At 72.8% G+C, this 56,248-nt stretch carries 53 protein-coding genes and 4 pseudogenes (2 of these 57 running past the window's edge); 25 read left to right on the forward strand and 32 right to left on the reverse strand.

Annotation, left to right across the window (positions count from 1 at the left end):
- Positions 1-488, forward strand: the 3' portion of a protein-coding gene (locus tag Q5694_RS02145; protein ID WP_333930220.1) for a TetR/AcrR family transcriptional regulator. The gene continues 223 nt to the left of window position 1, outside the view; only the last 488 of its 711 coding nucleotides appear in the window; its start codon lies beyond the left edge, outside the window; its stop codon occupies positions 486-488.
- A gap of 12 nt (positions 489-500) precedes the next feature.
- Here the strand turns inward: Q5694_RS02145 and Q5694_RS02150 are convergent, their stop codons facing one another.
- Entirely contained in the window at positions 501-1,400 is a 900-nt protein-coding gene (locus tag Q5694_RS02150; protein ID WP_333930561.1) for a LysR family transcriptional regulator ArgP, read from the reverse strand.
- Positions 1,401-1,470: 70 nt separating this feature from the next.
- Here Q5694_RS02150 and Q5694_RS02155 point away from each other — a divergent pair, with 70 nt between their 5' ends.
- A complete protein-coding gene (locus Q5694_RS02155; RefSeq protein WP_333930221.1) occupies positions 1,471-2,088 on the forward strand; it encodes a LysE/ArgO family amino acid transporter in 618 nt (205 codons plus the stop codon).
- A gap of 81 nt (positions 2,089-2,169) precedes the next feature.
- Entirely contained in the window at positions 2,170-3,465 is a 1,296-nt protein-coding gene (locus Q5694_RS02160) for an MFS transporter (protein ID WP_443040794.1), read from the forward strand.
- A 4-nt stretch (positions 3,466-3,469) separates the two neighbouring features.
- On the opposite strand, the gene Q5694_RS02165 is transcribed toward Q5694_RS02160, so the two are convergent.
- From Q5694_RS02165 to Q5694_RS02175, 3 genes are all read right to left on the reverse strand, one after another.
- Complete coding sequence (locus tag Q5694_RS02165; RefSeq protein WP_333930223.1) at positions 3,470-3,925, reverse strand: cyclic nucleotide-binding domain-containing protein; 456 nt, start codon at positions 3,923-3,925, stop codon at positions 3,470-3,472.
- Positions 3,926-4,246: 321 nt separating this feature from the next.
- Positions 4,247-5,758, reverse strand: a complete 1,512-nt coding sequence (locus Q5694_RS02170) for an aminotransferase class I/II-fold pyridoxal phosphate-dependent enzyme (RefSeq protein WP_333930224.1) — start codon at positions 5,756-5,758, stop codon at positions 4,247-4,249.
- Positions 5,759-6,025: 267 nt separating this feature from the next.
- Positions 6,026-6,247: a hypothetical protein gene (locus Q5694_RS02175; RefSeq protein WP_333930225.1), complete on the reverse strand. Its 222-nt coding sequence runs from the start codon at positions 6,245-6,247 to the stop codon at positions 6,026-6,028.
- Between the two features lie 285 nt (positions 6,248-6,532).
- Here Q5694_RS02175 and Q5694_RS02180 point away from each other — a divergent pair, with 285 nt between their 5' ends.
- From Q5694_RS02180 to Q5694_RS02200, 5 genes are all read left to right on the forward strand, one after another.
- Positions 6,533-7,015 (forward strand): ATP-binding protein, encoded by a 483-nt coding sequence (locus Q5694_RS02180; RefSeq protein WP_333930226.1) that lies wholly within the window; start codon positions 6,533-6,535, stop codon positions 7,013-7,015.
- Positions 7,016-7,230: 215 nt separating this feature from the next.
- Positions 7,231-8,094: a SigB/SigF/SigG family RNA polymerase sigma factor gene (locus Q5694_RS02185; RefSeq protein ID WP_333930227.1), complete on the forward strand. Its 864-nt coding sequence runs from the start codon at positions 7,231-7,233 to the stop codon at positions 8,092-8,094.
- A 31-nt stretch (positions 8,095-8,125) separates the two neighbouring features.
- Positions 8,126-8,395, forward strand: coding sequence for a DUF5133 domain-containing protein (locus tag Q5694_RS02190; protein ID WP_333930228.1), 270 nt, complete (start codon positions 8,126-8,128; stop codon positions 8,393-8,395).
- Positions 8,396-8,720: 325 nt separating this feature from the next.
- Positions 8,721-9,557 (forward strand): DUF1206 domain-containing protein, encoded by an 837-nt coding sequence (locus tag Q5694_RS02195; RefSeq protein ID WP_333930229.1) that lies wholly within the window; start codon positions 8,721-8,723, stop codon positions 9,555-9,557.
- Between the two features lie 28 nt (positions 9,558-9,585).
- On the forward strand, positions 9,586-10,020 hold the full coding sequence (locus Q5694_RS02200) for a hypothetical protein (protein WP_333930230.1): 435 nt from the start codon (positions 9,586-9,588) through the stop codon (positions 10,018-10,020).
- A 13-nt stretch (positions 10,021-10,033) separates the two neighbouring features.
- Here the strand turns inward: Q5694_RS02200 and Q5694_RS02205 are convergent, their stop codons facing one another.
- The 9 genes and pseudogenes from Q5694_RS02205 to Q5694_RS02245 all read right to left on the reverse strand — a co-directional run bounded on the left by Q5694_RS02205 (position 10,034) and on the right by Q5694_RS02245 (position 19,528).
- Complete coding sequence (locus Q5694_RS02205; protein WP_333930231.1) at positions 10,034-12,271, reverse strand: FUSC family protein; 2,238 nt, start codon at positions 12,269-12,271, stop codon at positions 10,034-10,036.
- A gap of 82 nt (positions 12,272-12,353) precedes the next feature.
- Entirely contained in the window at positions 12,354-13,724 is a 1,371-nt protein-coding gene (locus Q5694_RS02210) for an NAD(P)/FAD-dependent oxidoreductase (RefSeq protein WP_333930562.1), read from the reverse strand.
- Between the two features lie 219 nt (positions 13,725-13,943).
- Positions 13,944-15,671, reverse strand: coding sequence for a PP2C family protein-serine/threonine phosphatase (locus Q5694_RS02215; protein ID WP_333930232.1), 1,728 nt, complete (start codon positions 15,669-15,671; stop codon positions 13,944-13,946).
- Positions 15,668-16,285: pseudogene (locus tag Q5694_RS02220) on the reverse strand (SpoIIE family protein phosphatase); the annotation flags it as partial. The gene Q5694_RS02215 and the pseudogene Q5694_RS02220, both read right to left, overlap by 4 nt.
- Before the next feature lie 420 nt (positions 16,286-16,705).
- A pseudogene (locus Q5694_RS02225) lies at positions 16,706-17,128 on the reverse strand (anti-sigma regulatory factor); the annotation flags it as partial.
- The gene (locus tag Q5694_RS02230; protein ID WP_333930563.1) at positions 17,128-17,568 is read right to left on the reverse strand and encodes an anti-sigma regulatory factor; all 441 of its coding nucleotides are present in this window, start codon (positions 17,566-17,568) and stop codon (positions 17,128-17,130) included. The gene Q5694_RS02230 and the pseudogene Q5694_RS02225, both read right to left, overlap by 1 nt.
- Entirely contained in the window at positions 17,568-17,987 is a 420-nt protein-coding gene (locus Q5694_RS02235; protein WP_333930233.1) for an STAS domain-containing protein, read from the reverse strand. Before Q5694_RS02235 ends, Q5694_RS02230 begins: the two co-directional genes overlap by 1 nt.
- Positions 17,984-18,871, reverse strand: coding sequence for an STAS domain-containing protein (locus Q5694_RS02240; protein WP_333930234.1), 888 nt, complete (start codon positions 18,869-18,871; stop codon positions 17,984-17,986). The genes Q5694_RS02235 and Q5694_RS02240 overlap by 4 nt, the downstream gene beginning before the upstream one ends.
- Positions 18,872-19,135: 264 nt before the next feature.
- Complete coding sequence (locus Q5694_RS02245) at positions 19,136-19,528, reverse strand: STAS domain-containing protein (RefSeq protein WP_333930235.1); 393 nt, start codon at positions 19,526-19,528, stop codon at positions 19,136-19,138.
- 347 nt (positions 19,529-19,875) lie between these two features.
- Between Q5694_RS02245 and Q5694_RS02250 the strand changes: the two genes are divergently transcribed.
- Complete coding sequence (locus tag Q5694_RS02250; RefSeq protein ID WP_333930236.1) at positions 19,876-20,247, forward strand: PRC-barrel domain containing protein; 372 nt, start codon at positions 19,876-19,878, stop codon at positions 20,245-20,247.
- Between the two features lie 199 nt (positions 20,248-20,446).
- On the opposite strand, the gene Q5694_RS02255 is transcribed toward Q5694_RS02250, so the two are convergent.
- Both Q5694_RS02255 and Q5694_RS02260 read right to left on the reverse strand, forming a co-directional pair.
- Positions 20,447-20,881 (reverse strand): ATP-binding protein, encoded by a 435-nt coding sequence (locus Q5694_RS02255; protein ID WP_333930237.1) that lies wholly within the window; start codon positions 20,879-20,881, stop codon positions 20,447-20,449.
- A gap of 117 nt (positions 20,882-20,998) precedes the next feature.
- Positions 20,999-22,897: an AMP-dependent synthetase/ligase gene (locus tag Q5694_RS02260; RefSeq protein WP_333930238.1), complete on the reverse strand. Its 1,899-nt coding sequence runs from the start codon at positions 22,895-22,897 to the stop codon at positions 20,999-21,001.
- A gap of 151 nt (positions 22,898-23,048) precedes the next feature.
- Here Q5694_RS02260 and Q5694_RS02265 point away from each other — a divergent pair, with 151 nt between their 5' ends.
- Positions 23,049-23,282: a DUF6480 family protein gene (locus Q5694_RS02265; RefSeq protein WP_333930239.1), complete on the forward strand. Its 234-nt coding sequence runs from the start codon at positions 23,049-23,051 to the stop codon at positions 23,280-23,282.
- Between the two features lie 27 nt (positions 23,283-23,309).
- Here Q5694_RS02265 and Q5694_RS02270 read toward each other — a convergent pair whose 3' ends face one another.
- From Q5694_RS02270 to Q5694_RS02295, 6 genes are all read right to left on the reverse strand, one after another.
- A complete protein-coding gene (locus Q5694_RS02270) occupies positions 23,310-24,398 on the reverse strand; it encodes a glutamate--cysteine ligase 2 (RefSeq protein ID WP_333930240.1) in 1,089 nt (362 codons plus the stop codon).
- Positions 24,399-24,509: 111 nt separating this feature from the next.
- Positions 24,510-26,717: a 1,4-alpha-glucan branching protein GlgB gene (gene glgB, locus Q5694_RS02275; protein WP_333930241.1), complete on the reverse strand. Its 2,208-nt coding sequence runs from the start codon at positions 26,715-26,717 to the stop codon at positions 24,510-24,512.
- A 3-nt stretch (positions 26,718-26,720) separates the two neighbouring features.
- Positions 26,721-28,091: a maltokinase N-terminal cap-like domain-containing protein gene (locus tag Q5694_RS02280; RefSeq protein ID WP_333930242.1), complete on the reverse strand. Its 1,371-nt coding sequence runs from the start codon at positions 28,089-28,091 to the stop codon at positions 26,721-26,723.
- 28 nt (positions 28,092-28,119) lie between these two features.
- Positions 28,120-29,838 (reverse strand): maltose alpha-D-glucosyltransferase, encoded by a 1,719-nt coding sequence (gene treS / locus Q5694_RS02285; protein WP_333930243.1) that lies wholly within the window; start codon positions 29,836-29,838, stop codon positions 28,120-28,122.
- A complete protein-coding gene (locus Q5694_RS02290; RefSeq protein WP_333930244.1) occupies positions 29,835-31,832 on the reverse strand; it encodes an alpha-1,4-glucan--maltose-1-phosphate maltosyltransferase in 1,998 nt (665 codons plus the stop codon). The genes treS and Q5694_RS02290 overlap by 4 nt, the downstream gene beginning before the upstream one ends.
- Before the next feature lie 73 nt (positions 31,833-31,905).
- The gene (locus Q5694_RS02295; protein ID WP_333930245.1) at positions 31,906-32,205 is read right to left on the reverse strand and encodes a DUF5133 domain-containing protein; all 300 of its coding nucleotides are present in this window, start codon (positions 32,203-32,205) and stop codon (positions 31,906-31,908) included.
- Positions 32,206-32,565: 360 nt separating this feature from the next.
- Here Q5694_RS02295 and Q5694_RS02300 point away from each other — a divergent pair, with 360 nt between their 5' ends.
- Together Q5694_RS02300 and glgX are read left to right on the forward strand one after the other, a co-directional pair.
- Positions 32,566-33,078, forward strand: coding sequence for a pep a2 (locus Q5694_RS02300; protein ID WP_333930246.1), 513 nt, complete (start codon positions 32,566-32,568; stop codon positions 33,076-33,078).
- The gene (gene glgX / locus Q5694_RS02305; RefSeq protein WP_333930247.1) at positions 33,075-35,234 is read left to right on the forward strand and encodes a glycogen debranching protein GlgX; all 2,160 of its coding nucleotides are present in this window, start codon (positions 33,075-33,077) and stop codon (positions 35,232-35,234) included. The genes Q5694_RS02300 and glgX overlap by 4 nt, the downstream gene beginning before the upstream one ends.
- A 66-nt stretch (positions 35,235-35,300) precedes the next feature.
- Here the strand turns inward: glgX and Q5694_RS02310 are convergent, their stop codons facing one another.
- Positions 35,301-36,104, reverse strand: coding sequence for a VOC family protein (locus Q5694_RS02310; protein ID WP_333930248.1), 804 nt, complete (start codon positions 36,102-36,104; stop codon positions 35,301-35,303).
- A 244-nt stretch (positions 36,105-36,348) separates the two neighbouring features.
- Between Q5694_RS02310 and Q5694_RS02315 the strand changes: the two genes are divergently transcribed.
- The gene (locus Q5694_RS02315) at positions 36,349-36,669 is read left to right on the forward strand and encodes an ANTAR domain-containing protein (protein ID WP_333930249.1); all 321 of its coding nucleotides are present in this window, start codon (positions 36,349-36,351) and stop codon (positions 36,667-36,669) included.
- A 32-nt stretch (positions 36,670-36,701) separates the two neighbouring features.
- Here Q5694_RS02315 and Q5694_RS02320 read toward each other — a convergent pair whose 3' ends face one another.
- Entirely contained in the window at positions 36,702-37,493 is a 792-nt protein-coding gene (locus tag Q5694_RS02320; RefSeq protein WP_333930250.1) for an RNA polymerase sigma factor SigF, read from the reverse strand.
- 596 nt (positions 37,494-38,089) lie between these two features.
- On the opposite strand from Q5694_RS02320, the gene Q5694_RS02325 reads away from it, so the two are divergent.
- Entirely contained in the window at positions 38,090-38,611 is a 522-nt protein-coding gene (locus Q5694_RS02325; RefSeq protein ID WP_333930251.1) for a hypothetical protein, read from the forward strand.
- A gap of 24 nt (positions 38,612-38,635) precedes the next feature.
- On the opposite strand, the gene hemC is transcribed toward Q5694_RS02325, so the two are convergent.
- The 3 genes from hemC to ligD all read right to left on the reverse strand — a co-directional run bounded on the left by hemC (position 38,636) and on the right by ligD (position 41,624).
- Positions 38,636-39,571, reverse strand: a complete 936-nt coding sequence (gene hemC / locus Q5694_RS02330; protein ID WP_333930252.1) for a hydroxymethylbilane synthase — start codon at positions 39,569-39,571, stop codon at positions 38,636-38,638.
- A 154-nt stretch (positions 39,572-39,725) separates the two neighbouring features.
- Positions 39,726-40,499 carry an NPP1 family protein gene (locus Q5694_RS02335; RefSeq protein WP_333930253.1) on the reverse strand — a complete coding sequence of 258 codons (774 nt, stop codon included), beginning with the start codon at positions 40,497-40,499 and terminating at the stop codon, positions 39,726-39,728.
- 144 nt (positions 40,500-40,643) lie between these two features.
- Entirely contained in the window at positions 40,644-41,624 is a 981-nt protein-coding gene (ligD, locus tag Q5694_RS02340) for a non-homologous end-joining DNA ligase (protein WP_333930564.1), read from the reverse strand.
- Between the two features lie 112 nt (positions 41,625-41,736).
- On the opposite strand from ligD, the pseudogene Q5694_RS02345 reads away from it, so the two are divergent.
- From Q5694_RS02345 to Q5694_RS02375, 7 genes and pseudogenes are all read left to right on the forward strand, one after another.
- Positions 41,737-42,234 (forward strand): annotated as a pseudogene (locus tag Q5694_RS02345) (MarR family winged helix-turn-helix transcriptional regulator); the annotation flags it as partial.
- A gap of 194 nt (positions 42,235-42,428) precedes the next feature.
- Complete coding sequence (locus tag Q5694_RS02350) at positions 42,429-42,809, forward strand: DoxX family protein (RefSeq protein ID WP_333930254.1); 381 nt, start codon at positions 42,429-42,431, stop codon at positions 42,807-42,809.
- The gene (locus Q5694_RS02355) at positions 42,806-43,273 is read left to right on the forward strand and encodes a peroxiredoxin (RefSeq protein ID WP_333930255.1); all 468 of its coding nucleotides are present in this window, start codon (positions 42,806-42,808) and stop codon (positions 43,271-43,273) included. Before Q5694_RS02350 ends, Q5694_RS02355 begins: the two co-directional genes overlap by 4 nt.
- Positions 43,274-43,351: 78 nt before the next feature.
- Entirely contained in the window at positions 43,352-45,694 is a 2,343-nt protein-coding gene (locus tag Q5694_RS02360; RefSeq protein ID WP_333930256.1) for a SpoIIE family protein phosphatase, read from the forward strand.
- 49 nt (positions 45,695-45,743) lie between these two features.
- Positions 45,744-46,077, forward strand: a pseudogene (locus Q5694_RS02365) (hypothetical protein); the annotation flags it as partial.
- 245 nt (positions 46,078-46,322) lie between these two features.
- Positions 46,323-46,472, forward strand: coding sequence for a hypothetical protein (locus Q5694_RS02370; protein WP_333930257.1), 150 nt, complete (start codon positions 46,323-46,325; stop codon positions 46,470-46,472).
- Positions 46,473-46,760: 288 nt separating this feature from the next.
- Positions 46,761-47,210 carry a spore-associated protein gene (locus Q5694_RS02375; RefSeq protein WP_333930258.1) on the forward strand — a complete coding sequence of 150 codons (450 nt, stop codon included), beginning with the start codon at positions 46,761-46,763 and terminating at the stop codon, positions 47,208-47,210.
- A 399-nt stretch (positions 47,211-47,609) separates the two neighbouring features.
- Here the strand turns inward: Q5694_RS02375 and Q5694_RS02380 are convergent, their stop codons facing one another.
- Positions 47,610-48,359 (reverse strand): SDR family NAD(P)-dependent oxidoreductase, encoded by a 750-nt coding sequence (locus tag Q5694_RS02380; protein WP_333930259.1) that lies wholly within the window; start codon positions 48,357-48,359, stop codon positions 47,610-47,612.
- A gap of 128 nt (positions 48,360-48,487) precedes the next feature.
- Between Q5694_RS02380 and Q5694_RS02385 the strand changes: the two genes are divergently transcribed.
- Both Q5694_RS02385 and Q5694_RS02390 read left to right on the forward strand, forming a co-directional pair.
- Positions 48,488-48,922, forward strand: coding sequence for an Rrf2 family transcriptional regulator (locus tag Q5694_RS02385; protein WP_333930260.1), 435 nt, complete (start codon positions 48,488-48,490; stop codon positions 48,920-48,922).
- A gap of 262 nt (positions 48,923-49,184) precedes the next feature.
- Positions 49,185-49,805 carry a hypothetical protein gene (locus tag Q5694_RS02390; RefSeq protein ID WP_333930261.1) on the forward strand — a complete coding sequence of 207 codons (621 nt, stop codon included), beginning with the start codon at positions 49,185-49,187 and terminating at the stop codon, positions 49,803-49,805.
- 274 nt (positions 49,806-50,079) lie between these two features.
- On the opposite strand, the gene Q5694_RS02395 is transcribed toward Q5694_RS02390, so the two are convergent.
- Positions 50,080-50,910 (reverse strand): aldo/keto reductase, encoded by an 831-nt coding sequence (locus Q5694_RS02395; RefSeq protein ID WP_333930262.1) that lies wholly within the window; start codon positions 50,908-50,910, stop codon positions 50,080-50,082.
- Between the two features lie 180 nt (positions 50,911-51,090).
- Between Q5694_RS02395 and Q5694_RS02400 the strand changes: the two genes are divergently transcribed.
- On the forward strand, positions 51,091-52,065 hold the full coding sequence (locus tag Q5694_RS02400) for a TauD/TfdA dioxygenase family protein (RefSeq protein WP_333930263.1): 975 nt from the start codon (positions 51,091-51,093) through the stop codon (positions 52,063-52,065).
- Positions 52,066-52,286: 221 nt separating this feature from the next.
- Here Q5694_RS02400 and Q5694_RS02405 read toward each other — a convergent pair whose 3' ends face one another.
- From Q5694_RS02405 to Q5694_RS02420, 4 genes are all read right to left on the reverse strand, one after another.
- Entirely contained in the window at positions 52,287-52,481 is a 195-nt protein-coding gene (locus Q5694_RS02405; protein ID WP_333930264.1) for a DUF2283 domain-containing protein, read from the reverse strand.
- Positions 52,482-52,503: 22 nt separating this feature from the next.
- Positions 52,504-54,009, reverse strand: coding sequence for a metallophosphoesterase family protein (locus tag Q5694_RS02410; RefSeq protein ID WP_333930265.1), 1,506 nt, complete (start codon positions 54,007-54,009; stop codon positions 52,504-52,506).
- Positions 54,010-54,079: 70 nt separating this feature from the next.
- Positions 54,080-54,835 carry a dienelactone hydrolase family protein gene (locus tag Q5694_RS02415; RefSeq protein WP_333930266.1) on the reverse strand — a complete coding sequence of 252 codons (756 nt, stop codon included), beginning with the start codon at positions 54,833-54,835 and terminating at the stop codon, positions 54,080-54,082.
- Between the two features lie 192 nt (positions 54,836-55,027).
- Positions 55,028-55,648, reverse strand: a complete 621-nt coding sequence (locus tag Q5694_RS02420; RefSeq protein ID WP_333930267.1) for an L-threonylcarbamoyladenylate synthase — start codon at positions 55,646-55,648, stop codon at positions 55,028-55,030.
- A 162-nt stretch (positions 55,649-55,810) separates the two neighbouring features.
- On the opposite strand from Q5694_RS02420, the gene Q5694_RS02425 reads away from it, so the two are divergent.
- Positions 55,811-56,248: the beginning of a helix-turn-helix domain-containing protein gene (locus Q5694_RS02425; protein WP_333930268.1), read on the forward strand. 1,050 nt of this gene lie beyond the right edge of the window; the window shows 438 of its 1,488 coding nt (coding positions 1-438); it begins with the start codon at positions 55,811-55,813; its stop codon lies beyond the right edge, outside the window.

The raw sequence follows: 56,248 nt of genomic DNA on the forward strand, positions 1-56,248 counted from the left end.
GCGACGCCCTCATCGGCCGGGCGCTCGACGGCTGGCGGCGCACCGGCCGGTGGCGGGCCGATCTGCGCTCCTTCGGGCTGCGCGTGCACGCCGCGTACGTCGAGCACCCGCAGGCGGCGGTGCTCACCGCGAGCCGGGTCTCCGGCCGGGCCAGCGAGATCGCCGCCGACGAGGCGGTGCTGGACGTCCTGCGCACCGCCGGGTTCCCCCTGGCCGAGGCGGTGCGGGTCTACCACGCCTTCATCGACACCACCCTGGCACTGGCCGCGCTGGACGCCGCCTCCCTCGCGCTGCCCGCCGACTCGCTCCGCTCCGACGAGGAGATGTGGCGCTCGACCTACGCCCGGCTGCCCGCCGCCACGCATCCCCGTATCGCCGAGGCGGCACCCCTGCTCGCGACCCGCATGGTCACCAGCGCCTACCCGACGGCCCTGGAGATGCTGCTGGACAGCGCGCAGGCCCGGCTCGACGCCTGCCGGGAGGCGTGAGATCCGGACGTCTCAGGCGCGCAGGGCTTCGGCGGCGACCGCCGTCACGGCCTGCGCGACCAGGGCGAGCGCGGGGGAGTCGAGCTTCCACTGCTGCCAGTACAGCGGCACGTCCACGGCCCGGTCCGGCGCGATGCCCACGAGCCGGCCGTCCCGCAGCAGGGGTTCCGCCTGGGCTTCGGGCACCAGACCCCAGCCCAGCCCGGCCGCGACCGCCTCGGCGAACCCCTCCGAGGTGGGCACGTACTGCCGCAGCGCACTCGCGCCGCGCCGGCCGGCCGTCAGCCGGCGGACGAAACCGTCCTGGAAGTCGTCCCGCCGGTCGAAGACCACCACCGGCACCTCGGTCAGCGCCTGCGCCAGGGGTGCGCGCAGGCGGCGCGCGGCGAAGTCCGGGGCGGCCACGGGGAGGTAGCGCATGCGCCCGAGGGGGCGCACCGAGCAGCCCGGCACCGCGTCCGGCGACGAGGTCACCGCCGCCATCACGACCCCCTCGCGGAGCAGGGCCGCCGTGTGGTCCTCGTCCTCGCGGCGCAGTTCGAAGCAGAGCCGCGCCTGACGCGGCACCCGCGTGAGCACCGGCAGGAACCAGGTCGCCAGCGAATCGGCGTTCACCGCCACCGACACCCGCGTCGGCTCCCCGCCGCCGCTCAGGCCCAGCTCCGCGTACGCGTCGTGCTCCAGTCGCGCCACCTGGCGGGCCAGCCGGACCAGCACCTCGCCCGACTCCGTCGGCCGCACGGGCTTGGTCCGCAGCAGCAGCACCCGCCCCGTGCGCTGCTCCAGCGCCTTCACCCGCTGACTGACCGCGGACGGCGTCACGTGCAGGGCGGCCGCCGCCGCGTCGAAGGTCCCCTCGTCCACGACCGCGAGGAGGGTGCGCACCTGGTCCAGCGGGAGATCGGTCATCATCACGCGTACTAACGATACGTAAGAATCTTTAGCTGGACCCGCCTCGGCGGCGGTCCGTAGCGTCGACGCCATGACCAGCACCCTCACCGCCGGCGCCGCCGGTTTCGGCACCGGACTGTCCCTCATCGTCGCCATCGGCGCCCAGAACGCCTTCGTGCTGCGCCAGGGGATCCGCCGCCAGGCCGTCCTCGCCGTCGTCGGCATCTGCGCCCTGTCCGACGCCCTGCTCATCGCGCTCGGCGTCGGCGGTGTCGGAGCGGTGGTGGTCGCGTGGCCGGGCGCGCTGCGGGCGGTCGGCTGGATCGGCGGCGCGTTCCTGCTGTGCTACGGCGCCCTCGCCGCCCGGCGGGTGTTCCGGCCCGACGGCGGGGCGCTGCGGGCGGAGGGGGAGGCGGCCGGCTCCGTGCGCCGGGCCGTGCTGACCTGCCTGGCGATGACCTGGCTGAATCCGCACGTCTACCTCGACACCGTCTTCCTCCTCGGCTCCGTCGCCGCCGACCACGGTTCACTGCGCTGGACCTTCGGCCTCGGGGCCGTGCTCGCCAGCCTGTGCTGGTTCACCGCCCTGGGCTTCGGCGCCAGGATGCTCGGCCGGTTCCTGGCCAGGCCCGCCGCCTGGCGGGTGCTGGACGGCCTGGTCGCCGCCACCATGATCGTGCTCGGAGCCGTGCTCATCGCCCGAAGCTGACACCGGCCGCCGCGGGCCCGGCGACCGGTGCGATAGTGATCCCCGGCCGGAAAGATGTACCGAGCATCGAGGAAGCGGCGCGTGGACGCGAGCGAGAACAGGACCGAAGAGCGGGCAGCCCCGCCCGAGACGCCCCGGCGGCGCGGCTGGCGGCGCTGGGCCATGGACACCCGCCCGCTGCGCCGCCCGGCCTACCGCAGGCTGTGGGGCTCCACGATCGTCACGGCCGTCGGCAGCCAGCTCACCGCCGTCGCCGTGCCCAAACAGATCTACGACATCACCGGATCCTCGGCGTGGGTGGGCGCGGCGAGCCTGGCCGGCCTGGTCCCGCTGATCGTGTTCGCGCTGTGGGGCGGGGCGATCGCCGACACCATGGACCGGCGCAGACTGCTGCTGATCACCAACAGCGGTATCGCCCTCACCTCGGTGCTGTTCTGGCTCCAGGCCCTCGCCGGCCTGGACTCGGTGGCCGCGCTCATGGTGCTGCTGGCGATGCAGCAGGCCTTCTGGGGCCTGAACGCGCCCGCCCGCAGCGCCTCCATCGCCCGGCTGGTGCCGGAGGACGAACTGCCCGCGGCCAACGCCCTCGGCTCGACCGTGATGCAGACCGGGCAGGTCGCGGGCCCCCTGCTGGCCGGCGCCCTCATACCCGTCGTCGGGCTGCCCGAGCTGTACCTCATCGACGCGCTGGCCCTGTGCGTCACGGTGTGGGCCGTGTACCGGCTGCCGGCGCTGCCGCCCCTGTCCGGCACGACGGTCGGGCGCCGCGCGGGAGTGCGGGAGATCGTCGCCGGCTTCCGCTACATCTCCGGGCACGCCGTCCTGCTGCTGTCCTTCCTCGCCGACATCGTGGCGATGGTGTTCGGCATGCCCCGTGCCCTGTTCCCGCAGCTCGCCGCGCAGACGTTCGCACCCTGGGGCGAAGGCTTCGCGCTGGGGCTGCTGTTCGCCGCGATTCCCGTGGGGGCCGTGCTCGGCGGGCTGTTCTCCGGCACCTTCTCCCGGGCCCGGCGGCACGGCTGGATGGTCATCGGGGCGGTCGTGGTCTGGGGCGCGGCCATCACCGGGTTCGGTCTGAGCCGCAGCCTCTGGGTCGCGGTGGCGTTCCTCGCGCTCGCCGGGGTGGCCGACATGGTGTCCATGGTCTTCCGCGGGGCGATCCTGCTGTCGGCCGCCACGGACGAGATGCGCGGGCGCATGCAGGGGGTGTTCACCGTGGTCGTGGCGGGCGGGCCGCGCCTGGCCGACGTGCTGCACGGCACCGCCGGCTCCGCCTTCGGCCCCCGCACCGCCGTCGCGGGCGGCGGGCTGCTGGTGGTCGCCCTGATGGTGGTGCTGGCCGCCGCCGTCCCGGCGCTGCGGCGCTACCGCGTCTGACGCCTCACAGGGCGCCGCGCCGGTGCAGCGTGTACTGCTCCATCAGCTTGCCCCGGGTCATCTCCAGGCGGTGGGCCAGCACCTCGGCGACACTGCGCACCAGCGTCAGCCCCAGCCGCGGGTCCTCCTCGCACAGCCGCAGCACGGCTCCCGCGTCGAACTCGTAGGCCCGCACCGGGCTGAACGCCACCGCGCCGAAGTCCCAGACGTACGGGGGGAACAGCCACGACCAGCCGAGCAGGTCGCCCGCGCCGAGACTCGCGACGGTCACCCGCTGCAGTGAGTTCACCTGCTGGTCCAGGGAGACGGCGCCGGAGCGGATGACCCAGAAGCGGTCGGCCGTGCCGCCGGGCTCGAAGATCCGGGCGTCCTCGGGGAAGGAGACCTCCCGGGCGAGCTCCATGAGGTGCTGCCGCTGGGGCGGGGGCAGGGCGGTCAGGAGTTTGATCGCTTTGGTCATGCGGGGCTCCTCGCCGGGCGGTCGACTGGGCTGCTGTCCCTATGCCCATTTCAGCCGCTCGGGGGAACCGGGGCACCTCGGCGTCGCCGACTTCCCGGCTCCGAACCCGCCGCACCGCCCGCCGGTTGCGTCCGGGCAGGAAAAAGCCCTGGCTGGACGGGGGAAACCAGCCAGGGCAGTACACCGTGGTGCACGAAGGACGGCGGGGGGTCCGCTCCGTCACCACGTATGGATGAACGGTAAACCATTCGACGCGCCCGTGCGTACCGGAAACCGGGTTGCGTGACCCGTTTCACTTCCGGTGCCGCTGCGCCCGCTCACCTACGCGCTCCTGCTCGCCTGCGCGCCCTTGCTCGCCTGCGCCCGCTCGTCGAGCACCCGGACCGTCTCCAGCTCGGGGTCGGTCGGGTCGGGCAGGTGCATGCCCGCCTCCAGTCCGCTCCGCAGATACGCCAGCACCGGCTCGGTGAGCCGCTCGCCGGGGAGGACCGCCGGGATCCCCGGCGGGTAGGGCGTGATCATCTCCGCGGCGATCCGCCCGGCCGCCTCGGCGACGGGCACGGCCTCCGCCGGGCCGAAGAACGCGTCACGCGGCAGCAGTGCCTGCTCCATCCGCAGACCGGCGGGCGAGGGCACCTCCACCCGCGGCGCCCCCGGCAGCTCCCGGGCGGCCCGCGCCAGGTCCTCCAGCGCCTCCAGGAGTTCCCCGGCGGTGTCCCGGTCGTCGCCGTGGGTGATCTGCATGCCGATGCGGCGGTGGTCCACCAGGTGAGCGTCGACGTGCCGGTGCTCACGCAGCCAGTCGGCCGCCTGGAACCCCGTGACGCCCAGACCGGAGAGGTCGATGACACAGGGCAGCGGGTCGAAGTCGTCGGACCGGCCCGGACCGCAGAAGTCGTCCCGGTCGTTGACGTGCAGTCCGTCGATCCTCTCGACGGCCGCCCGCACCTCGGCCGCGAGGTCCAGCGCCCCGCCCATGAGCTCCTCGCCGCGCAGCGCCATCTGCCGCCGCCAGCCGTCCAGTCCGGCGTAGATCAGCACCGACGGGCTGGTGGTGCCCAGCAGATCGGCGCGCATGCCGAGCAACTCGGGCGGGACCAGGTCGCCCCGCAGGTGGAAGACCGACCCCTGCTCCAGGCCGCTGCCCATCTTGTGGATGCTGGTCACGCAGATGTCCGCGCCCGCGTCCATCGCCCAGGAGGGCAGACCGGGGTGGAAGGGAAGGTGCGCGCCCCACGCCTCGTCCACGATCAGCGGCCGGGAGCGCCGGTGACACACGTCGGCGATCGCCCGCAGGTCCGCGCAGCCGCCGTAGGGCGTGGGGCTGGTGACCAGTGCGCCGCGCGCGTCCGGGTGCGCCTCGAAGGCCCGCTCGAACTCCTCGGCCGACGGGGGGTGGGCCAGGTGCCGTTCGGGGTCCCAGCGGGGCTCGACCCACACCGGCTCGATACCGGAGACGATCAGCCCCGACACCACCGACTTGTGGGCGTCCCGCCCGATCAGCAGCTTCTCGTGCGGGCCCGCGACCGACAGCATGGCCGCCTTCACCGACAGGGAGCTGCCGCACGTGCTGAAGAACGTGTGATCGGCGTGGACCGCGTCGGCCATCAGCTCCTGCGCCCGCTCCAGCACCCGGCCCCGCTTGAGACGGTCGTCCAGGCCTCCCGACGCCAGCACGTCCCCGTGGAACACCGCGTCCCCGAGGATCCGCCGGACCTCCGGGTCGGCGCCGCGGGCCTGCTTGTGCCCGGGCGGTGTGAACGACAGATGTCCCTTCCTGCGGTACTCGTCGAGGGCTTCCAGAACCGGTGCACGGGTGTGGTCGACTGTCATGTGCACCAGGTTCCCGACACGAACCCGGGCAATCCGCCCCCCCCACCGGCCGCCGGTCCACGCCGTCACCCGGCCGGCCGCCCGGCGGGCAGCGATCCGCACCCGCCGTCCCGGGGGAAAGCCGTCACCGTCGTCCACCCCGGGCGCGGGGAGCGTCCGGGCGGGCCGTGGCGGGGCCGTCGTCACTCGACCGGCCCCCCGCCGCCCGTCGAAGTCGGGGCGTACCCCCGCCCGCGGTGATGGCGGTGATCGCCGCCGGGCGCCGCGTCAGCCTCCCGCGGCGTGCCGGCCCGGGGAGACGATCTCGTCCAGGACCCGCACCACCGCCTCGTAGGACATGCGCCGCACGGCGGCGTCCCGGGCTCCCTGCGGGTCGGTCGCGTCCAGTTCCTCGCTCCTGGCCCGCCACGTCCGCTCCTCCTCCAGCGCGCACTCCCTCGCACGCTGGATGCGCCGCAGCAGTTCGTCGGAATCCACCACATCGGTCATGACCACCGCCTACCCCGTGAACGCCCGGGGATGGCACGGGCGTGCGGCCGTCCGGGGTGGCCTCGGTGCCGGAACCTGGGCCGTAGGGGCCTTTCCGGCCGGGCCGAGGTTTGCAGTTGCGGCGCGAGGTGAGCCGAACAGGAGACCCGCGGCCGGGCGTACGCCCCGAAGGCCGCGGCAGGCAGCAGGAAGCGGTGGATCCGCGGACCCCCGGTGCGCCGGGCGGGCGGACACCTGGCGCGGTCCCGATCCGGCTTCCGTCCGCACCGACCAGGGAGCTGCAGGATGTGCGACGAGCACATGACCGACTTCTATCTCTCCGAGCCGCCGGGGGCGGAACGGCTCCGGCCGCGCAAACCCGCCGAGGCGCGCCTGGCCGTGCGGCAGGCCGTGGCCGAACGCTGCCGCGCCACCCGCACCCGGTGCGACGCCGACGCCCTCTCCGACGCCCTGCTCGTAGCCTCGGAGCTGACCAGCAACGCCATCCTGCACGGCGGCGGGGTCACGGACTTCCAGGTGGACGTCGACGGCCCGCGGGTGCGCGTCTCGGTGAGCGACCGCAGCGACCGGCTGCCCGTGGCCGCGCCGCGCACCGACCCGCAGGGGCGCACGCGGCACGGTGGCCACGGCTGGCCGATCGTCTGCAGGCTCTCCCGCGACATCCGGGTGTCCGACCTGCCCGCCGGAGGCAAGTGCATCACCGCCGTCGTCCCCCTGGTCCGGCAGGCCGCGGACCCGTCCCCGCACCCTTCGGCGGGCAGGCCCTGAACCGTGCTCGCCGTGAGGTGCGGAAAGCGGGATGTCGGATTCTTCGGCACAGTGGAGTTTGCTGCCCCGGGGTAGGGGCAGACGCAGTTTCGTGCTTCGGACCGGAGGCGCGCCAGCGGGAGCTGTATGGCTGCCCCGGAGGCCCACTTCGGCGTTTCCGGACAGCGTTCCTCCCGCGGTCAATCCCTGAAACGACCGTTCAGGAGCGAATCCGCATGCTCATCGATACGCCCACCCCTCGTCCCGGCACGCCCGAAACGACGGCCCCCTCCACCCGGCGGCGTCACGACGACGCCCCCGACACCGCGGCCCTGTTCGCCCGGATGGCGGAACTGGAGGAAGGCCCCGAGCGGGACGCCGTCCGCGACGAACTGGTCACCCTCTGGCTGCCCATGGCCCACCGCATCGCCGGCCGCTTCCGCGACCGCGGCGAGTCCCTCGAGGACCTGCGTCAGGTGGCCGCCCTGGGTCTGGTCAAGGCCATCGACCGCTTCGACCCGAGCCGGGGCGCCTTCGAGAGCTACGCCGTCCCCACCATCACCGGTGAGGTCAAGCGGCACTTCCGCGACCGCATGTGGGCCCTGCGCGTCCCCCGCCGTGTGCAGGAACTGCGCAACAAGGTGCGGGTGGCACGGCGTGAACTCACCCAGAACCCCGGCAGCCCCGAGCCCTCCGTGGCGGACATCGCCCGCCACACCGGCCTCAGCGAGGAAGAGGTCGGTGCCGGGCTCGAGGCCCTGGAGAGCTTCAGCACCCTGTCGCTGGACGCCGAACTCTCCACGGACGACGACGGCTACAGCCTCGCCGACACCCTCGGCGCCGCGGACTCGTCGTTCGACATCGTGATCGACCGCGAATCCGCCAAGGAAGGCCTGCGCCGGCTGCCCGAGCGCGAACGGGCCATCCTCTACATGCGCTTCTTCGAAGACATGACCCAGAGCCGGATCGCCGACCGGCTCGGCATCTCCCAGATGCACGTGTCCCGCCTCATCAGCCGCAGCTGCGCGCGTGTGCGCGACGAGGTGCTGGGACAGCGGACCGGGAAGCGGGGCACCGGCGGCCCCTCCACCACGGTCTGACCCACCGAATCTCACCGAGGAGCAACGAACCATGCTGAGGCCCAACCCCGCCGTGCTGCGCCGTCTCGTCGACGAGTACGAGGCACTGTCCGCCGCCGACGCCGGCCGCGGTCCCGCCGAGACGAACCCGCGGGCCCGCGACCTGGCGTACACGCTGTGCGTGACCACCGGCACCCGGGATGTGCGACGCGCCCTGGAAGCCGCCCACCAGTGGCTGGCGGCCGCATCCGCTCCGGCCCGGGAGACCATCCCCGCTCCCGCGGCCGCCGAGGCACGCGTGCCGGCCGCCGGGAGCGCCTGACCACGTGCGCGCCTGACGGCGGGGAAGGCGAGCCTGAGCAAGGGGCCCGGCCGACGGCGACAGCCGCGGCCGGGCCGCCTCGTGCCCGGACAGCGACCAGTCTCCTGTCCCCTGCGGGGCGGACCGCCGACGACGAGCCGGAGAGGCTGCGCGCCGAGGTGCGCGACCTGCGGGCCCGGGCCCGGTGCAGCCGTCGATCCCGCCCCCGTGACCCGAGGGCCGTGCGAGCAGCGCGCTTGCGGGAGTGAGGCGCCTTTCCGCTACGGCTCCGCGCGCCGGGTGTGTGGCCCCTGACCCGGGGCATCCGCACCTCCGGGAGGTCGAGATGAACACGAGTGCGATGGCACGGAACGGGTTCCGGGCCCGGCGCATGGCGCGGGGTTCGGTCACCGAGGGGGCGGCACGGGCGGGCCTGAGCGCCCGCGGCGTGATCTACCTGCTGGTCGGTGCGCTGGCCGTGCAGATCGCCTTCGGCGACACGGGCAAGCAGGCCGACCGCGGCGGCGCCCTGGCGGAACTGTCCCAGAAGCCCTTCGGCGCCGTACTGCTGTGGGCGCTGGGCATCGGCCTGGTGGGCATGGCGCTGTGGCGGCTGTCCGAGGTGGTGTTCGGCTCGGTCGGCAAGGACGGCCGCAGCCCCCGCAAGCGGCTGCTGGCGGCGGTGCGCTTCGGCTTCTACGGCTTCGTCGCCTACTCCGTCCTGTCCTTCGCGGCCACCCGCCACCAGAGCGGCGGCGGGAACAGCGACCAGCAGTCCCGCGACGCCACCGCCAAGGTGATGGAGATGCCCGGCGGCCAGTGGCTGGTCGGGGCGGCGGGCATCGCCGTGATCGGGGCCGGCTGCTGGATCGGTGTCCGGGCCGCGATGCGCAAGTACCACGACAAGATGCGCATGGGGCAGATGAGCCGGCGCACCCGGCAGTTCGTCGACGTCACCGGTGTGGCCGGCGGCGTGGCCCGCGGCCTGGTGTTCGCCGCCGCCGGTGTCTTCGCGGTCCGCGCCGCCGTCGACTACGAGCCGGACAAGGCCAAGGGCCTGGACGACACCCTGCGCACCTTCGCCGAGACCCCGCTCGGCCCCTGGCTGCTGGTGATCGTCGCGGTCGGACTGGTGCTGTTCGGAGTGTTCTCCTTCGCCATGGCCCGCTGGCGGCGCGTCTGATCCGCGCCGAACGGGGAACACGAGGCCAATGAGCGATTCCGAGATTCCGCATGGTGATGGCCGTCCCGTGGACGTGTACCTGGACCTCCTGCGCATCCGGATGGACACGGAGGACTACAACCTCCTGATGCGCACGGTGGAACCGGTGCTCCAGGCGATCGACGAGGAACGCCTGTCCAGCCTCGACTTCGCGCTCGACTCCGGGACCGACGACGAACTGCCGCAGGAGGTCCGTGACGAGGTGGCCCTCGTCATCGCCACGGCCGTCACCGGCCGCCTGGACAACGAGGTGATAGAACTCGACCTCGACGACACCGGCCCGGTCAGGATCGTCACGGACGCCTCCACGGCCTCCGACCCCGTCCGGCTCGGCGAGATCGCCGACTACATCAAGGAACGGCACCGGCAGACCGAGGAACTGCGCGGCATCGCCGAGGTGAGCGGACTGCCCACCGACTTCTGAACCGCGGCCCGCCTCATGTCCGGGGCGGGCCCACCCGTACCCCCAGGGGCCGGGCCAGGCCCACCACGGCCTCGTCCAGCCGCTCCAGGTGCCGCAGCACGCGGTCGGTGATCCGGCCGTAGCGCGGCCTACCGGCGTCCGAACCCAGCAGCGAGGCGATGCTCGGACCGGTCTCCACCAGCGCTTGCGCGCGTTCGTCCGCGACCCGGGCCGCGATCGCCTCGATGTTGCGCACGGTACGCCCGGCGGCTCCGCGCAGTCGCGGGTCCGCCGCGATCGACGGATGCGTCGGCAGCAGCTCGGCGGTCGCCGCCAGGGTCCGCGCGTGGTACGCGCACGTCTCCAGCAGGGCCACCACGTACCGGGCCGTGTCCCGGCGGCTGCGCAGCGGCGTGACCGGATGGGTCAGCGGCTGGACGGCGGCCCGCAGATCGGCCAGCGCCTGGTCCAGGTCGCGCGCCTTGTCCAGCAGGTCGTCCGCCGGCCCGCCGCTGAGCTGCCCGACCGCCGCCTGCGTGACGTCGGACAGCCGCTCCAGAACGGTTCCGAGCAGCTCGTTGGTGCGCCGGTCGGTCTGCACCGGCAGCACCAGCGCCGCCGCCACCACTCCGCACAGGGCGCCCAGGGCCGTCTCCTGGATCCGCAGGACGAGCACGTCGAGGCTGTAGGTGTGCAGCAGCGTGTACAGCAGCCCCAGCATCGCGGTGACGAAGAACGACATCAGCGTGTACGACAGCGGCGCCGTGTAGAACATCGCGAAGATCAGCACCAGCACCAGGGCGAACGCCGTCCCGGTGTGGTTGCCGACCAGGCCCGCCAGCACGATCCCGGCCACGACGCCGAACACCGTCCCCAGCAGCCGCCGGTACCCCTTGACCAGGATCTCGCCCGTCGAGGACGTGTTGATGAAGACGATCCAGCAGGTGAGCACCGCCCAGTACCAGCGCTGCGTGGACAGCAGCTCGCCGCCCAGGATCGCCAGTGAGGACCCCACGGAGACCTGCACCGCGGCACGCGTGGTGGGCCGCCGCAGTCCCGTCTGCTCCTCCTGCGCGGGCTCCTCGGCGCCGCCGTCGATCGCCAGCTCCTCGGCGTCCAGCTCCTCGCGGGAGCGGGCCGTCGCGGGGGAGTCGTCCGACTCGTCCTGCGGGCCGTCCAGCGCGATCCGCAGTCCGAGCACCGCCCGGGCCGCCTCGCCGATGCCGCGGAAGACGTCCTGGACGGCGGCGGACGCGGGCGGCAGGTTCTCCTCGTCGCGGTAACCGAGGAGCCGGTTGCGCACATGGGCCAGTGCGGTCCCCGCGTCCCCGGCCCGCAGCACCAGGGCGTGCAGCGCCTGAAGATCGCGGCGCAGCGTGACGGTGGACTCGTCGGGCACGGCGGGCACGGTCACCGACGGGGCGGGCGCGCCCGGCAGGTGCAGGGTGAGCGTGTCGGCCCGTTCGGCGCTGCGGGCCGTCAGCAGCAACAGCCCGAGCCGTTCGGCGGCGATCTCGGCGTCCGCGATGCGGCGCTGCACCAGCCGCGCGGCCGACTCGTCGGGAGTGCCCTCCTCCAGCCGTCCCTGGATCATCATGGCCGTCTCGTGCAGCCGCGCGGTGCCCCCGCGGACGGCCTCCAGCGCCTTGTCCATGTCGTCCGCGCCGGCGTCGAGCAGCTCCAGCTGCGCGGCCACCAGCTGCGCCAGCCGGGCCCGGAAGGCCAGCCGCAGCCGGACCAGGACGGACGCGGGCGTCGCCGGCACGACCGCGAAGCGCAGCACCGCGCTGGAGGCGAACGCCAGCGCGATGGCGCCCCACAGGGCGGGCAGCCCGGAGACGGTCGCGCCCACGAACAGGGACAGGAAGTAGACCTGGAAGGCGATCAGCCCCAGCGCGGTGCCCCGGTCGCCGAAGCGGCGGCCGTAGACCGCGCAGAAGATCAGGACGACGAAGAAGACGTCGCCCACCACGGGGAGCGTGGACAGCACCGCGCTCAGGGACACCGACGCGAACGCCACGGGCAGCCCGGCGGCGAGCGTCACCGCCTGCGGGCCGAGCTGCTTCTCCCGGATGGCGAAGGTGGCGACCATCGCCGCGATGGCCCCCGCCACCAGCAGGTGCACATCGGCGCCCAGCAGGGACAGCAGCGCCACGGTGAGGGCGATGGCGCCGACCGTCCGCAGCCCGGCCGTCAGCCGCAGCAGCCCGGGGTCGGACGCCGCGACCCGGTCCCGCAGTCGTGTCCGCACCGAGCGTCCTGCTGCCCTCACGCCGTCGCACTCTCTCCCGACTCAGACCAAGATCCGCTTCTCAGCATGTCATGCCGGTGGCGGAAGGGCCCGGCCGCCCCGGCTACTCCCGCCGGGCGGCTCCCTCGATCCGCTCCCGCACCTGCTCGGGCGACAGGTACGCGTCCGTGTACTCGAAGTCCTTCAGCCGCGCCGGCTTGCGGGCCTGGAACCCGGTGCGCACGAAGTCGTCGCCGGCGACCGCGTTGAGCAGCCAGTTGGTCATCACGCGCGTCTTGGCGACGTTGGTGCGCAGGGCCGACCAGTGGTAGCCGCGGGCCACGGCCTGGGCGGGCAGGCCCCGCAGTTCGACGCCCAGCGGCTTGGAGACGGCGTCGGTGCCGCCCAGGTCGACGACCAGCCCCAGGTCCTTGTGCACGTACGGCGTCAGCGACCCGCCACGCAGCGACGCGATGACGTTCTCGGCGACGTGCCGGCCCTGCCGCAGCGCGTGCTGCGCGGTCGGCGGGCACACGGCCCCGTCGCCCTTGGCCAGGTCGGGCACGGCGGCCGAGTCGCCGAGCGCGAACACCCCGTCGTGGCCGGGCAGGTTCATCTCGGGCGCGACGGCGAGCCGGCCCTTGACGGTCTCGGCGCCGAGCGTGGCGATCAGCGGGCTGGCGACGACACCGGCCGTCCAGATCAGGGTGCGGGTCGGGATCACCCGCCCGTCGGTGAAGGTGACCTCCTCGGGGCCCGCCTTGGCGATGGAGGTGCCCAGGGAGATCTCGATGCCCCGCCGCTGCAGGATCTCCTTCGCGCTGCGGCCGAGCTTCTCGCCCAGCTCCGGCATGAGCTTGGGGGCGATGTCGATCAGGTGCCACTTGATCAGCTTCGGGTCCAGCCGCGGGTAGCGCCTGACCGCCGCGTGCGTCAGACGCTGCAGGCAGGCCGCGGTCTCGGTGCCGGCGTAACCGCCGCCCACCACCACGAACTGCAGCCGCGAGGCCCGCTCCTGCGGGTCCTGGCTCGCGTCGGCCAGGTCCAGCTGGGAGATGACGTGGTCCCGGATGTACGCCGCCTCGGCCAGGGTCTTCATGCCGAACGCGTGGTCCGTCAGGCCCGGGATGTCGAAGGTCCGGGTCACGCTGCCGGGCGCCAGCACGATGTAGTCGTACGGCTGGTTGACGATCTCGTCGGTGATGGTGCGGATGACGCAGACCTTCGACTTCAGGTCGACGCCGATCGCCCCGCCCGGGATGATCCGCGTGCGGTACTTCTTGCTGCGGCGCAGCGACACGGCGATCGACTGCGGCGTCAGCACGCCGGAGGCGACCTGGGGGAGCAGCGGCAGGTAGAGCTGGTAGGCGAACGGGGTCACCAGGGTGACGTCCGCCTCGTCGGGGGAGAGTTTCCGTTCCAGACGGCGGACGCACTCCACACCGGCGAAGCCTGCGCCAACCACCAGGATCCTGGGTCGTGTCACGGTGTTCATCCCTTTCTGCGGCTCCAGGCGGTCTGCCTCGAACGCCATTCGACTGCCCCTGGATCGCCGGTTCGCACCCTCTTCGATCCCACCGCGTGCCGCGCCGGTGCGCCAGCCGGACGGGGCAGTCAGACGAACGTGTCGATCACCACCATGCCCGCACCATGGCCGAAAAGCACCGTGCGGGAGTGAAGAACGCGTGTCGGCCGGCGGCCGCCGGAACGCGGCTCAGGACGCGGCGTCCCCGCGGACGTGACACAGCAGCAGACACACGTCGTCGTCCCGCTGGGAGTCGCTCAGCAGCGGATGCAGGATCCGGTCCGCCGAGTCCTCCAGGTCCGCGTCCAGCTCCTCGGAGCGGAACCGGCCGAGCGCTTCGGCCAGCCGCCCGATCCCCGGGTCTATGCCCTGGGCCCGGCGCTCCACCAGCCCGTCGGTGTACATCGCGAGGGTCGAGCCGGGCGACAGGCGCACCGTGTGGTCGTCGATCTCCTGCGTGAGCGGGATGCCGAGCATGGCGCCGGGTTTGGCGTCCAGGACCTGCACCGTCCCGTCGGCCCGGCGCAGCACCGGCGGCGGGTGCCCGGCCGCCGCCCAGGTCAGGGTGGGCTCGTCCGGGTGGAACCGGGCGATGACGGCCGTGGCGTACAGATCCGGCTGCAGGTGGTGCAGGAACCGGTGCAGCCGGGTCAGCAACCGGCCCGGGCTGTCGCCGTCGACCGCGTACGCCCGCAGGGCGGTGCGCAGCTGGCTCATCATGACGGCGGCGTGCAGTCCGTGCCCGGTCACGTCCCCGATGACGGTGATGAGGCCGCCGTCGCGTTGCGGGAACGCGTCGTACCAGTCACCGCCGATGTTCAGCCCGTGCGTGGCGGGCAGGTACCGGGCGGCCAGGCTGAGGCCCGGGGTGGCCGGCAGGTCCGTGAGCAGGGCCCGCTGGAGGGTCTCGGCGATGTCCCGGTTGTGCTCGAAGCGCCGGGCGTTGTCGATCGCGATGCTGGCCCGCCGGGTGAGCTCGATCAGCATCACCGCGTCGTCCGGGTCCCAGCGCGCTCCGGGCGGGGACAGCGTCAGCACCCCGAGCGGCGCCCGCCGCGTGGGCAGCGGCACGCACAGCAGCGGACGCCCCGGGGCGAGTGCCGACGGGGGGTGGTCGTCGACCCCGGGCAGCTCGCCCGGGTGGTCGGCGGCGTACTGGGGCCGCCCGGTCCGGGCCGCGACGACGGCAGCGGCCGGGTGCGGCGCCGCACTGTCGCGGTCCTCGTCCTGGTCGAACAGCCACACGTCGACGCTGCTGGCGTACTCCGGCACCAGCAGGTCCGGCAGCCGGCGCACGATCTCCTCGTGGTTGAGCGAGGCCGTCAGCACGGCGCTGGCGTCCGCGAGGAACGTCAGCCGGCGGCGCGCGCTCTCCGCCTCGTTGCGGGCGCGGCGCTCGGCGGCGAAGGCCTCGCGCTGGGCCCGACCGGCGGCGTCCAGCTCGGCGTGCAGGGCGAGGACGCCCTGGTTGGTCTGGTGCAGCTCCTCGCGGTGGAAGGAGACCAGGTCCTCCTGCTCGGTGAGCTTGTCCAGCACCACGGCCGTGTCCTCGTCGGCGCCGAGCAGCGCCTCCGCCAGGGCGGCGGGGTCCTCGGCGACGGAACCGTCCTCGGCGGCGCGGGCCGTCTCGGGGCAGGGGACGGTCACCTCCCACGGGGGCTCGCCCGCGGCGCACGCCTCCGGGGAGGGGGTGACCACGGTGCGCAGCAGCCCCTCCTGCGGGGATGAGCCCGCCAGGTCCAGGGTGAGCCGCCAGGTGCCGCCCTTGGTGAGGCACTGCCGCAGGTGGGCGCTGAGGGCGGCGGCGAGCCGGGTCCGCTCGACGGTGGGGACACCGTGGGCGGCGGCCAGGCGCGCGAGGGCGATGCGGGCGCGGGCCGCGTCGGTGACGGTGGTGATCTGCCAAGTGCGCTTCATGGAAGTTCCGGCGGGGTCGGAGTCAGCACGGCCACGGCGGTGTCGTCCCGCACCGGCCGGGCGGGACTGCTCGCGTCACGTATCGTCACGGCGGCCGTCACGGCCGGGTCGGCCGCCGGCAGGCCGGCTCCGGGCGGCGGGGCCCAGCGGCTGGGCAGGCCGTCGGTGTGCAGGATCAGCAGCGGATCGCCCGTCCAGTCGGCCTCCTCCTCACGGAGGGTGGTGGGCCGGTGGACGCCGACTATCCCGGGCCGCGCGAGCAGGTGCCGCCAGGTGCCGCCCGTGCGCAGCCTGGCCCCCACATTGCCGATCCCGGCGAACCGCAGCCGCCCGGTGCCGAGGTCCAGCCGGGCCAGTGAGACCGCCGCCCCCCGCGTGCCCTTCAGGGCGTCGTGCAGCCGCCGCAGCGCGTCGGCGGGGGAGAGGTGGGCGCACCGGTGCAGGGCCGTGACGGCGGCGGAGGAGGCCCGGGCGGCCTCCGGACCGTGTCCCAGGCCGTCCGCCAGCATCAGGGTGACCGTGTCCCCGGCCCGTACCCAGGCCCAGGCGTCGCCCGAGTACTCGGCTCCGCCGTAGGGGATGTTCAGTCCTCCCGCGCGCACACCGGCGAGGGGAACGAAACGTTCCCCCCGGGTGGCGTGCCGCTCGGCGGAGTGGTGCGCGGGCACGCGGCCGCCGGGCCCCGGGACCGTCGCACCGGCGAACGCGCCACCGGGCCGGCCGGCACCCCGCGCCGCACCGCCGGGCGGCACCGCGTCCCGAGGGGGCGTGCCGTCCGGTGCGCCGGCGAGCGCATCCGCGTCCGGCGCACCGGTGAGCGGATCCGTGGCCGGTGCGCCGGGAAACGCCGCGTGTCCCGTGGGGCCGCCGCAGGCGCCGGGCGCCCTGGACCCGGGGCGCCCGTACGGCGCCGGGGGAGCCGGTGTCCCGTGCCGCTGCCCGGCGTCGGGCGCGGCCGAGCCGGCGGGCAGGCCGGGGCTGCCCGCCGGCTCGGCCGCGCCGTACCGGATCACCGGCGGGGCTTCCGTGCCCCGCGGGGTCGTGCCCAGGCGGGCCACCGCGATGGTGCCGCGGCCGGGCGTGCTGTCCAGGGTGAACGTGTCGGCCAGGCGCCGGCAGGTGCCCAGGCCCGCGCCGAGCGAGCCGGTCGTCGAGAACCCGTCGCGCAGCGCCGAGGGGACGTCGCCGATGCCCGGGCCGTGGTCGATCGCGGCCAGCTGCACGACGCGGGACTGCTCACGCTCCTCGCGCGGCGCCGGGGCGGGCACGGCCTCGACGAGCAGCCGGCCGCCCGCGGCGTGCTTCAGCAGGTTCGTGGCGAGCTCGGTGGCGACCAGCGCCGCGGCGGCGGTGCGCCGCTCGTCCAGCCCGGCCAGCGCCGCCGCCGCCTCGGCGGCGGCCCGGGCGTCGTGCACCCGGGTCCAGTCGCGCACCGGGACGTCCCAGACGCGGGGCATCAGGCCTCCTCGCGCGGACGCGGCGGCTGTGCCACCCAGCAGGTCACCCGCACCGTCGTGCCGGCGCCCGGGGTGCTGTCCACGTCGAACTCGTGGACCAGGCGCCGGGCCCCGCTCAGGCCCATCCCCAGGCCGCCGCCGGAGGTGTAGCCGTCGCTCAGTGCCAGGTCCAGGTCGGCGATGCCGGGCCCTTCGTCGCTGAAGGCCAGCCGCAGGCCCTGGGCGCCCGCGCTGCTGACGCGCGTCGCCCTCATCTGCCCGCCCCCGCCGTGCACCAGGGTGTTGCGGGCCAGCTCACTGGCCGCCGTGACCAGCTTGGTCTGCTCCACCAGGCCGAAGCCGAGCTGGGCGGCGGCCTGCCGCACATGCTGTCGCACCCACACCAGGTCCATGTCGGACCGGATGGGCAAGCAGGCCTCGACGCCCGCGGCGGTGTGCATCACGGACTCTCCTGACGCGGGCCGCCGGCACCGGCCTGTGGTGACCGCCCCGTGAGGAGTTCCATGCCGGCCTCGGTGCTGAGTGCCGTGCTCAGACCCGGCAGCGTCAGGCCCAGCTCGACCAGCGTGATCGCGACCGCGGGGCGCATACCGGCCACCACGGTGCGCGCGGCGAGCAGCTTGGCCTGCGCGGCGATCTCGGCCAGGACCCGGCCGAGGAAGGAGTCGACGATCTCGATGCCGGAGATGTCGATCAGGACACCGTGCACCCCGGTGCGGGAGATGGTCTCCGCGAGGTCCTGCTGCAGCTGCTGCGCCGTGCTGTCGTACAGGTCTCCCTGCAGGGTGACCAGCAGCACGTCGCCGAGCCGGAGCACCGGAACGTGACCGCTGACGGGGCGGGTGTGGACGTCGTTCACCGCTTGACCGCGCCCGGGGTCACGATGTCGGCGCCCAGCTGGTGCAGGGCGTACCCCAGGGCGTCGGCGAGGCTCGCACGGGTGATGACGTCCAGGTCGAGGCCGAGGTGCACGATCGTCTGGGCGATGGCGGGCCGGATGCCCGAGACGATGCACTCGGCGCCCATGAGGCGCGCCGCGGCGACCGTCTTCATCAGGTGCTGCGCCACCAGGGAATCGACGGTGGGCACACCGGTGATGTCGAGGATCGCGAACCGGGCGTGCTCGTCGACGACGGCGTTCAGCAGCGTCTCCATCACCACCTGGCTGCGGGCGCTGTCGAGCGTGCCGATCAGCGGTACGGCGACGATGCCGTCCCAGAGCCGGATGACGGGGGTGGCCACCTCCATCAGCTGCAGCCGCTGGCGGTCGCTGAGCGCCTGCCACTCGCTGAGGGCGGCCTGCATCGCCACCAGCCGCAGCGTGCCCATCAGCACCGTCAGCGCGGTGGAGGACGCCCGCAGGTGCTCCGGCGGTGCCTGCTCCAGGTCGGCGGCCAGCAGGTTCTCCACGGGAGGCCGCAGCGCGGCCAGCTCACTGGAGACCTGGGTACCGGACAGCCCGGCGCGGGAGCGGGCCGCGCCCATCCGGGCCAGCTGCTCGCGCACTCCGCTGAATCCGGCGGCGTCCGGGTTCTCGACCTGGCCCGAGTCGGCCACCTGGGCCAGCGCGTCCACGATCGCCTTGCCCGCCTCCACCGCCTCGTCGCGCGAGACGGTGAACACGGTGCGGAACAGCGGCTCGTCCGCCCATCGCTGGGCGATCTGCTCACGCCGGCGGTGCAGGAAGTCCCGTACCTCGTGGTTCGGCCTGGTGAGCTGTCCGTCCGCTTCGTGCTCCGGCACCTGGTTCTCTCCTCATCCGCGTTGCGTCGGCCGCACCCGCTGCGCGATCGGGACGGCGCTGTGACACTTGCCGGGCGACAACTCTAACCACGCGCCGACCTCGTACGACACCTCATCCGGGGCAAGCGGTCCGGTTCGGGGAACGGTCGTCGGCCACCACCGGCGGCCGGCGGGCGGCGCGTGGCGAACAGCCTCCGGGCAGGCGGAACCGGGCACCGGCCGACCGGCCCGCGCCGGTGCCGTGCCCGAGGGGTGCCCGGTCGGTCAGACCTCCGGTTCCTCCGGGACCGCCGGCCCCGCGTCGACCCGGGCCAGGGCCTCGTCGACGCTCTCCGATATCGGCACGGTGATGCTCACGCCGGTCAGGTCGAGGATGCGCCGCACGGCCGGCGTCGGGCTGATGACGTGCACACTGCCCTCGGTCTTACGGGTCTCCTGGTAGACGCGCAGGATGATGTTCATCCCCGACGAGTCCATGAACGGCACGGACGAGAGGTCCAGCAGGAAGTGACGTCGGCCGTGGTGGAGTTGGTTGGCCAGATGGGCCTGGAACTCGGTCGCGGTGTCGACGTCCAGGTAGCCGTCGACCGTGATCAGGGCAACGTCCTCCCGGGGCAGTTCGACTTCCACGGACAGCGGGTTCTGGGCGAGGGGCACGGGTACCTCCAACAAGTGCTACGGCCTGGGTCGGTCACCTCTGGGGATGACCGCGGTGCGCGGGGATGCCGGTCGTTCTCCGGACTCGGGTGCCGTGTGTCATGCGCCTCCTCTCACGGCCGGGCTCGGATCTCACCGCGCCCCGCGATTACCCCGGAACCCCACATGCATGCCTGTGTGATGCGAACGAAATCCGGAACCACCCGGCGGAAGTCGTCCGGGTTGCCGACCCGATCACCGAATGCGCGTGCGCCAGGAGGGTAATTGCCGCTGTGGGACGGCAGGACGGGCGGAAGGCGTCCGCCGCCGCCCCGCGATCCGCACACCGCCAGGGAGGATGGAGCAGCGTGGCCATCGACAGAATCTGGTCGTACGCACCGGGCAGCGCCCACACCGAGGGGCAGGACCTGACCGGCTTCAGTGTCGCGGCGACCGACGGCACGATCGGGCACGTGGACCGGGAGGACGCCCCGCACGGCATGCGGCACCTCGTCGTCGACACCGGAGTCTGGGTCTTCGGCCGCAGCGTCCTGGTGCCGGCCGGAGTCGTCACGGGCGTCGACACCGAGGCGCGGAAGATCACACTGGCCTGCAGCAGGGCGGACGCCAAGGCGGCGCCCCGCTTCGAGACCGACAGCGAGACGAGGGACCCGCAGTACCTCACGGCTGTGGGCGACTACTACCACCGGCTGCCGCCGCGCGAGACGACCTCGGTCTGAGGTCTGAGGTCCGAGGGCCGAGCGGCGGCCCGGCGCACCCGTCGGTCACGGGCGTCGGGCGCCCGTGACGCCCGGCTTCCGGAAGACGCCGGACCGGCCGGCGGGGAGGACCGGGCGGGGCCCGCTCGTGCGGGGGCGCCCGGCTCACCGGGCGCCCCCGTCGCACGTGTCACCCGCCCACCGCTCCCGGGCGGGAGGCTCACCAGGGCAGGAAGACGTGCACGTCCTTGCCGCTGTCGTCGGTCACCACGCTGACCTGGTCGCACAGGGTGTGGATCAGGTGCCACCCGATGCCGCCGCCTCCGCTGCGCGGATCGAAGGGGCGGGGGGCGGGTTCGGTGGTGCTGGTGTCGTGCAGCACCACGTGCACGCCGTCGAAGGTGCGGCGCATCCGCAGCGCGAACGGCCCCGGGGCGTACTGGACCGCGTTGGCGGCCAGCTCCGTCACCACCAGCAGGATGTCGTCCCAGTACTCGGGGGCGGAGGGTGGGGAGGAGCGTGCCAGATCACGCAGGAACTCCTCCGCGGCCAGGCGCGCACCGGTCACGTCGTGCGGCTCGCCCACGAAGCTGTTCGTGCGGCTGGGGATCTCCTCGGAGGTCAGGGCGTCGTCTCCACGCGGCTCGGTTGACATATCGCCTTTCCGGCCCGGGCGCCAGCGAGGGCTGTCGTCAGGGCAGTCGTCCTTTCTCGTGCGTCGCCACTGTCGCGTGTTCCCATGGTGGCGAGGGCTACGCGTTCGCCACCTCGCTCAGCGGAACACATTGTCCGAATCGTCCCAATGTGACGGTTCGTCCCTGGCGTTCGGCCGCCCCGGACGCCTGCGCGACGCGTACATCGCGTCGATGTCCGACGCGTGGTGCCGCACGATCTCGTCACGGCGCAGCTTCATGGATGGTGTCAGCAACCCGTTCGTCACGTCGAACGGCTCGGGCAGCACCCGGAACACCCGGATGGACTCGGACGGCGAGACGGAACTGTTCGCCGCGGCCACGGCCCGCGCGACCTCCTCGCGCAGCGCGTTCTCCTCCCGGGCCTCGCGCAGCTCGCCCTGCAGGGCCAGCGCCGCCCGCCAGTGGGCCAGGAAGTCCGGGTCCAGCGTGATCAGGGCGCCGACACAGGGCCGGTTGTCGCCCACCACGACCGCCTGGTGGATGAGGGGGTGCATGCGCAGCCGCTGCTCCAGGGCCGCCGGGGCGACGCTCTTGCCGCTGCTGGTGATGATGATGTCCTTCTTGCGGCCGGTGATCGTGAGATAGCCCTCCGGATCCAGCCGCCCGAGGTCCCCGGTGGCCAGCCAGCCACCGCGCAGGGCGGCGCGGGTCGCGGCGTCGTCGCCCACGTACCCCTGGAACACCGACGGCCCGCGCACCAGGATCTCCCCGTCCTCGGCCACCCGGATCTCCATGCCCGGCAGGGCCTGCCCCACGGTCCCGGACTTCTCCCGGCCGAGCGGCTGCATCGTGACCCCGCCGGCGGTCTCCGTCAGGCCGTACCCGTCGTGGACGTAGATGCCGATGCCCTCGTAGAACAGCGACAGGTCGCGGCTGAGGGGCGAACCGCCGGACGTGGCCCGCTGCACCCGGCCGCCGAGCGCGGCCCGCAGCCTGCGGTAGACCGTGCGCTCGTACAGGGCGTGCTGCAGGCGCAGGTCGAGCGTGGGCCCGCGCCCCCGGCCGAGCCGCCGGCGCTCCAGGGCCGCAGCGAAGTCGCGCGCGGTCGCCGCGGCCCGCTCGAACAGCGCGCCGTGACCGCCCTGCTGCGCGACGCGCAGGAAGTTCTTGTAGATCTTCTCCAGGACCGAGGGGACCGCGTACAGGTACGTCGGCCGGAACGAGCGCAGCGCGGCGGCCAGCGCCTCCCCGCTCAGATCCGACTGGTGCCCCATGAGCAGCCCGCCGCGCACGCACAGTCCCTGGATCATCAGCCCGTACACGTGGGAGAACGGCAGGAAGGCCAGCACCGACCCCTGCTCCCCGCGTGGGGCCGCGGTGTGGCCCCAGCCCGCCAGCAGGGTGTCGCAGGGAGCGGCCAGGTTGCGGTGGCTGAGGGCACATCCCATCGGACGGCCGGAGGTACCGGAGGTGTAGGCGATCACGGCGGTGGAGTCCGGCAGCACGATCCGGCGCATCGAGTCGACCGTGGTGACCGGCACGTCGTGTCCGCGCGCCGCCAGCTGCTCCAGCGCACCCGCGTCCAGCTGCCACACGTGCCGCAGCAGCGGCAGCGAGGCGCACACCGAGCCGACGGTCATGACGCCCTGCTCGTCCTCGACGACCACGGCCACGCAGCCGGCGTCCCGCAGGATCCACTCCACCTGGTCGCGCGAGGAGGTCGGGTAGACCGGGACGACCTCGGCGCCGACGGCCCACAGCGCGTAGCACAGGACCGTCCACTCGTAGCGGGTGCGGGCCATGATGGCCACCCGATGGCCGGGGGCGAGGCCGGCGGCGATCAGCCCCTTGGCCGTGTCCACCACCTGCTCGCGCAGCTCGATCGCGGTGATCTCCTCCCAGGTGGTGGAGGCCGGATCGGCGCGGCGGGCCAGCAGGGGCCGGGCGGGTTCGCGGTCCGCCGTCTCGAAGACGCTGTCGGCGAGGCCGCCGGTGAGGGACGGCGCGGCAGGTGGAGCGAGGGCGAGGTCGCGCATGCACTGCTCCTGACATGTACGTGGTGTCACCGTGCCGACGGTCACCGTCATCGGCGGTGCTCGAATGTAGTCCAGGCAGGAGCTTTCGGGGTCGGAAAATACGGAAGTGGGTCCGCTGATGATCCTGGCGTGATCGGGGGACCCGGACGGCATGAGTCACTACAGTCCCGATCCCGAGCCCGAGCGCAGTACAGGTCTGGAACCCGGCGGCGGTGTGCCGCCGGGCGAGACCCCGCCCGCGGAGAGCAGCATGCCGGAGGCGCTGCCCCTGGAGACGCACAACCCGACCAAGGGGTGGGCCAAGGGGCCGCTGGCCGTGATCATCATCGTCTCGGTGCTGATCGCGGCGTTCTTCCTGGCCTACGCCCTCGTCCTGATCCTCTGAGCCGCCGGCCGCCCGAGCCGGGACGTCTCACCCCTGCGTGTGCCGCACGCACTCCGTGACGACGTCCCGCAGGCTCCCCGTGCGCTCCATCAGCTCGCGCTGCACCCGGGCGCCGTTGCCTTCGCGCAGCAGCTCCTCGCAGGCGGCCCGGGCCTGGTCCAGGTCACCGGTGCTGTCGAGGGCCTCCTCGACGTGGTCGAGCAGCGCGCGCACGACGGTCTCGGCCGGCATGCGGCGCATGGTCGCCGGGTGCAGCAGCTCGCCCGTCAGCCCGCACCGGGCGGCCTGCCAGTCGGCCAGCCGCAGCAGGCTGACGCCGTGGTCGAGCGGCTCGGTCCCGGCCCGCCACTCCCGCGCGGCGGTCTCCACCAGCCCGCGTACGAGCGTGGCGATCAGCACGGCCGTGCCGGAGTGCAGGCAGACGTCCGAGACCCGGAACTCCACGGTGGGGTAGCTGCGTGACAGCCGGGCGTCGAAGTAGATCATCCCGTCGTCGAGGATCGCGCCGGTGGCCACCATGTCCGCGACCTGCCGGTGGTACCGCTCCGCGGAGCCGAACAGCTCGGTGGGGCCCGCCGACGGCCAGCGCAGCCACACCCGGCTGCGGTAGCTGCTGTACCCGGTGTCCTTGCCCTGCCAGAACGGCGAGTTCGCGCTCAGCGCCTTGAGCACCTGCACCCAGGGCCGCACCCGGTCGAGGACCGCGACGCCCTCCTCGTCGGACTCCACCGACACGTGCACGTGACAGCCCATGACGAGCTGCTCCCGGGTGGCGATGCCGTACTGCTCCGCCATCCACTGGTACCGGCGGTTCAGGCTGACCGCCGGGCTGACCGGCAGCGGGGAGGTGGCCAGGGCCGCGACCGTGCAGCCGATGTCACCGGCGTGCCGGGCGGCCTCCTTGCGGCAGCGGACGATCTCCGCGCGCAGGCTCTCCATCGAGGACTGCGGATGGGTGGCGAACTCCAGCATCTGCTCGTGGAGTTCCTTCTCGAACACGTCCTGACCGGCGTCGTCCTGCTCCGCCCGGGCCAGAACCGCTGCGGACAGTGCCCGCGGTTCCCCGGTCTCCGGATCGACCAGGAGGAGTTCCTCCTCCACTCCCACGGTGCGCACCTGATGCCCGCCCTTCTGTCCCTGTCGAGTCGTACCACCGGAACATCCCGGTGGTACGACCCCCTGTGCCCCCCGCGGGCGGGTGGGACACCTGGCGGGACGGCAGGAGTTCTACCCGGCGGCCGGCGTCAGCCACACGGTGGCCAGCGGCGGCAGCGTGATCCGCAGGCAGCCGTCCTCCGGCTTCACCGGGTCGGGCCGGGTGACGCCGCTGCCGCCGTAGCGCAGGTCGTCGGTGTTGAGCCGCTCCTGCCAGGGCACGGCGTCCCCCGGCACCCACAGGCCGTAGTCGTGCCGGACCACGGGGGAGAAGTTGGACACCGCCAGCAGCGGGTTGCCCCCGGCGTCGTAGCGCAGGAACGCCAGGACGTTGTCGTCGGCCGAGTCCACCGCCACCCACCGGAAGCCCTCCGGCCGGGTGTCGCACTGCCACAGCGCCGGCGTCGCGAGGTACACCGCGTTCAGGTCGCGCACCAGCTCGCGCACGCCCCGGTGGTCGTCCGCCGAGTGGTAGCCGTCGTCGAGCAGCCACCACTCCGGCCCCTGCTCCACCGACCACTCCGCCCCCTGCGCGAACTCCTGTCCCATGAACAACAGCTGCTTGCCGGGGTGGCCCCACATGAAGCCCAGGTACGCCCGGTGGTTGGCCCGCCGCTGCCACCAGTCGCCCGGCATCTTCGACACCAGGGCCTGCTTGCCGTGCACCACCTCGTCGTGCGAGATCGGCAGCACGTAGTTCTCGCTGTAGGCGTACACCATCGAGAACGTCATCTCGTGGTGGTGGTACTTGCGGTGCACCGGCTCGTGGGAGATGTACTCCAGCGAATCGTGCATCCAGCCCATGTTCCACTTCAGCCCGAACCCCAGGCCGCCGGTGTCGGTCGGCCGGGTCACGCCGCCCCACGCCGTGGACTCCTCGGCGATGGTGACCACGCCGGGAGCGCGCCGGTACACCGTCGCGTTCATCTCCTGCAGGAACGCCATGGCCGCCAGGTCCTCCCGGCCGCCGTGGACGTTGGGCTCCCACTGGCCGTCCTCGCGCGAGTAGTCCAGGTACAGCATCGAGGCGACCGCGTCCACGCGCAGCCCGTCGATGTGGAACTCCTCGCACCAGTACACGGCGTTCGCGACCAGGAAGTTGCGCACCTCGGTCCGGCCGAAGTCGAACTCGTAGGTGCCCCAGTCCGGGTGCTCGGCACGCCGGTCGTCGCCCGGCTCGTACAGCGGCTCCCCGTCGAAGCGGGCCAGCGCCCAGTCGTCCTTCGGGAAGTGCGCCGGCACCCAGTCCATGATCACGCCGATCCCGGCCCGGTGGCAGGCGTCGACGAAGAACCGGAAGTCGTCCGGCGTGCCCAGCCGGGCCGTCGGCGCGTAGAAGCCGGTGACCTGGTAGCCCCAGGACCCGCCGAAGGGGTGCTCGGCGACCGGCATCAGCTCGACGTGGGTGAAGCCCATCTCCTTGACGTACTTCGGGAGTTCCTCGGCGAGCTGCCGGTAGGTCAGGCCCGGCCGCCAGGACGCCAGGTGCACCTCGTACACCGAGAAGGGCGCCTCGTGCACGGGCCGGTCCGCCCGGTGCGCCATCCACTCGGCGTCGTCCCACTCGTAGTGCGAGGCGGTGACGATCGACGCCGTGTTGGGCGGCTCCTCGGTGCGGCGCGCCATCGGGTCGGCCTTGAGGAAGCGGTGGCCGTGCCGCGAGTGGATCTCGAACTTGTACGCCGTGCCCTCGCCGACGTCCGGCAGGAACAGCTCCCACACACCGGACGCGCCGAGCGAGCGCATCGGGAACTGCGTCCCGTCCCAGTGGGTGAAGTCCGTGGCCACCCGCACGCCCTGCGCGTTCGGCGCCCACACCGTGAACCGGGTGCCGGTCACGCCCTGGTGGGTCATGGGCTGCGCGCCGAGGGCCTGCCACAGCTGCTCGTGCCGCCCCTCGCGGATCAGGTGCAGGTCCAGCTCGCCCAGCGCGGGCAGGAACCGGTACGGGTCGTGCGTCTCGATCTCCCCGGCCTCGTACACCACGTGCAGCGTGTAGTCGGGGACCGTCTCCTGCGGCAGCAGGCCCGAGAAGAGTCCCTCGCCCTCGGAGACGAGGGGAAGGCGCCGGCCGCCGGTCACGACGCTCACCGAGCGCGCGAACGGGCGCAGCGCCCGGAACACCACGCCGCCGGGCACCGGGTGCGCACCCAGCAGCCCGTGCGGGTCGTGGTGGGCGCCCGCCAGCAGCCGCCCGCGGTCCTCCGCGCTCAGGGCGGGTGCGGGCGCCGTAGTGACCGGGCCGGACGGCTCCGGGATTGAGGTGTCTCGCAGGGCCACGGCTCAGTCTCCTCTCACGGCGAGGCGCTCGATCGCCGCCATCGGTACAGGCAGCCAGTCGGGGCGGTGCCGTGCCTCGTACAGCACCTCGTACACGGCCCGGTCCGTCTCGTAGGCGCGGAGCAGTCCGTGCTTCTTGCGGGGGTCCCAGCCGGCGCGGGCGGCGTAGCCCGCGCAGTAGGCCTCGCGGCAGCGGCGGGCCCACTCCGGGCGCCAGGGGCGGCGCTGCCGGGCGGCGTAGTCGAAGGAGCGCAGCATCCCGGCGATGTCCCGCACGGGGGAGTGGGCGCTGCGCCGCTCGGAGAGCGGCCGGGACGGCTCGCCCTCGAAGTCGATGACGAACCAGTCACGCCCGGCGCGCAGCACCTGCCCCAGATGCAGATCGCCGTGGATGCGCTGGGCGGGCGGGCCCGGGTCGCAGGTGGTGAGGGCGGCGAACGCGGTGCGCAGGCCCGGTACGTGGGGCTGCAGCGCGGGCACGCAGTGCGCGGCGGCGTCCAGGCGCTCGGCCATGGCCGACGCCGTGCGCGCGTTCTCCCCGGGCGCCCCGACCGGGAACGCCGAGGCCAGCGCGAGGTGCACCTCCGCCGTGGCCGCACCCAGCGCCCGGGCCTGGACCGTGAAGTCGTCCCCGGCGGCCAGTGCCTCCAGGGCCAGCGTCCAGCCGTCCGAGGCGCCTTGCAGGTAGGGCTGGAGCACGCCGAGCGTCGCGGTGAAGGGGTGCCTGGTCTGGAACCAGGCCACCGGCGCGGGGACGCGGTGGCAGCCCTGCCGGGCGAGTGCGCCCGGCACCTCCAGGTCCGGGTTGACGCCCGGCTGGATGCGCCGGAAGACCTTCAGGATGTACTCGTCGCCGTACACCAGCGAGGAGTTGGACTGCTCGGCGTCCAGCAGCCGCGGCACGAGCCCGGCGGGGACCTCCTGCTCGGGGTCGCAGTCGAAACGCAGCGGGCCCGCCGCGCCGGGCCGGCGCAGCCGCTCCAGCAGCAGCTGCGCGGACCGCGGATCGTGCAGGGCGTCGTAGACGGTCATGCCGGCCAGCGGCCCGTCCTGCACCTGCCCGATCCGCGCCCGCCCCAGCCGCGGCGCCGGGTGCTCCCGGACGACGAGGAGCAGCTGGTAGCAGTCACCGGCCGGGGGAGCGCCGCCGGGCGAGGGCACGCCGGTGTGACCCGCGTGACCGGCGTGCACCAGCAGGTGCAGGCACCCCGGGAACAGCTCGGTCATCGACAGCAGACCGAGGTCGGTGACGGGCCGGTCCTTGCCGGCGAACCAGCGCTGCCGGGGCAGCCAGTCGCGCAGCAGGGCACCGAGCGACTCCATGGGCTCGGCCAGGCGCGTGAGGTCCGGGCGGAGCGATGCGGTCTTCGGCATGGTCACGCCTCCTTTCGTCGGCGCACGCTCACAGTCGCCGGCCGATGCGGGATGCGACTCGAGTGAGCCGGAACCAGTAGAAGCCGTGGCCCCCGAGGGTCAGCAGGTACGGCAGTTCACCGATCGCGGGGAAGCGGACCCCGCCGAACAGCTCCACCGGGTGCCGCCCGGCGAACTCGCGCAGGTCGAGTTCGGTGGGCTGCGCGAAACGCGCGAAGTTGTTCACGCACAGCACCAGGTCGTCCTCGTACTCCCGCAGGAACGCCAGCACGGCCGGGTTGGACGAGGGCAGTTCGGTGTAGGAGCCGAGGCCGAACGCGGGGTTCTGCTTGCGGATCTCGATCATGCGCCGGGTCCAGTGCAGCAGCGACGACGGCGACGACATCGACGCCTCGACGTTGGTCACCTGGTGGCCGTAGACCGGGTCCATGATGGCGGGCAGGTACAGACGGCCAGGGTCGCAGGTCGAGAAGCCCGCGTTGCGGTCCGGGGTCCACTGCATCGGGGTCCGCACCGCGTCGCGGTCGCCGAGCCAGATGTTGTCTCCCATGCCGATCTCGTCGCCGTAGTACAGGATCGGCGAACCGGGCAGCGCCAGCAGCAGCGCGGTGAACAGCTCGATGGTGTGCCGGTCGTTGTCCAGCAGCGGCGCCAGGCGCCTGCGGATGCCGATGTTGGCCCGCATCCGCGGGTCCTTGGCGTACTCGGCCCACATGTAGTCGCGCTCTTCGTCGGTCACCATCTCGAGCGTCAGCTCGTCGTGGTTGCGCAGGAACATCCCCCACTGGCAGCCCGAGGGGATGGCCGGGGTCTTGGCCAGGATCTCGGAGACCGGGTAGCGGGACTCGCGGCGCACGGCCATGAAGATGCGCGGCATGACCGGGAAGTGGAAGGCCATGTGGCACTCGTCGCCGCCACTGGCGTAGTCGCCGAAGTAGTCGACGACGTCCTCGGGCCACTGGTTGGCCTCCGCCAGCAGCACGGTGTCCGGGTACTGGGCGTCGATCTCCTTGCGCACCCGCTTGAGGAAGGCGTGCGTGGCGGGCAGGTTCTCGCAGTTCGTGCCCTCGGCCGCGTACAGGTAGGGCACCGCGTCCAGGCGGAACCCGTCGATGCCCAGGTCCAGCCAGAACTTCAGCGCGGCCAGGATCTCCTCCTGCACGCGCGGGTTCTCGTAGTTGAGGTCCGGCTGGTGGGAGAAGAAGCGGTGGAAGAAGTACTGGCCGCGCACGGGGTCGAAGGTCCAGTTCGAGGTCTCCGTGTCGACGAAGATGATCCGCGCGTCCGGGTAGCCCTTGTCGTCGTCGGCCCACACGTAGAAGTCGCCGTAGGGCCCGTCGGGGTCCTTCCTCGACTCCTGGAACCACGGGTGCTGGTCGCTGGTGTGGTTCATGACGAAGTCGATGATCACGCGCATGCCCCGCTGGTGGGCGGCGTCGACGAACTCCACGAAGTCGGCGAGGTCGCCGAACTCGGGCAGGACGGCGGTGTAGTCGCTGACGTCGTAGCCGCCGTCACGCAGGGGCGACTTGAAGAACGGCGGCAGCCACAGGCAGTCCACGCCGAGCCACTGGAGGTAGTCCAGCTTGGCGGTCAGGCCCCTCAGATCGCCGACGCCGTCGCCGTTGCTGTCCTGGAACGAGCGGACCAGCACTTCGTAGAAGACGGCGCGCTTGAACCAGTCGGGGTCGCGGTCCCTGGCCGGGGTGTCCTCGAAGGTGTCCGGCACGGGTTCGTTCACGGTCATGACGCTCCTGCCCCTCCGTTACCTTGCGCGGCGGGCGGGGACTGGAGGTGGAAGACGTGCGCGGGAGCCCGCCCCGGCTCGAGGCGCACGTAGTTGGCCCGGCCCCAGTGGTAGGTCTCGCCGGTGAGCTCGTCGCGCACCGGCACCGACTCGTGCCAGTCCAGGCCGAGTTGCGGCATGTCCAACGAGACCGTGGCCTCCTGGGCGTGGTGCGGGTCGAGATTGACCACCGCGAGGACGACGTCGCTTCCGCTGCGCTTGCTGTAGGCGAGGAGCGCGTCGTTGTCGGTGTGGTGGAAGTGCAGGTCGCGCAGTTGCTGCAGCGCGGGGTGGTTCCTGCGGACGGTGTTGAGGCGGGTGATCAGCGGGGCGATGCTGCGCCCCTGGCGTTCGGCCGCCTCCCAGTCGCGGGGCCGCAGCTGGTACTTCTCCGAGTCCAGGTACTCCTCGCTGCCCTCCTTCAACGGCACGTTCTCGCACAGCTCGTAACCCGAGTAGACACCCCACGTCGGCGACAGGGTCGCGGCGAGCACCGCCCGCACCTCGAAGGCCGGCCGCCCGCCGTGCTGCAGGTAGGCGTGCAGGATGTCGGGGGTGTTGGCGAAGAAGTTCGGCCGCATGTAGGAAGCCGCCTCACCCGACAGCTCCGTCAGGTACTCCGTCAGCTCCTGCTTGGTGTTGCGCCAGGTGAAGTACGTGTACGACTGCTGGAAACCGATCTGCGCCAGCGTGTGCATCATCGCCGGCCGGGTGAACGCCTCGGCCAGGAAGATCACATCCGGGTCGGTGCGGTTGATCTCCGCGATCACCCGCTCCCAGAACACCACCGGCTTGGTGTGCGGGTTGTCCACCCGGAAGATCCGCACCCCCGCGTCCATCCAGTGCCGCAGCACCCGGCACGTCTCCGCCACCAGACCGTCCATGTCCGCGTCGAAGGCGATGGGGTAGATGTCCTGGTACTTCTTCGGCGGGTTCTCCGCGTAGGCGATCGTGCCGTCGGGCCGGTGGTGGAACCACTCCGGGTGCTTGTGCACCCACGGATGGTCCGGCGAGCACTGCAGCGCGAAGTCCAGCGCGATCTCCAGCCCCAGCTCCCGCGCCTGTCCGACGAACCACACGAAGTCGTCCATCGTGCCCAGATCGGGATGCACGGCGTCGTGACCGCCCTCGGGCGAACCGATCGCCCACGGCACCCCCACATCGTCCGGACCGGGGGAGAGGGTGTTGTTCCTCCCCTTGCGGAAGGTGGTGCCGATCGGGTGGATCGGCGGCAGGTACACCACGTCGAAACCCATCGCCGCGATCGCCGGCAGCCGCCGCGCCGCCGTGCGGAACGTACCGTGCGGCCGCTCCGCCGTGCCCTCCGAACGCGGGAAGAACTCGTACCACGACCCGTACAGCGCCCGCTCCCGCTCCACCAGCAACGGCATCGGCTCCGACGTGCTGACCAGGTCCCGCAGCGGATGCCGGGCCAGCACCTCGTCCACCTCGGGGGTGAGGGCCGCCGCCAGCCGTGCGGTCGTGGGCAGGGAGTCGTCGCGCAGGGTCGCTGCCGCATCGAGCAGTACACCGCGGCCGGCGTCCCTCGGTACGCCGGCCGCCGCCCGTTCGAGCAGTTCCGCGCCTTCTTCCAGCACCAGGCCCGGGTCGATGCCCGCGGGAACCTTTATGCCCGCCGCGTGCCGCCAGGTGGCGACCGGGTCGCTCCAGGCCTCCACCCGGTACGTCCACCGGCCGGCCGCGTCCGGTGTGACCTCGGCGCCCCAGCGGTCGCTGCCCGGGGTCAGCTCGCGCATCGGGGTCCACGGCCCGGGGCGGCCCTCGGGGTCCTTCAGGACGACGTTGGCGGCCACCGCGTCGTGCCCCTCCCGGAACACGGTGGCGGTGACCTCGAACGTCTCGCCCACGACCGCCTTGGCCGGCCGGTTGCCGGCCTCCACGGCCGGCCGGACGTCCCGTACCGGGATACGGCCGATGGCCCGGGTCTTCCTCATGGTCCTCACCTCCACCGTGCTCGAAAGCCGGGCCGAGGGCCCGGTCCTGGGGACAGCTGCGGCGGGAAGGGCGTCACCTTCCCGCCGGGGATCTCCGCTCCGCCACCGGCTGCCTGCGCCGGACCGCCGCGGCCGGGCGCGGCCGTTCGCTCTGCTCCTGCAAGTACGTGACGTGGTTCGTGCGCAGGTACCGCTCGGCCGCGTCCGCCGCCTCCCGCGCGCAGCGCTTGCCCATGATCACGCACAGTGTGTAACCGGAGTCCTCGAACGTGCTCCGTACGGTGAGGTCGCTCGGCGCCGCGAGCATCACGCGTTCCCAGGCCCGGTAACGGCGCAACTGCCGGGCGACTTCGGCTTTGGCGGGTAGCAGCATGGCGCCGATCACCTTTCGGGGCTCGAGGGGCACGGTCTCCCGACGGTCGGACGGCGGCCGCGTGCACAGCGACGCGGACCCGTGACGGCGATCGAGTTCTGTGACACATGGTGCACGGAGCATGACGCAACGTCTTGTTGGATCTTCAACGAGTCGTCGTCCGGATGGGCCGTTCGGGCCGCGTCCCGCTGCTCACTTGCGCAGGCCGGAGCCTCAGCTGTGCGCTCGTGTTGCACGAACGGAGCAGCACCCTCACGCTGAAGGTGACTCAGAAGCGATAAGCGCTCACGTTCTGTGTTCGGGGCTCGTTCCGCACACGCGGACGAGAAGGAATGGAGCTTCGCGGTGAGGAGCCGACCGATGAAGACCGCAGTGCCCTGCTACTACCACCTCGACGTGGAAGTCAGCCCCGACCGGGTGGGACAGGTCAGCCGCATTCTGGCCGCTCACCTGAGGTTCTGGGACCTGGACAACCTCGTCCAGCCCGTCTGCGGCGGTGCCGAGATGCTGCTCAAGGCCATCGACGAGCACGCCACGGACAAGAACACGTCGATCGAGATGTGGTGGAACGGGCAGCACCTGATCACCGCCATCGGTGACCACGACCGCGCCCTGCGTCCCGACCAGGAACTGAAGGGCTGCCTGGAGCACCTCGCCGCGATGAGCGACGGCTGGGGCTGCTGCGCCACCGAGACCGGCAGCAAGGTCATCTGGTTCTCGCAGCGCGCCCGCGCCGGTGAGCGCGTGCCGCTGGTGCCGACCGCGCCCGCCCCGCGCGAGAGCGAGGGCCTGGACGTGCCCCGCGAGGTCCCGCTCACCAGGCTGGCCGGTCCGGCCGGCATCCCGGCCGAGGTCCTGGAGGACGCCCGGTGACCCGCAGGCAGGAACGGAAAGGGGTGTCCGCCTGGGGCGGGCGCCCCTACCCGCTGGGTGCCGACTTCGACGGGGAGGGCACGAACTTCGCGCTGTTCAGCGAGGTCGCCGAGCGCGTCGAGCTGGTCCTCGTCGACGACGACGGCACCCACACCCGGGTACCGCTGAACGAGGTCGACGGCTTCGTCTGGCACGGCTACGTGCCCGGCGTCGGCCCGGGCCAGCGCTACGGCTACCGCGTGCACGGGCCGTGGGCCCCGAACGCCGGCCACCGCTGCAACCCGGCCAAGCTGCTGCTCGACCCGTACGCCCGGGCGGTGGACGGGCAGATCGACAACCACCCCTCGCTCTACGAACGCAACCCCGACGGCCCCGACCCGGCCGACAGCGCGGGACACACCATGCTCGGCGTGGTGACCGACCCGGCCTTCGACTGGGGCGACGACGCCCGGCCGGGCCGGCCCTACGCCGACACGGTCATCTACGAGGCGCACGTCAAGGGCATGACGAGGACCCACCCCGAGGTGCCCGAGGAACTGCGGGGCACCTACGCGGGCCTCGCCCACCCGGCCGTGATCGAGCACCTGACCTCACTCGGGGTCACGGCCGTGGAACTGATGCCGGTGCACCAGTTCGTCCACGACGGGGTGCTGCTCGACCGGGGCCTGTCGAACTACTGGGGTTACAACACCATCGGCTTCTTCGCGCCGCACAACGGCTACGCCGCCCACGGCACCCGCGGCGGGCAGGTCGCCGAGTTCAAGCAGATGGTGAAGACCCTGCACGCGGCCGGCCTCGAAGTGATCCTCGACGTGGTCTACAACCACACCGCCGAGGGCAACGAGATGGGGCCGACGCTGTCCTTCCGCGGCATCGACAACTCCTCCTACTACCGCCTGGTCGACGGTGACTGGAAGCACTACTACGACACCACCGGCACCGGCAACAGCCTGCTGATGCGGCACCCCTACGTCCTGCAGCTGATCATGGACTCGCTGCGGTACTGGGTGACCGAGATGCACGTCGACGGCTTCCGCTTCGACCTGGCGGCCACCCTGGCCCGGCAGTTCCACGAGGTGGACCGCCTGTCGGCGTTCTTCGACCTCATCCAGCAGGACCCGGTGATCAGCCGCGTGAAGCTGATCGCCGAGCCGTGGGACGTCGGGGAGGGCGGCTACCAGGTGGGCAACTTCCCGCCCCTGTGGTCGGAGTGGAACGGCATGTACCGCGACGCCGTACGGGACTTCTGGCGCGGCGAGGACCACACCCTCGGCGAGTTCGCCTCCCGGCTGACCGGCTCGTCCGACCTGTACCAGCACAGCAGGCGCCGGCCCCGAGCCAGCGTCAACTTCGTCACCGCGCACGACGGTTTCACGCTGCGCGACCTCGTGTCGTACAACGACAAGCACAACGAGGACAACGGCGAGGACAACCAGGACGGCGAGAACACCAACCGGTCCTGGAACTGCGGGGCCGAGGGGGAGAGCCGCGACCCGGCCGTGCGGGAACTGCGCATCCGCCAGCAGCGCAACTTCCTCGCCACCCTGCTGCTCTCCCAGGGCATCCCGATGCTCTGCCACGGCGACGAACTCGGGCGCACGCAGGGCGGCAACAACAACGCCTACTGCCAGGACAACGAGATCTCCTGGATCGACTGGCGGCTGAACGAGGAGCAGCGCGACCTGCTCGCCTTCACCCGCTACCTCATCGAGCTGCGCACCGCGCACCCCGTGCTGCGCAGGCGCCGCTTCTTCCGCGGCGAGACGATCACCCGTGCCGACCAGCCACTGCCCGACCTGGTCTGGCTGGCGCCCGACGCCCGGGAGATGACCGACGACGACTGGCAGCGCGGCGACGCGCACTCGGTGGGGGTGTTCCTCAACGGCGACGCCATCGCCGAGCCCGACCCGCGCGGCCGCCGGGTCGTGGACGACTCCTTCCTGCTGCTGCTCAACAGCCACTGGGAGCCGGTCGACTTCTGCATCCCGGACGCCTCCTACGGCGAGCGCTGGACGGCCCTGATCGACACGGCCGACCCGGACGGCACCCCGGACGAGGCGGAGCACAAGGCGGGCACCGGCCTCACCGTCGGGGCGCGCAGCCTGGTCCTGCTGTCCCGGCCCTCCCGGGCGAAGGACGACGACCGGACGCAGTGACAGCGGCAGCAGGACGCCGGCCCCGCGGGAGCACTGCTCCCGCGGGGCCGGCGTCGCGTCCGGGGGTCAGCGCCCGCGCCGCGCCGTGACCGTGAACTGCGCCCCGTCGTGGTCGCGCAGCACCGCCTCGTCACCGCCCTCGGACATGACGCTGCCGCCGTGCAGCTCCGCGGCGCGGGCGCAGGCTCCCACGTCGTCGACATGGAAATGCACCTGCCAGTGAGGGCGGATCGCGGGATCCGGCGCCGCCCCCAGGGCACCCGACTCGATCCGGGCGACGACGTCGCCCCGGCTGCGCAGCACGACCTCGCCGCCCTCGTAGTGGACCTCGCAGCACCCGGGGCTCTGCGACGCCCAGTCCAGGACCTCGCCGTAGAAGATGGCGGCGTCGAAGGCGTCACGGGTGTGCAGGGTGATGAAGGCGGGCTGCGCGTTGCGCCAGGTCTCCCAGTCCGTGAACAGGTCGCCCTCCCAGATGCCGAAGGCCGCCCCGTCGCGGTCCGCCAGCAGCGCGGCCCGCCCGGGCGGCAGGGAGATCGGCCCCACCGCGACCGTGCCCATGCGCTCCTGCACCCGCGCCGCCGCCTCGTCCGCGCTGCGCACCGCGAAGTACGGCGTCCACGCCACGGCCATCTGCCACATGGTCGCCACCCCCGCGATCCCGGCCACCGGCGACCCGTCCGCCAGGGCGATCCGGAACCGGTCGCCCAGCCTGGCCGGCCGCCACCGCCAGCCCAGCACCGCCCCGTAGAACTTCTCGGTCGCCTCCACGTCGCGGCTGGTCAGACTCACCCAGCAGGGAGCGCCGAACACGGAGTGAGAGGAGATGACGCCCTTCGTGCCGGAGGGAGTGGGCATGTCGTCGTTCATGGCAGTCGTGTCCTGATCTCGTCGGCCCGGCAGCCACCGGTGGATGGGCACCAGTGTCCGGCCGCGGCCAGGGGCGGCGCCTGCCGAGTACCCCGGGGGGCGCCCCGAAACGGAACCGGCTGGTCCACCCGGGTGGCACCCGGCGGGCCGGGTGGCGACGATGGACGGGTCGGACACTGCGTCAAGGCACTCAAGCATCCTGTCCGGCCATCCGGACAGCGGCGCACCGGACCCGGAGGTGACCATGCCCACGGACGGGGGCTCGGAGCGGATCCTCCAGTTGCAGGAGGAGGTCCAGCAACTGAAGGAGGCGGTCGTCTCCCACGCCGTCGTGGACCAGGCGATCGGGATGGTCGTGGCGCTCGGCAGGATCTCGCCCGACCAGGGATGGGCCGTGCTGAAGCAGGTCTCCCAGCACACCAACACCAAGCTGCGCAACGTCGCGGAGACGATCCTCACGTGGGGGCGGACCGGCATGATGCCCGATGAGATCCGGGCCGCGCTGGAGGACGCCCTGGACCGCACGGGACCGGTCCAGCTGCCCGGCACGCCGCCGGAGCGGTGATCCGCGCCAGCGGCGTGGTCCCGGGTCCCCGTTCACCTGGCTTCGGACAGCAGTTCCTCGCGCAGGTGGGCGAAGCAGCTGCTGAGCAGCCGTGAGACGTGCATCTGGGAGATGCCGAGCTGCTCCGCGATGCGGCTCTGCGTCATGCCCTTGAAGAACCGCAGGTACAGGATGACCCGCTCCCGCTCGGGCAGGGCCTCCAGGCAGGGCCGGACGGCCACGCGGTCGACCACGATGTCGAAGGCCGGGTCGGGCCCGCCGATCGCGTCCCCGAGGGCGTAGCCGTCGGTGCCGGGCATCTCCGCCTCCAGCGACAGGGCGGAGAAGCACTCCAGCGCCTCCATCCCGGTCCGCACCTCACCCTCCGTGAGCTGGGCGTACTCCGCGATCTCGGCCAGGGTGGGGGAGCGGCCCGAGGTGCTCTGGGACAGCTCCTTGACGGCGTGCCGCACGCGGTTGCGCAGGTCCTGGACCCGCCGGGGCACGTGCAGCGTCCACATGTGATCGCGGAAGTGGCGCTTGATCTCGCCGGTGACCGTGGGCACCGCGTAGGCCTCGAAGGCGTTGCCGCGGGCCGGGTCGTAGTGGTCGACGGCCTTGACCAGGCCCAGGGCGGCGACCTGGTAGAGGTCCTCCAGGGCCTCGCCGCGGCCACGGAAGCGGACGGCGATCCGCTCGGCCATGGGCAGCCACGCCTCGACCAGCTCGTCGCGCAGGGCCTTGCGCTCGGGCCCCTCGGGCAGTCGCGCCAGCCGCCGGAACGCCTCGGCGGTGTCGGGGGCGTCGTCATGCGGGTGCGTTCGGGTGCTGCCGGCGATACGCATGGTGCGCACCTCCCTGAGCAGGTCCGGAAGGAACGGACATCGTGGGAAGCGCGGACTCGGACCTCACGGAGCACCCGGGGCCCGGCAGGCCGGCTCCCGCGGACGTGCCTCCTGTCCGAAGCACTTCACCGCCCGCGGCCGGGCAGTGACAACGAAGCAATTCCGACGATACGACATTCGGGGCATTCCGGCCCTGCCGCTGTGAAGTCTTTGCCGTTCGCCGCCGGAGCGCGTCACCGTGTCGGCCGGGCCGCGTCACCGTGTCGCCGGAGCCGCGTCACCGTGCCGCCCGAGCGGCGTCGCGGTGCCGCCGGCCGGCCCGGTGGCCGATTTCATGGCGCCGCTCGCCGCCGCCGCGGCGGCGCCCGGCCGCCCCGGCCCCACCGGGTCGCCCGGCCCGTTGATCTTCACTCGTGGAAGTGATGTGCGGCACGCGCGGGAAAGCGCTTCCTCGCGCCGCTCGCGGATAACCGCTGGGCACGGCTTGATCATCGGTCAGAGGGGGTGAACTGCCTGGCCACAGCGCATTCTGCTCATTTGACAGTGCGCTCGGGCCACAGATAGGAAGCAGCTTCCAGAGGTCGAGAGGGTGCAGCGTGTACGAGCCGAACGTGGTCGGGGACTGGCAGGAGTACGAGGAGCATGCCGGTCTGCGCGTCCGCGTCCACGGTCTGGAACCGGCCGAACCGCCCCGGGGCAGGGACGACGCCGCCGACGGGCTCACCTACTTCCGCCTGCGCGTGACGGTCGAGAACCGCGGCAGCCGGCACCTCGGCATCCACCTGGAGGACGGCCAGATCGACGTGCGCATCGGCCCGGACGGCGAGAGCGCCTTCATCGACTGGCGCAACTCCCAGTTCATCGAGGGCTTCGACGTCTACCCCCTGCGCCGGGTCACGGCCGTGCTGTACGCGGCCGGGGCCGAGGAGTCCCTTGGCCTGGTGGACGTGCAGGTGCAGTTGCGCGTCGAGGAGGAGTGGACGAGCCGCCGCCTGTGGTCGGGCGGCATCGGGGTGCACGAGATCTCCTCCGGGGCCCCGCAGGGCCAGGTGCGCGACAGCCTGGCCCACCAGGTGAGCGTCTTCCTGCGGGACCAGGCGGAGGAGGGCACCGCCTGATCCGGCGTCAGGGAGCCGCCGCGGTCAGTGCGGGATGCCGTCGATGATCTCGCGGGCCCCCTGGCGCAGCAGCGCCACGGCGACCGAGGTGCCGAGCGTGGCCGGGTCGAGTCGGCCCGCCCACTCGTGCGCGTTCAGCCGTGTCTTGCCGTCCGGGGTGAACACGCAGGCGCGCAGGGAGAGTTCGCCGCTGCGGTCGACTCGCGCGAACCCGGCGATGGGGCTGTTGCAGTGCCCCTGCAGCACGTGCAGGAACATGCGCTCGGCGGTCGTCTCCCGGTAGGTGTCCGGGTCGCCGAGACCGCTCACCGCGTCGATCAGTTCGGCGTCGTCCTCGCGGCACTGCAGGGCCAGGACACCCGCGCCGATGGGGGGCATCATCGTCTCGGTCGAGAGGATCTCGGTGATCACGTCCGTCCGGCCGATGCGCTCCAGACCGGCGGCCGCGAGCAGCAGGGCGTCGGCCTCGCCGGCCGCCAGCTTCGCCAGCCGCCGGTTGGCGTTGCCGCGGAAGGGCACGCACTCCAGGTGGGGGTGCGTGGCCGCCAGTTGCGCGACCCGGCGCACCGAGGAGGTGCCGACGCGCGTGCCCGCGGGAAGTTCGTCCAGGGTGAGACCGCCCGGGTGGATCAGCGCGTCGCGGATGTCGTCCCGCTTGAGGAACGCGGCGAACACCGTGCCCGCCGGGAGCGGACGGTCGGCGGGCACGTCCTTCACGCAGTGCACCGCGAGGTCGGCCTCCCCGGCCAGCAGCGCCGCGTCGACCTCCTTGGTGAAGGCGCCCTTGCCCTCCACCTGGGACAGGTCGCCCAGCCACTTGTCCCCGGTGGTCTTCACCGGGACGACCTCGGTGCGCACCGACGGGTGGGCGGCGGCCAGTTCTCGCCGGACACGCTCCACCTGGGCCAGTGCCATGGGGGAGTCGCGGGAGACGATGCGGATCAGTTCGGGCACGGACATGCGCCACACGATAGACCCTCCCGGTGGAGCGGAGGTCGCGTACCTCCCCCGACTGCCGGGCGGCGCACGTCAGTTCGGGAAGCCCGGCCGTCCGTTCCCCCGCCGGCCGGGACGGTCCGGCCGCAGGCGCGGGCCGCCGGCCGGACCGGCCGGGTCACGCGTAGGGGTCGAAGGGGATGCCCGAGGGCTTCGCCTTGGCCAGGTGGCTCTCGAAACTGCCGTCCTTCAGGCCGAAGTGGGCGCTGCCGAAGTCGTGCGAGGACAGCTTGTCGCGCACCCCGGCCGGGTAGCCGTTCCAGCCGACCAGGGGCGGGTACTGCCAGGTCCCCCTGTGGTTCTCCGGCGGTTCGTCGCCCGAACCGGCGAGGCGGAAGCAGTGGGTGCCGATCCCGTCCTTGTGGTAGACGATCTTGGGATGCGTGCCGTCGAAGCGGACCTGCGAGGCAGCGTGCACGTCGAACTCGCCGTGGGCGGACGTCGAGACGTACTCGACCTGGTCGTCCTGCACGAACACCGCGACGTGCTCGAAGTCGTGCCGGTGACCTCCGAGGCCGACGCCGGGCAGGGCCTGGTCCTTCTCGAAGTAGAGGGCGTACAGGACGGCGCACCAGCCGTTGTTGCACTTGGAGCGCGCGTAGCCGTTGGTGTTGCCGAGGTCGGAGGCGTCGCGGCAGTCGCCGTTGAGCGCCCCGGTCGGCTTGAGCCCGCTGTTCACGCTGCCGTCGGGGCCGATCGCGGCCGAGGAGTAGCAGCCGTCGGTGTCGTAGTCGTACGCCGGCTGGTACGTCCGCTCCAGCGGCTCGGCGGCGGCCGGCAGAGCGGGCGGCGGGGCGGCGAAGGCGGTCCCGGGGAGGGCGAGCACGAGGGCGGCGGCACCGGCCGCCCCGGTGAGCCATCTCCTGCGGCGGGTGTACGGGCGTGACGACACTGCGTCCTCCTCGGGATCCGGGCGCAGCCCAACGGCTGTGGAGGGAAGGGGAGTTCAGCTTCCTGGTTGAACGCGTGCATGCCAAGAGGGGTGGAGGATCCCGAGGGTGAAGGGCAGGTCAACAGTCGGCGTCCGGACGCCGGTTCAGGCCGGGTCGTCCGGGATGTCGGCGGCCGATTCCTCGGGGGCGAGGTCCGGACGCAGCCGCAGCCAGGACGGCTGGCGCAGCAGCCCCTCCCGGGTCCGGGTGCTGTAGCGGACCTCTCCGACCAGCCGGGGCACGACCCAGTGCGCGCCCGGCGCCCGGGGGGCCGGGTCGAAGGGGCAGGTGCCGGTGGCGGCGGCCGCCAGCAGTCCGGCCAGCTCCCTGCGCTCGGCCTCGCTCCAGCCGGTGCCCACACTGCCGACGTAGCGCAGCCGTCCGCCCGCGCGCTGCCCCACGAGCACCGCGCCGGGCAGCCCGGTGAGCCGGCCCTTGCCGGGCTGCCAGCCCCCCACCAGGACGTCCTCGGTGCGCATGTTGCGGATCTTGATCCACGCACGCGAGCGCACGCCCGGCTCGTACACCGAGTCCAGCCGCTTGCAGACCAGGCCCTCCAGGCCGTGTTCCCGGGTGGCGCGCAGCGCCTCGGCACCGTGGCCGACGAGCGCGGCCGGGGTCGACCAGGAGGGTCCGGCGAGGCCGAGGTCCTCCAGTGCCGAACGGCGGCGGGTGTAGGGCAGCCGCAGCAGGGACTCGCCGGCCAGGTGCATCACGTCGAACAGCACGAGGTGGGCCGGGACCTCCGCCGCCCGCCGCGCCGCCCGGGCGGGTGCGTGTGCCAGGCCCATGCGGGACTGCAGCAACTGGAAGCTCGCCCGGCCCTCGGCGTCCAGGGCCAGGATCTCACCGTCGAGGACGGCGGGGGTGGCGCCGAGGGCGCTGCCCAGCGGGTGCAGCTCGGGGTAGGCGGCCGTGATGTCGTCGCCGGAGCGGGCGCGCAGTACCACGCTGCCGTCCCCGGGCAGATAGACCACCACGCGCTGGCCGTCCTGCTTGGTCTCGTACGCCCAGCGCGCGTCCTGCGCGGCGGGGGGCAGGGAGCCGGAGGTGGCGAGCATGGGCGGGATCAGCGGCAGACTCACGGGTGAGATGTCGACGCGCCGGGGTGCGGTCACGCGCGTTGCCCGCGCCTTTCCCCTGAACGGCGCCGCCCGGAGTCGCTTGAGTTACGCAACGCTATGGTGCCGTGGACTCATGCCCACCCCACCGCCCCCCGACGGTCCCTCGGAGGTGACCGGGATCGAGTGTGCGCTGACGCGGGTCACCTACCTGAGCACGCGGGCCCGTCGGCACGGGCGGCTGAAGGCCCTCGCCGGCGTGCCCCTGGACCGGGCCGCCCTCGCGCTGCTGCGCCAGATCGCCGACGCCGAACCGCTGCGCCCCGGGTGAGCCGGCCGCCCGGCTGGGCGAGGAGGCCTCGCACGTCACGCGCACGGTGCAGCAACTGCAAAGGTCCGGGTACGTCACGCGCGTCCCCGACCCCGACGACCGCCGCGCCCAGCGCATCGAACTCACCGACGCCGGCCGGGAGGCCGTCGCCGGGGTGCGCGACGCGGGAGTGCGCGCCATGCAGCCGGCGCCGGCCGACTGGTCCCCGCAGGAGCTGAGGCAGCTCGCCACGCTCTTCCACCGCATGGTCGACGACTCCTCGCGCACGCTGCCGACGAGGAATCCCGGCCCCGGCGGGCCCCGGCGCCCCCACCTGAAGCCCGCGGACACCCGCCCTTCGGCTCGCCGGCTGGTCCTCCGCGAGCGCCTTCCCCGATGCCGTCCGGCGGTCCCCCGGGTGACACCCCCCGGAGCCCGTCACGGCACGGCGGACACCGGGCGGCATGCCGTTCCTACCGTCGAGTAATATCGCGCGGCAGGTCATCAGAGGAGGAACCGTGTCCCGGTCCGAACGCTCGCCCCTGCTGCTCGCCGGCCTGCTGGCCACCGCGGGCATCGCCCACTTCGCCGCCCCCCGCCCGTTCGACGCGACCATTCCCGCCGCCCTGCCCGGCCCGCCCCGCACCTGGACCTACGCCAGCGGCGTCGCCGAACTCGCGCTCGCCGCCGGTCTGGCACTGCCCCGCACCCGCAGGACGGCGGCACTGGCCACCGCGGCGTTCTTCGTCGGTGTCTTCCCCGCCAACGTCAAGATGGCCGCCGACTGGCGTCACCGCCCCGCCCGCCAGAAGGCCGCCGCCTTCGGGCGCCTGCCGCTCCAGGTGCCCCTGGTGCTGTGGGCGCGCGGCGTCGCCCGGAACGCCGGGGGCCGGTCGTGAGCCCCCGCGTGGACGTGGGGGACGCGGTCGAGGACTTCTCACTGCCCGACGAGACCGGCACCGTCCGCAGCCTGTCCGGGCTGCTGGCCGAGGGCCCGGTCGCGCTGTTCTTCTACCCGGCCGCCCTGACGCCCGGCTGCACCGCCCAGGCCTGCCGCTTCCGTGACCTCGCGGCCGAGTTCGCCGCCGTCGGGGCACGGCCCGTCGGCGTCAGCGCGGACGGCGTCGAACGGCAGGCCGAGTTCACCGGACGGCACGGTCTCGGCATGCCCCTGCTGTCCGACACCGACGGCACGGTCCGCGAGCGGTTCGGCGTGAAGCGCGGTTTCTCCCTCGCCCCCACCAGGCGCACCACGTTCGTCATCGCTCAGGACCGCACCGTCCTGGACGTCGTCCGCAGCGAACTGCGCATGAACGCCCACGCCGACCGGGCGCTCGCCGTGCTCCGCGCCCACCGGGCCTGACACCGCCCCCTCGGCCGCCTCGCACACGTGCGCCGTCCCGCGGTTGAGGCGGGGCGGCAAAGGGTCAATCCTGGACGAATGGAGGACTCCTCCGCTGCTGCGACCATCGACGCCCGGGGCGTCGTGACGGGGTGGAGCGAGGGCGCCCGGCAGCTGACCGGACACCCCGCCGCCGAGGTCGTGGGCCGGTCCGTACGGGACCTGCTCGCCGAGGACGTCGCCCCCGAGGCGGTGTCCGCCCGCTCGGGCACCGTCATGATCCGCCACCGCGACGGCTACCTCGTCGGCGTCCGGGTCAGGGTGTGCGCCGTGGCCGGCGGAGACGGGCGACCGGACGGATACGTGATCACCGCCGCGCCGCCCGGCCGCGCCGAGACCTCCCTCGCGGGCCGCGCCTTCCAGCAGGCGTCCGTGGCGATGTCGGTCTTCGACACCGGCCAGCGCTATCTGCGCCTCAACGACGCCGCCTGCCAGGTGATGGGGGTGTCCGAGGAGACCCTGCTCGGCCGGCACTTCCCTGAGACGGTGGAGGAGGCCGAACACAGCCGCGGGTTCGACCGCCACCTGCGGCACGTCGTGGAGACCGGCCGGCCGCTGCGCTACGAGAGCTACACCGGCGCTCCCGCGCTGAACCGGGAGCACGCCTGGGTCACCGAGATGTGGCCGGTCCGGGACGCCGACGGGGGCCTGGTGGGCACCGCCCTCGCCGCGTTCGACAGCACCGAGCACTACTGGGCCCGGCAGCGGCTCGCCCTGCTGAACGAGGCGGCGGCGGCCATCGGCACCACCCTGGACGTGGTCCGCACGGCCGAGGAACTCGTCGGCGTCGTCGTGCCCCGGTTCGCCGACTTCGCGAGCGTGGACCTGTTCGACTGGGTCCTCGGCGGGCAGGAGGCGCCGGCCGCCCCGGCCCAGGAGGTCGCCCTGCGGCGCGTCGCCCACGGGTCGGTCAGCGAGGGCACCCCGGAGGCGGCCGTGCACCTGGGCGACGTGGACGTCTACCCCGCGTTCTCGCCGATCGCCCGGGCCATGCGCGAGAGCCGGGCCGTCGTCAGCCAGGCGGGGGAACCGGCCTTCATGCGCTGGGTCGCCGAGCGCGACAGCCGTTCGCCGCGGGGACGCCCGTACCGCAAGGGCGCCCACTCGATGATGGCCGTACCGCTGCGCGCCCGCGGCACCACCCTCGGCGTCGCCGTGGCGGTCCGCGTGGCACAGCCGGACGACTACGGCGACGACGACGCCGTGTTCGCCGAGGAGCTCGCCAGCCGGGCGGCGGTCTGTGTGGACAACGCCCGGCGCTTCGCCCGGGAGCGCGGCACCGCCCTCGCCCTCCAGCACAGCCTCCTGCCGCGCGGGATGCCCGGCCAGGCCGCCGTCGAGGCCGCCCACCGCTATCTGCCCTCGGGTTCGGCGGCCGGCATCGGCGGTGACTGGTTCGACGTCATCCCCTTGTCCGGCAGCCGCGTCGCACTGGTCGTCGGGGACGTCGTCGGGCACGGCATCCCCTCCTCGGCGACCATGGGCCGGCTGGTCACGGCCGTACGCACCCTGGCCGACGTGGACCTGCCCCCGGACGAGCTGCTGACCCACCTGGACGACCTGGTCACGCACCTGGCCTCGGACGACCTCGCGGACGAGGTCGCCGAAGTGGGGGCGACCTGCCTGTACGCCGTCTACGACCCGGTCGCCCGCCGCCTCGCCCTGGCCGCCGCCGGGCACCCCGCCCCCGCCCTGGTGCTGCCCGACGGGTCCGCCCGGCTGATCCCGATGAGCGCCGGGCCCCCGCTGGGCGTCGGAGGGCTGCCGTTCGAGGCGACGGAACTCCAGCTGCCGGAAGGCTCCCTGGTCGCCCTCTACACCGACGGGCTCGTCGACGGCCGCGACCGCGACGTCGACCACGCCACCGACGAGCTGTGCCGCACCCTGACCGTGCCCGCCGACTCGCTGGACGCCCTGTGCGACTCGGTGCTGAAGGCCGTCCTGCCGGAGGAGCCCTCCGACGACGTGGCCCTGCTGCTGGCCCGCACCCGGGCGCTGGGCGCCGACCAGGTCGCCACCTGGGACATCACCCCGGACCCCGCGCAGGTGGCCGTCATCCGCCAGGCCGCCACCGACCTGCTCACCGCGTGGGGCCTGGACGAGACGGCCTTCGTCACCGAACTCGTCGTCAGCGAGCTGGTCACCAACGCCATCCGCTACGGGGCCCCGCCGGTGCAGCTCCGGCTGATCCGCGACCGTACCCTCATCTGCGAGGTCTCCGACGGCAGTTCCACCTCCCCGCACCTGCGGCGGGCGCACCAGGACGACGAAGGCGGGCGGGGGCTGCTGCTGGTCGCCCAGCTCACCCAGCGCTGGGGCAGCCGGCAGACCAGCCGGGGCAAGACCATCTGGTGCGAGCAGTCCCTCACGCCGCTGTTCTGAGCCCGACGCCGACCCGGCCCGGGACGGCGGTTCTCCTGCTTCAGCGCGGTTTCAGTTGTGCTGGGCCACCACATGGATGGACGACGCCAACCGGTGGATCGCCCCGGTCCCCGGCCTTCCGGAACTTCCCTTCGTGGACTTCGGCGACGTCCTGCCCCAACACGCCCTGACGGAGTCCACTGGACAACCGGGCCGCTGGTGGACTACGCGGACGGCCGCCCCTTCGCCTGCGTGGACGGCGAGCAGAGCGAACGGGATCAGGCCGACGTGACCGCCCCCACCACCAAGGTCCCGGGCTCCTGCACCACGTCAACCCGCGGATCGGCCTTTCGGTACAGCCCTTGGCTTCAGTCCCACCACCGATCGCGGCACCGCCGACATAGCCCTCCTGCCACGTAACCCCGGTCGATGGCTGTGGCCGTCTTTCAAGTGACGTTCGCGGCCTTCGAAGCCATGCCTACCCCGCCGCCGACTGCGCTGAAGATGCCCGTTGCCTGTGACCTGAACTGCCGAATCGCCTTATCCCTTTGGACGTGCGCGACGTCCCGGCGCCCAGTTCGCCGGTGATTCGCAGTGCGGGATCCTTACGGGACAGCCCTCGTCGTCTGCAAACAAGAAGGGTGAGAACGTGGAGAACCTGCATCTAGCCGCAGAAGACGGCAGCAACTTCTGGCCCACCGGCGTCATCATGGTCGTCGTCATCACCGTCATTGTGGTGCTGATCAGTAAGTGGCGAAGCCACAACGCCAAGGAGGGAGACGGAGGGCCGGGGAAGTAGAAGCCGGCGAACAGGATCTGCCCGACAAGCAATGACCGGGACGACCGGGCCGGTGTGGGTGTCGGTGCCGTCTGCCGGGACGGTCACCCGTCACCCCCCGTCGCAGGAGCCGCTCGCCGAGCGGGTGCGGCGTCCCCGCTTGCTCCCGCCGATGGTCGTGCGCTCACCGGCGGGCGGGGTGGTAAGGCGGCGCGGTCACATTTTTCCCAGACAAGGCACAACCGTTCCACGGTCCTGCATGTCACACCTTGCAGGAGTGACCAACTCCAATGACCACAAGGGGGAAACATGAGATTCGCTCGTTCTGCCCTGAGTGCCGCTGCATTGACCGCTCTGGCCCTGGGGACCACGACCGCGCTGGCGGCGCCCGCCTCCGCCGTACCCAACACGACGCCGCAGAAGGTGTGCGGCAGCGCCTACAGAACCGTGAACTCGGCCGCCATCGGCTCGCTGGGTACCGTCTACCTGACGTACAACGCCTCGAACGGCGAGAACTGCGTCGTGACCATCCGCAACAGTCCGGGCGCTGCCGTGGACATGGCCCTGTGGATCGAGGTTCCCGACACCTCGGAGCGAGGCGAGGACTACGGCCGGTACACGTCGTACGCGGGACCGGCCTACGTGTACGGCAAGGGCCACTGCGTCGACTGGGGCGGCGGCATCAGCAACGTGCACGTGCAGGTGCACAACTCCAACTGTGGCGCACGTAAGGAGCACCGGGTCACCGAGGTCCGCTGAGCCCCGGCGGTCTGTGCTGTCGTGCGGTCGTCGGGGAGAGGACGTACGCCTCGACGACCGCATCAGGGCCGCAGTGGTCCGGCTTGTCCCGGCAGACCCGGGGATGTCGTCACTGCGGGGCCGCGCCTGCCGGCCACCGCCTGGCGGGCACGCCGCTGCGCGCCACCGAGGACGAAGCCCGTGTCCCAGCCGGTGTGTCGAAGGGCCGGGGCCTGGCCGCGCTCGGTCTCAAGAACGGGGACGTGGTGACCGAGCGGCAGTGCGGCAGATCAGCGCCTGGATGCAGCGGGGTCGCAGCTCACGCGCACAGCCTTCGAGTCGTACGCCTCGTCGCGGGTCGTCGGCCGTGCGCGCCCCGAAGGCGTGATGTCCCTCGGGGCGCGCGGCAGGGGTTCGGGTTCAGGCGTTGTAGCCGCCGTGGGCGTCCAGCACTGCGCCCGTGACGTACGACGCGGCGGGGCTCGCCAGGAAGGCGATCGCAGCGGCGATTTCGTCGGGGTGTCCCATGCGTTGCAGAGACAGCGAACTCACCAGGGCATTGAGGGTCTCGGGGTCCGGCGGTTGCATGCCGCCCTCCATCAGTCCGGCCTCCACGACGTTGGCCGTGATGTTCCGGGGTCCGAGGTCGCGTGCGGCGCCCATGGTGTACCTCTCGATCCCGGACTTGGTCGCCGCGTAGTCGGCGAGGCCGGGAGCGCCGACCCGGGAGCCCAGTCCGGAACTCACCGTGATGATGCGACCGCCCTCGCGCAGCACTCGGGCGGCGGCCCGGATGACGGCGATCACGCCGAGGTAGTTGGTGGCGTGCATCCGGTCCAGTGCGGCGGTGTCGGCGTCCGGGTCGTCCACCGTGCCGGCCACGGAGATCGCCGCGTTGTTGACGAGAATGTCCAGGCCGCCGAAGTGCGCGACCACGTCGTCGATCAGAGCCGGCGCCCGGCTCGTGTCCGCCTGGTCGGACTGGAAGGCGACGGCCTTCGCTCCCTTGCCCTGCACCTCGTCGACCACGGCCTGCGCCTGCTCCTCGGAGCTGACGTAGGTGAAGGCGACGTCGGCGCCCTGCTCGGCCAGCAGCCGTACGGTCGCGGCTCCCAGTCCGCGCGACCCCCCGGTGACCAAGGCGACCTTGCCCGTGAGTGGCTTGCTCATTCTTCTCACTCTCGTTGATTGACCCTTCCGGCAGTCGCAACATTAATTGTTACGACATGCTGTTGCAACTTTCACTGTTACGACCGCACCGTCGTAACATGAAGCGTTGCGGCCGAGAGGAGGGCTCCGTGAGTGCCAACAGCAGGTTGACCATTGCCGCCCACGCGCTGGCCTGGATCGGTCTCTATCAGCGCCAGGGCCACGAGGTCGCCACTTCCGAGCAGATCGCGACCAGCGCGAACACCAACCCCGTGGTGATCCGGCGGCTGCTCGGCGAGCTGCGCAGGGCCGGACTCGTGGAGTCCCGGCGAGGTGTGGGCGCGGGCTGGTCGCTGGCGCGCGAGCTGGAGTCGATGACCCTGCTCGACGTGTACGAGGCAGTGGAACCCGGTCCGCTGTTCGCGATGCACCGCGCCACCCCGGACCAGGGATGCGTGGTGGGTTACGGCATCCAGCCGGCGATGCAGAGCATCTACGCGGACATCGAGGAGACCCTGAGGCAGGAGCTGGCCCGCGTCACGCTCGAGAACGTACTCCGGGACGTACTCGCGGCACCTCGCTAGCCTCCCCGCTACGCCTTGACATCACCATCTTCTCCAGCCGGTCCTTGGTCGCGGCCGAGGCCGGCGCGTGGCCCTCGGACTCCGGACGGTCGCGGACGGCCCGCCGCACGATCGCCCACGCGCCCTGTTCCGCGTGGCCGGCGCTCAGCAGCTCCAGCCAGCCGGCGTGGATCTCCGGGAAGGATTCGTGTACGACCTGCGTGCCTGAGGTGAGCCCCGGCGGGGTGGAACCGGGCGCTCGGGGTCGCACGTCCCCTCGCACATGCTGAGCCTCCTGGGATCACTCTTCGCCGTCGCACCCGCCGTCGTCTGGATGACGATCGCCCGTACCCGCCCCGTCGGCTTCGCGGTCGGCGGCGCGCTGCTCGCCGGTGCCAGTCTGCTGATCAGTGTCCAGCAGGGCTGGATCGACGCCCCCGGACCCGACGCCCATCTCGTGTTCACAGCCCTCGCGCCCCTGCTCATCGCGTGCGGCGCGGGATTGGAAGGACGGCACGGGAACCTTCCTCCCCCGCAATGGGTCTCCCGCCGCAACGGAGCGATCGGCTTCCTGGGGGTGCAGTTCGCCCTCACCCTCGTGGTCGGTCTCCTGTACGCGCTGATGATCGGCGAAGGCTCGGATGCCCCGCCGTCCAAGGCCCTCCCCTCATTGCCGCCAGGCATCACCATGATCGAGGAAGGCACGAGCTGCGGTTCCGGCGGCTGCTGGCGCGCCGCGACAGTCATCAGCGAGAACGGCCTGGGCGGCCCGGAGATCATCCGCGAACTGGGTCTCCAGCAGGAGAAGTGCCGGTCCAGCGGCTGGCTGCTCGACTGGCGGGACGTGTGCGTCGGAGCCAGGCAGAACGGTGAGAACGTCATCGTCTACGCCGGCTGGGGATGACAGCCCGATCCGGCCATGGTGGTCATGAGCGAGGATCTGTGACAAGCCGCGTGGGCGGCCCGCCGCAGCGGCCCCACCGAGGTCGAGCACGTCCTGGTCTCCGACAGCGAACCGGTCGCACGCCACCACCCCCGTCGGCCACCCCGGACACACCATGCCGAAGACCAAGCGGAAGCACTGGACCGTGCAGCACATCCCCGACCGACCGGAGCGGCCGGACGGTGGGGCGGCCGGCCACGTGCGGCCCCCTCCTGCCCGGCCCGCCACGGCACCGTCAGAACTCCTCGTGCACCTCGGGGTCCCCGCCGACCCGCCGGTGCGCCCGGTCGGCGACGGCGGCCATCTCGTCCGCACTCAGCTCGAAGCCGAACACGTCCAGGTTGGCGCGCTGCCGCTCGGGGTTCGCGGACTTCGGTATGGGCACCGCGCCCAGCTGGACGTGCCAGCGCAGCACCACCTGCCCGGGCGTCACCCCGTGCGCCCCGGCGATCCGGGCCAGGGCCGGGTCCTGCAGCAGGGACGTCCCGCGGCCGAGCGGGCTCCAGCTCTCCGTGACGATGTTCCGTGCCGCGTGGAAGGCGCGCAGTTCGTCCTGCGGCAGGAACGGGTGCAGCTCGATCTGGTTCACCGAGGGCAGGACGCCCGTCTCCTGCTCCAGCCGCTCGATGTGCGCGGGCGTGAAGTTCGAGACGCCGATCGACCGCACGAGCCCCTCGTCGCGCAGCTCGACCATCGCCTTCCAGGAGTCGACGTACCGGTCCTGGCGCGGCAGCGGCCAGTGGATCAGGTACAGGTCGACGTACTCCAGGCCGAGACGGGTCCGGGACTCCTCGAAGGAGGCGAGGGTCTCCTCGTAGCCGTGGTGGCGCCCCGGGAGCTTCGTCGTCACGACGATCTCCTCGCGCGGCACCACCCCGGACGCCACGGCCCGGCCCACCCCCGTCTCGTTGCGGTAGTTCGTCGCCGTGTCGATCAGGCGGTAGCCCGCCTCCAGGGCCGAGACCACCGCGGCCTGGGCCTCGTCGTCGCCGAGCGGCCAGGTGCCCAGGCCCACCGCGGGCAGCGCCGTGCCGTCGTCGAGCGTGTGCGTCGGGATGCTGATCACCGTCGGACCTTCCCGTTGACTGCGTCGTCCTTCCAGCGTCGCGGACGGGGTGCGCGGTGATCAACCCGGGGGCCGGAACCCGGGGGACGGGCGTGCTCACGAGGCATGGTCGCCCTGCGCCCGGATCGCTGTCACGATCTTCGGGAAGGAAGGACCACGCCCACGACCAGCGGAGCGCTCATGACGACGGACAGCCGGACGGCGGACCAGGCGGCGAGGGAGGCCGGGATCGAGGTGAGGCCGGTCGCCGGCCACATCGGGGCCGAGATCGGCGGAGTGGACCTGGCCGCCGATCCGGACGACGCGGTGGTCGCCGCGATCAGGGCGGCGCTGCTGCGCTGGAAGGTGGTGTTCTTCCGCGGGCAGCGCCTCGACCACGCCGGGCACGTGGCCTTCGCACGGCGGTTCGGTGAGCCGGTGGTGCTGCCGCGGCGCGGCAAGGCCTCGCCACCGGACGTCCCCGAGATCGAGACGACCGCCGACCGGCTGGAACTGGGCGGGCGGTACGGCATGGAGCACGACGAGTGGCTGCGGCGACGGCGCCACACGCTGCTGCGCGGCTGGCACTGCGACCACGGCGCCCGCATCGACCCGCCCGCCGCGACGATCCTGCGGGCGGAGACCGTCCCGCCCTACGGCGGCGACACCACCTGGGCGAACCTGGCGGCGGCGTACGCCGGACTCTCCGCGCCGCTGCGCGAGTTCGCCGACCGGCTGCGGGCCGAGCACCGGCTCGGCGTCGGCTACCAGCCCCGGCCCGGTGACGACGCCTACGTCCGCCACCTGCTGGAGCACCAGGTCGCCTCGCTGCACCCCCTGGTGCGGGTCCACCCCGAGACGGGCGAGCGGATCCTGTACGTCAACGGCTACTACGTCGAGCAGATCGACGGCCTGTCCCGTCCCGAGAGCGCGGCCATCCTGGAGTTGCTGCTGGAGCACGCGGTCCGGCCCGAGTACACGGTCCGCTTCCGCTGGGAACCGGGCAGCGTGGCGTTCTGGGACAACCGCGCCACGATGCACCTGGCGCCCGGGGACACGGCCCACCTGGACCATCCGCGGATCATGCACCGGGTGATGCTCACCGGTGACGTCCCCGTCGGCCCCGACGGCCGTCCCTCGCAACCCCTCACGGGGACGGCCGAGGGCCGCTGGTGAGTGCCGGGGCGAAGGCGCCGCCGCCGCTCCCGTAGTCCCGAACGGCCCGCCGGAACATCCCGGCGGGCCCTTCCCGGTCACCGCCCGACGCGGTCGGCCGTCCCCGACCAGCCCTCGGGGTCCTCCATGCTCCGCACCAGCCCCGGACTGATCCGCCCGATGCCTGCCGGTGTCGTGTTCCCCGGCCGGGAACTCGGCGTGCGGCCACCGTTGAGTGGGCTTCAGCTCGCCGAGGACCGTTCCAGCCCCTCCTGCGGCAGCGCCCCGCCGGCGCCGATCACCTCGATGCCGAGCAGCCGCCCCGCGGCGTCCACGTCGAGGAACACCTCGGCGTCCGTCCCGACCCCCTCGACCGGAATCCGCCGGACGGCGGCGCCGTCCGCGACCGGCGCTCGAGCCTCCTGATCCGCCGACATGCCCTTCGCCCACTCCCCGCAATCAGCGCAGCGGGATCGTCACCTCGTCCTCGACCGGCGGGTCGAGTTCCTGGGCCCGGTTGCCGGTCGCCGCGTAGCAGCGCAGGCGGACCGCCTCGGGGGAGACGTCCAGGCGCAGGAAGCACTTGAAGAACGGCGGGCTGTACGTCGCGGAACTCGGCGAGAACAACGACGTGTAGATCTTGCGCACCGGCAGCCGGAACCGCCTGGCCCGGTCGGGGCGGCGGCCGGTGCCGAGCAGCCCGGCGACCAGCCGGACGCGCCGGGTCACCTCGGCCGAGGCTCCCGGTGCGCGCGTGGGCGGGATGCCGAGGCGTTCGGCGATCACGGCCTTCGCCTCGGCCTCGGTGAGGGTGAAGAAGCGCGGCAGGCGCAACCGCCGGCCGTAGAGCCTGCTGTAGAAGGCCAGGGAGTCGCCGCGCAGCGGGTAGCAGCGGAAGTCCCGCTCGGTGACGCCGGCGACGTCGACGCGGGGAATGGTGTGGGTGGCGTGCATGAACGCCCCGCCGCCGCCCGCGACGACGTACTGCAGAATGCGGCCGTCCTCCAGGCGGACCGGGTAGCGCTGGTAGTTGTGGATGTCGCCGCCGATCGCCGCGACGTAGTGGTGCTCCGGGTCGCGGACGATGTCGTCGACGGTGCCGCCTCCCTCGACGGCGCACGGCTCGCACCGTCCGTCGACGTACAGCGGCGAACCGGTGACCAGGATCTTCGGGCGGGGATCGCGGGAGACCTCGCGCAACCAGGCGCCCTGCTCGGCGTCCAGGGTGCCGAGCAGGCCGGTGTCGATGCCGACGATCCGCACCGGCCCGGCGTCGATGGCCCAGTACGGGCCGGGCTGGACGGCCTGCTGGGCGGGATCGGAACGCAACGTCCGTGCCTGGTCCAGCTGCCGGCCGGTGCCGGGGCGCGGCCGGTGCCAGAGCAGGGAGCGCAGCCAGGCGCGGGTCGGCGGACGCGGCCGGGGCTCGGGCGGCAGGGCGGGGGCGTCGCCGCAGAAGACCCGCATGAAGCCGTCGAGGTCCTCGTACCAGTCGTGGTTGCCGGGTATCGCGTAGATCGGCGCCGGATAGTCCCGGTAGGGGCGGAAGAACTTCGGGCCGTAGTCGTCCGCGCTGCCCACCGGGTAGACCACGTCACTGGCCAGGACGGCGAAGCGGGTGTCCTGACCGGCTTTCAGCATGCCGGGCACGACGGCGTACTGGGGGTCGTCGCCCTCCCCGGTGTCGCCGACGACCAGGAAGGAGAAGCGGTCCGGGTCGTCGCGCCGGATCACCTTGTCGGCCGGGGCGCCGGCGGCGGCCCGCTGCGCCGCCCAGCGACTGCGGGTGCGGCCGGTGGGGTCGCCGAGCCAGGAGGCCAGGACGCCGTTGCGGGCGACCCACAGCATCCTCGGGTCCAGCCAGGAGATCTTCTCCGTCTTCGGCGGCATCAGCTGCTGGTACGCGCCCCGTTCGGCGCTGCCCCAGCCGGCGCCCTCGGCGGTATCGCGTGAGGAGTCGGACACCGGTGCACCGTAACAACCCCACGGGCTGCGGGAGATGAGCGGGTCGCGGCTCCCGCGACACAGGCCGGGGTCAGAACGTGCGCTTGAGCAGGTCCAGCAGCGCCGACCAGTGCCGCTCGTCGCCCTCCCGGTGGTACGCCGCCGTGTCGGCCTGCGTGAATCCGTGGGGTGCGCCCGCGTACACCTCGCACCGGTGCCGGACGCCGGCTTCGGTCAGGGCCTGCTCCAGACGGTCGATCTGCTCCGGCGGCAGGGAGGGGTCCTGGTCGGCGTGGCCGAAGTACAGCTCGGCGGTGATGTCGCCGGCCACCAGGTGGGGGCTGTCGGGCTTGTCCGTCGCCAGCCGTCCGCCGTGGAAACCGGCCGCGGCCGCCACCCGCTCGGGGTGGGTACCGGCGGTGAGCAGGGACAGGCGGGCACCCATGCAGTAGCCGGTCAGGGCGACCGGGCCGTCCGCCACCGCGGGCGAGTCGGCCAGCCACCGCAGGTAGGCGCCGGCGTCCCGCACGGCCCGCTCGTTGGTCAGGGCCCGCATGACGGGCATGATTCGCTGGAACGTCCCCGGCCGCGCCTGCGGGTCGATGAAGTCGGGCAGGTCGAACAGCGGGGCGCGGCCCGCCCGGTAGAACAGGTTGGGCACCAGCACCGCGTACCCCTCGGCCGCCAGCCGGTCGGCCATGGAGCGCAGCTGCGGGCGCAGGCCGAAGGCGTCCATGAAGAAAAGGACCCCGGGGTGGGCGGCCCCGTCGCCGGGCCGGGCCAGATAGGCGTCGGCGGTGCCGTCCCCGGTGGGGATGTCGACGGCGGTTCCCTGCACGGAGGTCATGGCTCAGCTGCCTTTCTACGGGGGTGGCGGGGCCGGGACCCGTCCGCGTCACCGGGCGGACCGTGATCACAGAGGCCCCCAGCCGACATCTGGGTTGGCTGAGGAGTCCACGCATCGTGGCACGCGCCGATCCGGGGCATCTCGCCCGCCCCCGCCACAGGATCGAACCGTGAACGGCCTTTAACCCACGCTTTACTCGAACCGCGAGGGGTCACCCGCCCCGTACCGCACGATCTCCGCCTCCCCGCCGGAGAAGTCGACGACCGTGGTCGGCTCGGTGCCGCAGTCACCGGAGTCGACGACCCCGTCGAGCACGTGGTCGAGCAGGTCCTTGATCTCCCAGCCCTGCGTCAGCGGCTCCTCCTCGCCGGGCAGCAGCAGGGTGCTCGACAGCAGCGGCTCACCGAGCTCGGCGAGCAGCGCCTGGGTGACGACGTGGTCGGGAATGCGCACGCCCACCGTCTTCTTCTTGGGGTGCTGCAGCATCCGCGGCACCTCCCTCGTCGCGGGCAGGATGAACGTGTAGCTGCCCGGCGTGGACGCCTTGATCGCGCGGAACACGTCGTTGTCGATCCGCACGAACTGCCCGAGCTGCGCGAAGTCCTGGCACACCAGCGTGAAGTGGTGGCGGTCGTCCAGCTTGCGGATCGAGCGGATCCGTTCGATGCCGTCGCGGCTGCCCAGCCGGCAGCCCAATGCGTAACAGGAGTCCGTGGGGTAGGCGACAAGGGCGTCCGCGCGGATGCTGTCGGCGATCTGGCCGATGGTGCGCGGCTGGGGGTTGTCGGGGTGCACGTCGTAGTACTTCGCCATCCGCCGAGCTTATGCCGCGCGGCGGGGCCGGTGCGGCAGGGGCTGCCGCCGGGCCCGCGCAGGCCGGGCGCGGCAGCGGCGGGCAGGGCGGTCCGCCACCCGTCGGGTAACGTCCCCGGCCGGTGTGCCGGAAGGCGGCACGAGCAACGAGGGGAGGGCCGGGTGGCCGGCCGTGAGGACGGGAAAGGGCAGAAGGCGACCGGCGCCGACGGGGCGTGGGCGGCGGAACTCCTGGAACACCTGCGTCCGGCGGCGCGCGATGTGCGCAGGGTCGTCGCCTGGCTCTCCGGCACCGTGGACGCCGCCGTCGCCCTGCAGGACGACGCCGGGAACCTGATCGCCGGCGACCGGCTGCCGCTCGACGACGGTCTCGTCGCGGACATCACCACCGGCCGGATCGCGTCCGCCGCCTGGGAGAGCCGGGAGCGGCATCTGCGCCTGGTCAGGGTGGAGCAGGCCACCCGGTCGTACGTCCTGGCCGTCTCCCGCGCTGCGCCCTTCGACCGGCGGGCCGCCGACGCCGTCACGCACACCGCCCAGGTGATCGGCCTGCTGCTGACCGCGCACGGGTCGGCCGCGGCCGGGCAACGGCTGCGGCGG

The organism is Streptomyces sp. AHA2, from assembly GCF_036857595.1.
Classification (GTDB): domain Bacteria; phylum Actinomycetota; class Actinomycetes; order Streptomycetales; family Streptomycetaceae; genus Streptomyces.

Bases quoted from the DNA above. Each gene is read 5' to 3' on its own strand.
- Q5694_RS02210 (WP_333930562.1), bottom strand. From the start codon at position 13,724: ATGAACACCGTGACACGACCCAGGATCCTGGTGGTTGGCGCAGGCTTC.
- treS (WP_333930243.1), bottom strand. From the start codon at position 29,838: ATGACCGTGAACGAACCCGTGCCGGACACCTTCGAGGACACCCCGGCC.
- Q5694_RS02420 (WP_333930267.1), bottom strand. From the start codon at position 55,648: ATGGCGAAGTACTACGACGTGCACCCCGACAACCCCCAGCCGCGCACC.
- Q5694_RS02265 (WP_333930239.1), top strand. From the start codon at position 23,049: ATGAGTCACTACAGTCCCGATCCCGAGCCCGAGCGCAGTACAGGTCTG.
- Q5694_RS02175 (WP_333930225.1), bottom strand. From the start codon at position 6,247: ATGACCGATGTGGTGGATTCCGACGAACTGCTGCGGCGCATCCAGCGT.
- Q5694_RS02215 (WP_333930232.1), bottom strand. From the start codon at position 15,671: ATGAAGCGCACTTGGCAGATCACCACCGTCACCGACGCGGCCCGCGCC.
- Q5694_RS02170 (WP_333930224.1), bottom strand. From the start codon at position 5,758: ATGACAGTCGACCACACCCGTGCACCGGTTCTGGAAGCCCTCGACGAG.
- Q5694_RS02260 (WP_333930238.1), bottom strand. From the start codon at position 22,897: ATGCGCGACCTCGCCCTCGCTCCACCTGCCGCGCCGTCCCTCACCGGC.
- Q5694_RS02230 (WP_333930563.1), bottom strand. From the start codon at position 17,568: ATGCACACCGCCGCGGGCGTCGAGGCCTGCTTGCCCATCCGGTCCGAC.
- Q5694_RS02185 (WP_333930227.1), top strand. From the start codon at position 7,231: ATGCTCATCGATACGCCCACCCCTCGTCCCGGCACGCCCGAAACGACG.
- Q5694_RS02200 (WP_333930230.1), top strand. From the start codon at position 9,586: ATGAGCGATTCCGAGATTCCGCATGGTGATGGCCGTCCCGTGGACGTG.
- Q5694_RS02300 (WP_333930246.1), top strand. From the start codon at position 32,566: ATGAAGACCGCAGTGCCCTGCTACTACCACCTCGACGTGGAAGTCAGC.
- Q5694_RS02315 (WP_333930249.1), top strand. From the start codon at position 36,349: ATGCCCACGGACGGGGGCTCGGAGCGGATCCTCCAGTTGCAGGAGGAG.
- Q5694_RS02375 (WP_333930258.1), top strand. From the start codon at position 46,761: ATGAGATTCGCTCGTTCTGCCCTGAGTGCCGCTGCATTGACCGCTCTG.
- Q5694_RS02165 (WP_333930223.1), bottom strand. From the start codon at position 3,925: ATGACCAAAGCGATCAAACTCCTGACCGCCCTGCCCCCGCCCCAGCGG.
- Q5694_RS02180 (WP_333930226.1), top strand. From the start codon at position 6,533: ATGTGCGACGAGCACATGACCGACTTCTATCTCTCCGAGCCGCCGGGG.
- Q5694_RS02190 (WP_333930228.1), top strand. From the start codon at position 8,126: ATGCTGAGGCCCAACCCCGCCGTGCTGCGCCGTCTCGTCGACGAGTAC.
- Q5694_RS02400 (WP_333930263.1), top strand. From the start codon at position 51,091: ATGACGACGGACAGCCGGACGGCGGACCAGGCGGCGAGGGAGGCCGGG.
- Q5694_RS02150 (WP_333930561.1), bottom strand. From the start codon at position 1,400: ATGATGACCGATCTCCCGCTGGACCAGGTGCGCACCCTCCTCGCGGTC.
- Q5694_RS02405 (WP_333930264.1), bottom strand. From the start codon at position 52,481: ATGTCGGCGGATCAGGAGGCTCGAGCGCCGGTCGCGGACGGCGCCGCC.
- Q5694_RS02280 (WP_333930242.1), bottom strand. From the start codon at position 28,091: ATGCCGAAGACCGCATCGCTCCGCCCGGACCTCACGCGCCTGGCCGAG.
- Q5694_RS02255 (WP_333930237.1), bottom strand. From the start codon at position 20,881: ATGTCAACCGAGCCGCGTGGAGACGACGCCCTGACCTCCGAGGAGATC.
- Q5694_RS02320 (WP_333930250.1), bottom strand. From the start codon at position 37,493: ATGCGTATCGCCGGCAGCACCCGAACGCACCCGCATGACGACGCCCCC.
- Q5694_RS02195 (WP_333930229.1), top strand. From the start codon at position 8,721: ATGAACACGAGTGCGATGGCACGGAACGGGTTCCGGGCCCGGCGCATG.
- Q5694_RS02415 (WP_333930266.1), bottom strand. From the start codon at position 54,835: ATGACCTCCGTGCAGGGAACCGCCGTCGACATCCCCACCGGGGACGGC.
- Q5694_RS02310 (WP_333930248.1), bottom strand. From the start codon at position 36,104: ATGAACGACGACATGCCCACTCCCTCCGGCACGAAGGGCGTCATCTCC.
- Q5694_RS02295 (WP_333930245.1), bottom strand. From the start codon at position 32,205: ATGCTGCTACCCGCCAAAGCCGAAGTCGCCCGGCAGTTGCGCCGTTAC.
- hemC (WP_333930252.1), bottom strand. From the start codon at position 39,571: ATGTCCGTGCCCGAACTGATCCGCATCGTCTCCCGCGACTCCCCCATG.
- Q5694_RS02155 (WP_333930221.1), top strand. From the start codon at position 1,471: ATGACCAGCACCCTCACCGCCGGCGCCGCCGGTTTCGGCACCGGACTG.
- Q5694_RS02380 (WP_333930259.1), bottom strand. From the start codon at position 48,359: ATGAGCAAGCCACTCACGGGCAAGGTCGCCTTGGTCACCGGGGGGTCG.
- Q5694_RS02360 (WP_333930256.1), top strand. From the start codon at position 43,352: ATGGAGGACTCCTCCGCTGCTGCGACCATCGACGCCCGGGGCGTCGTG.
- Q5694_RS02390 (WP_333930261.1), top strand. From the start codon at position 49,185: ATGCTGAGCCTCCTGGGATCACTCTTCGCCGTCGCACCCGCCGTCGTC.
- Q5694_RS02290 (WP_333930244.1), bottom strand. From the start codon at position 31,832: ATGAGGAAGACCCGGGCCATCGGCCGTATCCCGGTACGGGACGTCCGG.